Source organism: Agromyces rhizosphaerae (assembly GCF_027925245.1).
Taxonomy (GTDB): domain Bacteria; phylum Actinomycetota; class Actinomycetes; order Actinomycetales; family Microbacteriaceae; genus Agromyces; species Agromyces rhizosphaerae.
In genome coordinates, this window is record NZ_BSDP01000001.1 from 2159325 (window position 1) to 2215071 (window position 55747).

53 protein-coding genes (2 of these 53 only partly in view) are annotated in these 55747 nt (G+C 72.7%); 28 read left to right on the forward strand and 25 right to left on the reverse strand.

Annotated elements, in window-relative coordinates:
• Positions 1 to 428, forward strand: partial view of a DEAD/DEAH box helicase gene (locus QMG39_RS10095; RefSeq protein ID WP_281884596.1) — the 3' portion only. Its footprint begins 2614 nt before the window's first position; only the last 428 of its 3042 coding nucleotides appear in the window; its start codon lies beyond the left edge, outside the window; its stop codon occupies positions 426 to 428.
• A gap of 24 nt (positions 429 to 452) precedes the next feature.
• On the opposite strand, the gene QMG39_RS10100 is transcribed toward QMG39_RS10095, so the two are convergent.
• The gene (locus tag QMG39_RS10100) at positions 453 to 1499 is read right to left on the reverse strand and encodes a DUF4190 domain-containing protein (RefSeq protein WP_281884598.1); all 1047 of its coding nucleotides are present in this window, start codon (positions 1497 to 1499) and stop codon (positions 453 to 455) included.
• Between the two features lie 114 nt (positions 1500 to 1613).
• On the opposite strand from QMG39_RS10100, the gene QMG39_RS10105 reads away from it, so the two are divergent.
• Positions 1614 to 2081, forward strand: coding sequence for a methyltransferase family protein (locus QMG39_RS10105; protein WP_281884600.1), 468 nt, complete (start codon positions 1614 to 1616; stop codon positions 2079 to 2081).
• Positions 2082 to 2092: 11 nt separating this feature from the next.
• Here QMG39_RS10105 and QMG39_RS10110 read toward each other — a convergent pair whose 3' ends face one another.
• Positions 2093 to 2968 (reverse strand): DUF2510 domain-containing protein, encoded by an 876-nt coding sequence (locus QMG39_RS10110; protein WP_281884602.1) that lies wholly within the window; start codon positions 2966 to 2968, stop codon positions 2093 to 2095.
• A gap of 164 nt (positions 2969 to 3132) precedes the next feature.
• Between QMG39_RS10110 and QMG39_RS10115 the strand changes: the two genes are divergently transcribed.
• The gene (locus tag QMG39_RS10115; RefSeq protein ID WP_281884604.1) at positions 3133 to 4404 is read left to right on the forward strand and encodes an MFS transporter; all 1272 of its coding nucleotides are present in this window, start codon (positions 3133 to 3135) and stop codon (positions 4402 to 4404) included.
• An 8-nt stretch (positions 4405 to 4412) separates the two neighbouring features.
• Here QMG39_RS10115 and QMG39_RS10120 read toward each other — a convergent pair whose 3' ends face one another.
• Positions 4413 to 5729 (reverse strand): MFS transporter, encoded by a 1317-nt coding sequence (locus QMG39_RS10120; protein ID WP_281884605.1) that lies wholly within the window; start codon positions 5727 to 5729, stop codon positions 4413 to 4415.
• A gap of 126 nt (positions 5730 to 5855) precedes the next feature.
• On the opposite strand from QMG39_RS10120, the gene QMG39_RS10125 reads away from it, so the two are divergent.
• Complete coding sequence (locus QMG39_RS10125; protein ID WP_281884608.1) at positions 5856 to 6206, forward strand: GntR family transcriptional regulator; 351 nt, start codon at positions 5856 to 5858, stop codon at positions 6204 to 6206.
• Complete coding sequence (locus QMG39_RS10130) at positions 6203 to 7216, forward strand: SdpI family protein (RefSeq protein WP_281884610.1); 1014 nt, start codon at positions 6203 to 6205, stop codon at positions 7214 to 7216. Before QMG39_RS10125 ends, QMG39_RS10130 begins: the two co-directional genes overlap by 4 nt.
• A 49-nt stretch (positions 7217 to 7265) precedes the next feature.
• Here QMG39_RS10130 and QMG39_RS10135 read toward each other — a convergent pair whose 3' ends face one another.
• The 6 genes from QMG39_RS10135 to QMG39_RS10160 form a co-directional block, all read right to left on the reverse strand.
• Entirely contained in the window at positions 7266 to 8231 is a 966-nt protein-coding gene (locus tag QMG39_RS10135; RefSeq protein WP_281884611.1) for a helix-turn-helix domain-containing protein, read from the reverse strand.
• Positions 8232 to 8522: 291 nt separating this feature from the next.
• The gene (gene msrA, locus QMG39_RS10140) at positions 8523 to 9077 is read right to left on the reverse strand and encodes a peptide-methionine (S)-S-oxide reductase MsrA (protein WP_281884613.1); all 555 of its coding nucleotides are present in this window, start codon (positions 9075 to 9077) and stop codon (positions 8523 to 8525) included.
• The gene (gene msrB / locus QMG39_RS10145; protein WP_281884615.1) at positions 9074 to 9595 is read right to left on the reverse strand and encodes a peptide-methionine (R)-S-oxide reductase MsrB; all 522 of its coding nucleotides are present in this window, start codon (positions 9593 to 9595) and stop codon (positions 9074 to 9076) included. Before msrB ends, msrA begins: the two co-directional genes overlap by 4 nt.
• 174 nt (positions 9596 to 9769) lie before the next feature.
• Positions 9770 to 10177: a YchJ family protein gene (locus QMG39_RS10150; protein ID WP_281884617.1), complete on the reverse strand. Its 408-nt coding sequence runs from the start codon at positions 10175 to 10177 to the stop codon at positions 9770 to 9772.
• Between the two features lie 23 nt (positions 10178 to 10200).
• Complete coding sequence (locus tag QMG39_RS10155) at positions 10201 to 11055, reverse strand: SDR family oxidoreductase (RefSeq protein ID WP_281884619.1); 855 nt, start codon at positions 11053 to 11055, stop codon at positions 10201 to 10203.
• A gap of 133 nt (positions 11056 to 11188) precedes the next feature.
• Positions 11189 to 11668: an aromatic ring-opening dioxygenase LigA gene (locus QMG39_RS10160; protein WP_281884621.1), complete on the reverse strand. Its 480-nt coding sequence runs from the start codon at positions 11666 to 11668 to the stop codon at positions 11189 to 11191.
• Between the two features lie 172 nt (positions 11669 to 11840).
• On the opposite strand from QMG39_RS10160, the gene QMG39_RS10165 reads away from it, so the two are divergent.
• Entirely contained in the window at positions 11841 to 12389 is a 549-nt protein-coding gene (locus tag QMG39_RS10165) for a nucleoside deaminase (RefSeq protein WP_281884623.1), read from the forward strand.
• A gap of 19 nt (positions 12390 to 12408) precedes the next feature.
• Here QMG39_RS10165 and QMG39_RS10170 read toward each other — a convergent pair whose 3' ends face one another.
• The 5 genes from QMG39_RS10170 to QMG39_RS10190 all read right to left on the reverse strand — a co-directional run bounded on the left by QMG39_RS10170 (position 12409) and on the right by QMG39_RS10190 (position 17968).
• Complete coding sequence (locus tag QMG39_RS10170; protein WP_281884625.1) at positions 12409 to 13842, reverse strand: maltokinase N-terminal cap-like domain-containing protein; 1434 nt, start codon at positions 13840 to 13842, stop codon at positions 12409 to 12411.
• 70 nt (positions 13843 to 13912) lie between these two features.
• Complete coding sequence (locus tag QMG39_RS10175; protein ID WP_281884627.1) at positions 13913 to 14524, reverse strand: histidine phosphatase family protein; 612 nt, start codon at positions 14522 to 14524, stop codon at positions 13913 to 13915.
• A 155-nt stretch (positions 14525 to 14679) separates the two neighbouring features.
• Positions 14680 to 16491: a carbohydrate-binding domain-containing protein gene (locus tag QMG39_RS10180; protein WP_281884629.1), complete on the reverse strand. Its 1812-nt coding sequence runs from the start codon at positions 16489 to 16491 to the stop codon at positions 14680 to 14682.
• On the reverse strand, positions 16488 to 17351 hold the full coding sequence (locus QMG39_RS10185) for a polyphosphate polymerase domain-containing protein (RefSeq protein ID WP_281884631.1): 864 nt from the start codon (positions 17349 to 17351) through the stop codon (positions 16488 to 16490). The genes QMG39_RS10180 and QMG39_RS10185 overlap by 4 nt, the downstream gene beginning before the upstream one ends.
• Positions 17348 to 17968: a DUF4956 domain-containing protein gene (locus QMG39_RS10190; protein ID WP_281884633.1), complete on the reverse strand. Its 621-nt coding sequence runs from the start codon at positions 17966 to 17968 to the stop codon at positions 17348 to 17350. Before QMG39_RS10190 ends, QMG39_RS10185 begins: the two co-directional genes overlap by 4 nt.
• Positions 17969 to 18164: 196 nt before the next feature.
• On the opposite strand from QMG39_RS10190, the gene QMG39_RS10195 reads away from it, so the two are divergent.
• Positions 18165 to 19130, forward strand: a complete 966-nt coding sequence (locus QMG39_RS10195) for an oxygenase MpaB family protein (RefSeq protein WP_281884635.1) — start codon at positions 18165 to 18167, stop codon at positions 19128 to 19130.
• Between the two features lie 30 nt (positions 19131 to 19160).
• On the opposite strand, the gene QMG39_RS10200 is transcribed toward QMG39_RS10195, so the two are convergent.
• The 3 genes from QMG39_RS10200 to QMG39_RS10210 all read right to left on the reverse strand — a co-directional run bounded on the left by QMG39_RS10200 (position 19161) and on the right by QMG39_RS10210 (position 20879).
• Positions 19161 to 19589 carry a VOC family protein gene (locus tag QMG39_RS10200; RefSeq protein ID WP_281884637.1) on the reverse strand — a complete coding sequence of 143 codons (429 nt, stop codon included), beginning with the start codon at positions 19587 to 19589 and terminating at the stop codon, positions 19161 to 19163.
• Between the two features lie 106 nt (positions 19590 to 19695).
• Complete coding sequence (locus QMG39_RS10205; protein ID WP_281884639.1) at positions 19696 to 20157, reverse strand: NUDIX hydrolase; 462 nt, start codon at positions 20155 to 20157, stop codon at positions 19696 to 19698.
• Positions 20158 to 20213: 56 nt separating this feature from the next.
• A complete protein-coding gene (locus QMG39_RS10210) occupies positions 20214 to 20879 on the reverse strand; it encodes an alpha/beta hydrolase family protein (RefSeq protein WP_281884641.1) in 666 nt (221 codons plus the stop codon).
• An 86-nt stretch (positions 20880 to 20965) separates the two neighbouring features.
• Here QMG39_RS10210 and QMG39_RS10215 point away from each other — a divergent pair, with 86 nt between their 5' ends.
• Positions 20966 to 21358, forward strand: coding sequence for a DUF4190 domain-containing protein (locus QMG39_RS10215; RefSeq protein WP_281884643.1), 393 nt, complete (start codon positions 20966 to 20968; stop codon positions 21356 to 21358).
• Position 21359: 1 nt separating this feature from the next.
• On the opposite strand, the gene QMG39_RS10220 is transcribed toward QMG39_RS10215, so the two are convergent.
• Positions 21360 to 21917 carry a YceI family protein gene (locus QMG39_RS10220; RefSeq protein WP_281884645.1) on the reverse strand — a complete coding sequence of 186 codons (558 nt, stop codon included), beginning with the start codon at positions 21915 to 21917 and terminating at the stop codon, positions 21360 to 21362.
• Positions 21918 to 22008: 91 nt separating this feature from the next.
• Entirely contained in the window at positions 22009 to 22824 is an 816-nt protein-coding gene (locus tag QMG39_RS10225) for a sulfite exporter TauE/SafE family protein (protein WP_281884647.1), read from the reverse strand.
• Positions 22825 to 22940: 116 nt separating this feature from the next.
• Here QMG39_RS10225 and sigK point away from each other — a divergent pair, with 116 nt between their 5' ends.
• Both sigK and QMG39_RS10235 read left to right on the forward strand, forming a co-directional pair.
• Entirely contained in the window at positions 22941 to 23546 is a 606-nt protein-coding gene (gene sigK / locus QMG39_RS10230; RefSeq protein ID WP_373878319.1) for an ECF RNA polymerase sigma factor SigK, read from the forward strand.
• Positions 23543 to 24385 (forward strand): anti-sigma factor, encoded by an 843-nt coding sequence (locus QMG39_RS10235; RefSeq protein WP_281884649.1) that lies wholly within the window; start codon positions 23543 to 23545, stop codon positions 24383 to 24385. Before sigK ends, QMG39_RS10235 begins: the two co-directional genes overlap by 4 nt.
• 29 nt (positions 24386 to 24414) lie before the next feature.
• Here QMG39_RS10235 and QMG39_RS10240 read toward each other — a convergent pair whose 3' ends face one another.
• Entirely contained in the window at positions 24415 to 25251 is an 837-nt protein-coding gene (locus tag QMG39_RS10240) for an NAD-dependent epimerase/dehydratase family protein (RefSeq protein WP_281884651.1), read from the reverse strand.
• 174 nt (positions 25252 to 25425) lie between these two features.
• Between QMG39_RS10240 and QMG39_RS10245 the strand changes: the two genes are divergently transcribed.
• From QMG39_RS10245 to QMG39_RS10260, 4 genes are all read left to right on the forward strand, one after another.
• Positions 25426 to 26502, forward strand: coding sequence for a fatty acid desaturase family protein (locus QMG39_RS10245; protein ID WP_281884653.1), 1077 nt, complete (start codon positions 25426 to 25428; stop codon positions 26500 to 26502).
• 189 nt (positions 26503 to 26691) lie between these two features.
• Positions 26692 to 26895 carry a transcription antiterminator/RNA stability regulator CspE gene (gene cspE, locus QMG39_RS10250; RefSeq protein WP_281884655.1) on the forward strand — a complete coding sequence of 68 codons (204 nt, stop codon included), beginning with the start codon at positions 26692 to 26694 and terminating at the stop codon, positions 26893 to 26895.
• Between the two features lie 165 nt (positions 26896 to 27060).
• Complete coding sequence (locus QMG39_RS10255) at positions 27061 to 27426, forward strand: ArsR/SmtB family transcription factor (protein ID WP_281884657.1); 366 nt, start codon at positions 27061 to 27063, stop codon at positions 27424 to 27426.
• Complete coding sequence (locus QMG39_RS10260) at positions 27423 to 27911, forward strand: SRPBCC family protein (RefSeq protein ID WP_281884659.1); 489 nt, start codon at positions 27423 to 27425, stop codon at positions 27909 to 27911. The genes QMG39_RS10255 and QMG39_RS10260 overlap by 4 nt, the downstream gene beginning before the upstream one ends.
• Positions 27912 to 28002: 91 nt before the next feature.
• On the opposite strand, the gene QMG39_RS10265 is transcribed toward QMG39_RS10260, so the two are convergent.
• Both QMG39_RS10265 and QMG39_RS10270 read right to left on the reverse strand, forming a co-directional pair.
• A complete protein-coding gene (locus QMG39_RS10265) occupies positions 28003 to 30117 on the reverse strand; it encodes a PhoX family protein (RefSeq protein ID WP_281884661.1) in 2115 nt (704 codons plus the stop codon).
• Between the two features lie 155 nt (positions 30118 to 30272).
• On the reverse strand, positions 30273 to 32249 hold the full coding sequence (locus QMG39_RS10270; protein WP_281884663.1) for a BCCT family transporter: 1977 nt from the start codon (positions 32247 to 32249) through the stop codon (positions 30273 to 30275).
• A gap of 143 nt (positions 32250 to 32392) precedes the next feature.
• Between QMG39_RS10270 and QMG39_RS10275 the strand changes: the two genes are divergently transcribed.
• The 8 genes from QMG39_RS10275 to QMG39_RS10310 all read left to right on the forward strand — a co-directional run bounded on the left by QMG39_RS10275 (position 32393) and on the right by QMG39_RS10310 (position 42891).
• Positions 32393 to 33400: an aldo/keto reductase gene (locus QMG39_RS10275; RefSeq protein WP_281884665.1), complete on the forward strand. Its 1008-nt coding sequence runs from the start codon at positions 32393 to 32395 to the stop codon at positions 33398 to 33400.
• 295 nt (positions 33401 to 33695) lie between these two features.
• Positions 33696 to 35099 (forward strand): glucuronate isomerase, encoded by a 1404-nt coding sequence (gene uxaC, locus QMG39_RS10280; protein WP_281884667.1) that lies wholly within the window; start codon positions 33696 to 33698, stop codon positions 35097 to 35099.
• Complete coding sequence (locus QMG39_RS10285) at positions 35096 to 36493, forward strand: mannitol dehydrogenase family protein (RefSeq protein ID WP_281884669.1); 1398 nt, start codon at positions 35096 to 35098, stop codon at positions 36491 to 36493. Before uxaC ends, QMG39_RS10285 begins: the two co-directional genes overlap by 4 nt.
• 66 nt (positions 36494 to 36559) lie before the next feature.
• Complete coding sequence (gene uidA / locus QMG39_RS10290; RefSeq protein ID WP_281884671.1) at positions 36560 to 38350, forward strand: beta-glucuronidase; 1791 nt, start codon at positions 36560 to 36562, stop codon at positions 38348 to 38350.
• Between the two features lie 124 nt (positions 38351 to 38474).
• Positions 38475 to 40010 carry a glucuronide transporter gene (uidB, locus tag QMG39_RS10295; RefSeq protein WP_281884673.1) on the forward strand — a complete coding sequence of 512 codons (1536 nt, stop codon included), beginning with the start codon at positions 38475 to 38477 and terminating at the stop codon, positions 40008 to 40010.
• A gap of 58 nt (positions 40011 to 40068) precedes the next feature.
• The gene (gene manD / locus QMG39_RS10300) at positions 40069 to 41307 is read left to right on the forward strand and encodes a D-mannonate dehydratase ManD (RefSeq protein ID WP_281884675.1); all 1239 of its coding nucleotides are present in this window, start codon (positions 40069 to 40071) and stop codon (positions 41305 to 41307) included.
• A 1-nt stretch (position 41308) separates the two neighbouring features.
• Entirely contained in the window at positions 41309 to 41833 is a 525-nt protein-coding gene (locus tag QMG39_RS10305) for a gluconokinase (RefSeq protein ID WP_281884677.1), read from the forward strand.
• Positions 41830 to 42891: a LacI family DNA-binding transcriptional regulator gene (locus QMG39_RS10310; RefSeq protein ID WP_281884679.1), complete on the forward strand. Its 1062-nt coding sequence runs from the start codon at positions 41830 to 41832 to the stop codon at positions 42889 to 42891. The genes QMG39_RS10305 and QMG39_RS10310 overlap by 4 nt, the downstream gene beginning before the upstream one ends.
• A 168-nt stretch (positions 42892 to 43059) precedes the next feature.
• Here QMG39_RS10310 and QMG39_RS10315 read toward each other — a convergent pair whose 3' ends face one another.
• The gene (locus tag QMG39_RS10315; protein WP_281884681.1) at positions 43060 to 45528 is read right to left on the reverse strand and encodes a phosphoketolase family protein; all 2469 of its coding nucleotides are present in this window, start codon (positions 45526 to 45528) and stop codon (positions 43060 to 43062) included.
• A 147-nt stretch (positions 45529 to 45675) separates the two neighbouring features.
• On the opposite strand from QMG39_RS10315, the gene QMG39_RS10320 reads away from it, so the two are divergent.
• The gene (locus QMG39_RS10320; protein WP_281884683.1) at positions 45676 to 46383 is read left to right on the forward strand and encodes a DUF1353 domain-containing protein; all 708 of its coding nucleotides are present in this window, start codon (positions 45676 to 45678) and stop codon (positions 46381 to 46383) included.
• A gap of 10 nt (positions 46384 to 46393) precedes the next feature.
• Here QMG39_RS10320 and QMG39_RS10325 read toward each other — a convergent pair whose 3' ends face one another.
• Entirely contained in the window at positions 46394 to 47374 is a 981-nt protein-coding gene (locus tag QMG39_RS10325; RefSeq protein WP_281884685.1) for an aldo/keto reductase, read from the reverse strand.
• A gap of 115 nt (positions 47375 to 47489) precedes the next feature.
• On the opposite strand from QMG39_RS10325, the gene QMG39_RS10330 reads away from it, so the two are divergent.
• Together QMG39_RS10330 and QMG39_RS10335 are read left to right on the forward strand one after the other, a co-directional pair.
• On the forward strand, positions 47490 to 48413 hold the full coding sequence (locus QMG39_RS10330; RefSeq protein WP_281884687.1) for an AEC family transporter: 924 nt from the start codon (positions 47490 to 47492) through the stop codon (positions 48411 to 48413).
• A gap of 212 nt (positions 48414 to 48625) precedes the next feature.
• Positions 48626 to 51154 (forward strand): DEAD/DEAH box helicase, encoded by a 2529-nt coding sequence (locus QMG39_RS10335; protein WP_373878320.1) that lies wholly within the window; start codon positions 48626 to 48628, stop codon positions 51152 to 51154.
• 21 nt (positions 51155 to 51175) lie between these two features.
• Here the strand turns inward: QMG39_RS10335 and QMG39_RS10340 are convergent, their stop codons facing one another.
• On the reverse strand, positions 51176 to 52195 hold the full coding sequence (locus tag QMG39_RS10340; RefSeq protein ID WP_281884689.1) for an EamA family transporter: 1020 nt from the start codon (positions 52193 to 52195) through the stop codon (positions 51176 to 51178).
• Positions 52196 to 52501: 306 nt separating this feature from the next.
• On the opposite strand from QMG39_RS10340, the gene QMG39_RS10345 reads away from it, so the two are divergent.
• The 3 genes from QMG39_RS10345 to QMG39_RS10355 form a co-directional block, all read left to right on the forward strand.
• Entirely contained in the window at positions 52502 to 54496 is a 1995-nt protein-coding gene (locus tag QMG39_RS10345) for a bifunctional metallophosphatase/5'-nucleotidase (RefSeq protein ID WP_281884691.1), read from the forward strand.
• Positions 54497 to 54569: 73 nt separating this feature from the next.
• The gene (locus tag QMG39_RS10350; protein ID WP_281884693.1) at positions 54570 to 55190 is read left to right on the forward strand and encodes a hypothetical protein; all 621 of its coding nucleotides are present in this window, start codon (positions 54570 to 54572) and stop codon (positions 55188 to 55190) included.
• 76 nt (positions 55191 to 55266) lie between these two features.
• On the forward strand, positions 55267 to 55747 hold the 5' portion of the coding sequence (locus QMG39_RS10355) for a YcnI family copper-binding membrane protein (protein WP_281884695.1). The gene runs 227 nt beyond the window's last position; the window shows 481 of its 708 coding nt (coding positions 1–481); the start codon lies at positions 55267 to 55269; its stop codon lies beyond the right edge, outside the window.

Here is a 55747-nt window from a genome sequence, read left to right on the forward strand (position 1 = left end):
GGGTCACCGCGCGGCTCGACGCCGAGGGCGTGCCGTTCGCCCGTCTCGACGGGTCGTCGTCGGCCCGCGCGCGCGACGCGGCCGTGGAGCGGTTCCGCGCAGGCGGGGCATCCGTCTTCTGCATCTCGCTCAAGGCCGGCGGCTTCGGGCTGAACCTCACCGAGGCCGACTACGTGTTCCTGCTCGACCCGTGGTGGAACCCGGCGAGCGAGGCGCAGGCGGTCGACCGCGCGCACCGCATCGGGCAGGACCGGCAGGTCATGGTCTACCGGCTCGTGGCGGAGGACACGATCGAGGAGAAGGTCATGGCGCTCAAGGAGCGCAAGGGCGAGCTGGTCGCGTCGATCCTCGCCGACGACGAGGACGCCGGGGCGGGCGCCGCCGAGGCGCTCACGGTCGACGACCTGCGCGGCCTGCTCGACGACTGAGTCGCCGGGCGGTCGTGCGCGAGGTCAGCCGAGCGTGATCGTCCAGTCCTCGTCGGCCTGCACCGTCACCACCGACGGGCCGGCGGCGAGCGGCGCGCTGCCGTCGAAGTTCCCGGTCACGTCGATGAGCGCCGAGCTCGAGAACGCCTGCTCGGATTGCTGGCGCACCACGAACGGATCCTCAGCGTCGTCCCCCGAGTGCGTCGCTGCGAGCGTCGTCGCGTCACCGCCGTACAGGTACACCGAGTCGTCCTCGCCCGAGACCGCGGACGGCAGCTCGGGGGCGCTCGACATCTGCGAGACGGTCACCTGCCAGTCGCCGGTCGCCGTGATCTGCAGGGTGACGGCATCGGATGCGTCGGAGACGCCGTAGGCCGTCGTGCCGTCGTAGTCCCCGTCGACGTCGACGAGCGGGTCGCCGGTGGCCGAGCCCGACGAGTTCAGCACCGTGACCTGGAAGGCGTCATCGCCGTCGTGGCTGGCCTGCACGATGCCGCCGGTCGCGTCGGCGGGCAGCGTGACCGTGCCGTCGCCCGTGCCGCTCTGGCTGACGTCGTCGAAGGTGCCCCAGGTGGTGTCCGCCCACTCCTGCACGGTCGGCTCGGGGGTCGGCGTGGGCGTGGGCGACTCGCTCTCGGTGGGTGTCGGCGACGCGCTCTCGGTCGGGGTCGCGGTCGGCTCGGGGGCGGCACCCGTGCCGATCACCCCGGTCGTGTAGAGCACGCCGAAGATCATCGCGATCACGAGGGCGGCGGCCGAGACCACGGTGCCCGCCGTCGAGACGCCCTTCTTGCGGTCCTTCCTGGTGAGCGCGACGATGCCGAGCACCAGGCCGATCACCGCGAGCACGATCGCCACGATCCACGCGATCGGCCAGAACGCGAGCAGCACCGCCACGATGCCGATCACGAGCGCGGCGATGCCGAGTCCGCTCGCCTTCGTGGGCTCGTCGGGCGGGGTGGTGCCGTCGGGCTCACCGGGTCCGCCGGGACCCTGCGCGCCGGAGCCGGGACTCGCCGGGCCCGGCGTGGGCGGGTAGGGGCGGGTGGCGTCGTCGTCCGGGCTCGTCATGGCGGTACCCCCTCGGTTCCGTGCGCCATGTTGCCAGCGTCGTCCGCTTCTGGCAACGCTCCGACGGCGGGTCGCGGGTTCCGGTACGGCCGCGTCGGCGCGAGGATGGAGGGCATGAGGGACCGCGCGAACCTGCTGGTCTGGGCGCAGTTCGCGCTGCTCGCGCTGCTGCTGCTGCCGGGGCCGGCGATCTGGGGCGGGCCGTGGATCGTGGCCGTCGCGATCGCCGCCGGCGCGGCCGGGACGGCGCTCGCCGTGGCCGGCGCGGCGGTGCTGGGCGGCGACCTCGTGCCGTGGGTGGCGCCCCGCGAGGGAGCGCCGCTGCGCACGGGCGGGGTCTTCCGGTTCACGCGGAACCCGATCTACCTGGGCCTGCTCCTCGCCACGTTCGGGTGGGTGCTCTGGCGCGGGCGCATCGAGCTCCTGGTGATCTGGGTGCTGCTCGTCGTCGTGCTCGTGGTGAAGGCCCACGTCGAGCAGCGCGCCCTCATCGCCGCCTTCGGCGACGACTACCGCGCGTACGCCGACCGCACCCCGCTGCTGCTCTGGGGCAGGGGCATCCGCGGCGGCGTCGACCGCTGACCCCTGCGGCCTCAGCCGAGCGTCTCGACCCGTGAGCGCGCGTCGCCGATCGCGTCGTCGATGCCGTCGGCCGCGTCCTCGGCGGCGTCGCCGTCGCCCGCGATCACGGCCTCCGCGAGGCGGTCGATCTCCGCGCCGATCGCGTCGAGGTCGGACTCCCAGACCCCGGCGAGCTCGTCGGGGGTGCCGATCGCGCGCAACTCGTCGAGCCGCACCGCGAGCCGAACGGTCTCGGTGACGAGCCGGGCGAAGCGCGCGTCCTCGATGTCCTTCTCCAGGGCATCGATGTCGCGTTCCATCCGGTCGAGCCTGCGCTCCGCCTCGCGGGCGAACGCCACCGGGTCGACCGGTTCGGCGGGCTCTGCCGGCGCGGCCTCCGGTTCGGGTTCGCCCGCACCCGGCTCCGTTCCCGCGTCGGCGCCGCCCGCGGCGTCGGACCCGTCGGCATCCGAACCCGCGCCCTCGTCGGCCGCATCGACGCCCGCGGCCGAACCGGCGGAGCCGTCGGAACCCGCGGTCAGCAGCGCTGCCGTCGTGATCCCGCCGACCAGCAGCACGGCCGCGATCACGGCCGCCGCGACGAGCCACCAGCGTGTGCGCGACTCGCCCGCGCCGGCGTCCGGCTCCGGGTGCGCGGTGCCGGCCGGTGGCGCCTGCGCCGGGGGCTCCGCGAACACCTCGGTCGGCTGGTCGTCGGGCACGGCCGACGCCGGCCCGGCGAGCACCTCGGTCGGGTGGTCGTCGAGCACCGCCGTCGGGTGAGCTCCCTCAGCCGTGCGGGCCTCGGTGCGGTCGGTCCAGGCCGCGCCGTCCCAGTAGCGGCGCCTGGTCGCGTCGTCGGGGTCGTCGTACCATCCCGCCGGTGCGGAGGGGGGTGGAGTGCGCACGGCACCAGCCTAGGTCCGCGGCCCGGGCCGCGGACCGGGCGGAGCTTCATCCACAGGTCCGAGGCGACCCTTGTCGCGACCTCCCGCCTCTGGGACAGTTGACCCACTCATGACGGCGGACGAGGTCGACCGTCGGCGCCACGACCGCGAGGAGCATCCGCCCCATGACGTCCACCCCCGGTACCGAGACCGCGCTGTTCGGCGCACCCCGCGAGCGCGTCGGCGGCGGCTGGATCGCGGCGTTCGCCACCGCCTGGCTCGGGCTCTGGATGGCCCAGCTCACGCCCGTGCAGCTGCTGCTGCCGACGCAGGTCGACGCGCTCATCGCGACCGACACCTGGCAGGACAGCGTGCTCGCGTTCGGCATCGTGTCGGGCATCTCCTCGGTCGCCGCGATCATCGCGTACCCCGTGACGGGCGCGCTCAGCGACCGCACCACCTCGCGGTTCGGCCGGCGCCGGCCGTGGATCGCGGGCGGCGCGCTGCTGTTCGCCGCGGCGCTCGTCGCCCTGGGCGTGCAGGACACGATCGTGGGCGTCGCGATCTGCTGGTCGCTCGCGATCACCGGGTTCTGCGCGCTGTCGGCCGCGCTCACCGCGATGATCTCCGACCAGGTGCCCGTGTTCCAGCGCGGCCTCGTCTCGGGCGTGATCTCGGCGCCGCAGGGCGTCGGCATCATCGCGGGCATCCTGCTCGTGACGACCCTCTTCACGGGCGCGATCGCCGGGTACGCGGCGCTCGCGGTGCTGCTGCTGGTGCTCGTCGCGCCGTTCCTGCTGCTCGTGCCCGACGCGGTGCTGCCCCGCACCGAGCGCCGCCCGTTCACGTTCGTGGGTATGCTGCAGGGGTTCTGGGTGAGCCCCCGGCGGTACCCGGACTTCGGCTGGACGCTGCTCAGCCGCGTGCTGGTCAACGTCGGCAACGCGATCATCACGGGCCTGCTGCTCTACTTCCTGATCTACGGCTACGGCGACACCCCGGCCCAGGCGGAGGACGACCTGCTGCTGCTCACGCTCGTCTACACCGCCAGCTCGATCACGGCCGCGCTCGTCGGCGGGCGCCTCTCCGATCGGTTCGCGAGGCGGAAGCCGTTCGTGCTCGCCGCGGCGGCGCTGCAGGCCGCGGGCGCGCTGATCCTGCTGGTGTCGACCGACTTCGCGGTCATCGTGCTCGCGGGCGCGGTGCTCGGCGCGGGCTACGGATGCTTCCTCGCGGTCGACCAGGCACTGGCGACGCAGGTGCTGCCCGACGAGCACTCGCGCGGCAAGGACCTCGGCATCATGAACATCGCGTCGGTCGTGCCGCAGGCGATCGGCCCGATGATCGGCGCGCTGATCGTGACCGCAGCTGGCGGGTTCTGGGCCCTGTTCATCGCGTCGGGCGTGATCGCGACCCTCGGCGCGCTCGCCGTGCTGCCGATCCGCATCGCCCGCTGAGCGACCCGTCAGTCGCCGGCGTCGCCGCCCCGCGGCGCCCGGGGCGGGCGCGGCCGGTCGAGGCCGAGCAGCAGCCTGGTGCGCCGCCGCTCGACCACGATGCCCGTGATGCCGATCGCCCAGAGCGGCACCTGGGTGAGGAACGCGATGCGGAACGCCTCGAGGCTGTAGGTGTCGGGCGTGCCCGCACCCTGCAGGTCCATCGCGACGCCGATCGCGAGGATCGCCGCGAGCCCGGCGATGAAGCCGCCCGCGTTGATGATGCCGGTCGCGGTGCTGAGCCGATGGCTCGGCGTGAACGCACGGGCGTGGTCGAAGGCGACGAGCGAGCCGGGACCGCCGAGCCCGACGACCGTGGCGAGCAGCAGCAGCAGCCAGATCGGCGCCGCCGTGGGCCACGCGATCACCGCGAGCCAGACCGCGACCTGGGCCCAGACGATGGGCAGCACGAGCATGCGCGAGCGGCGGAACGGATGCCGGTGGGAGAGCGCCCCGATCACCGGGCCCGCGACCAGCCCGGCGAGGACGATGACCGACATCACGGTCGACGCCGCAGCCGGCGAGAGCCCCTCGCCCACGGTCAGGAACGGGTAGCCCCAGAGCAGGATGAACGCGTTGACCGACAGCGGCGGCGTGAAGTGCGACCAGAACCCGAGCCGCGTGCCGGGATGCCGCCAGGACTCGGCGAAGCCCTGGCGCAGGTCCGCGCTGGACACGACCTTCCGCTGCACCTCGACGCCCGGCGGTCGGTCGTTCACGACCGCGAGCATGAGCACCGCGAAGAGCAGGCAGGTGCCGGCCAGCGCGCCGAAGGCGACGGTCCAGGTCGTGGCGCGCAGCAGCACGGCGAGCGGGATGACCGACACGAGCTGGCCGAGCTGCCCGATGATGCCCGTGAGCTGCACCACGAGCGGCGCCTGCCGTTCCGGGAACCAGGCGGCCACGACGCGCAGCACCCCTGGGAAGATCGCGGCGTCGCCGGCGCCGATCAGCACGCGCGCGAGGATCGCCACGCCCACGTCGGTCGCGAACGCCATGATCACCTGGCCGGAGGCCATCACGAGCATTCCGGCGACCATGACGGGCCTGCTGCCGAAGCGGTCGAGCAGCAGGCCCACGGGCACCTGCATGCCCGAGTAGACGGCGAGCTGGATGACGGCGAACAGCGAGAGCGTCGAGGCGTCCGCCTCGAATCGCACGGCGGTGTCGACGCCCACCGCTGCGAGCGAGGTGCGGTTCGTGACCGCGAGCACGTACGCGCCCACGCCGACCGCCCAGACGAACCACAGCCACCAGCGGTGGACGGTGGGGGGTGCAGTGGTCACGGTGCCTTCACGGGTGCGCAGCGGGCGGGTCGCGTCGCCGCGGTGCGCCGCGAGTCCCAGCGTAGACGGCCCGGAGGACTCGGCACTTGTTCTAGTTGTAACCAAACAATGTGCTAGCGTGGGGCCATGCTCATCCGCATCGATCCCGGCAGCGAGGTGCCCCTGTTCGCCCAGGTCGCCGCCTCGGTGCGCGCCGAGGTCGCGGCGGGCCGCGCGCAGGCGGGCGACCGCCTGCCGGCCGCCCGCGACGTCGCCGACTCGCTCGACATCAACCTGCACACCGTGCTGCGCGCCTACCAGGACCTGCGCGACGAGGGGCTCGTCGACCTCCGGCGCGGGCGCGGCGCGGTGCTCACGCCCGCCGCCGCGGGGCTCGCCGAGCTCCGCGACGACATCGCCCGACTCGCCGAGCGCGCCCGTGCGCTCGGGCTCAGCCCCGACGCGCTCGCGTCCCTCGTGAAGGAGGCCCTCCGATGACCACGCCACAGGCGATCCGCCCCGAGATGAGCGCGTCGATGCGACGTGCACGCAGCCGGCTCCTCGTGGTCACCATCGCCGTCCCTGCCGTGCTGGTCGCGGTCGCCGTCGCCCTGCAGCTGACCTGGCTGCCCGAGCTGCCGGAGATCGTCGCCACGCACTGGAGCGGCAGCGAGCCCGACGCGTTCGGCCCGGCCTGGACCTATCCGGCGCTCACGGTCGCGATCGGGCTGGGCGTGCCCGCACTGCTCGCCGCGGTCACGGTGCCGCAGGCCGCGCCCGACGGCTTCGGCACGATCACGCGCCTGCTCGGCGCCCTCATGCTCGGCCTGGCCACGCTGATCACGGTGTCCATGACCTGGGCCGTGGCCATGCAGCGCGGCCTCGACGACGCGGCGGATGCCACGGGCATCGGCCTCCCGCTGCTGGCCGCCGCCGCTGCGGGCGTCGTCGCCGGCGTCGTCGCGTGGTTCGTGCAGCCCGCGACCGAGCTCCCGGAGCCCGAGGTGGAGCCGGGCGCGCCGATCGAGCTCGAGCCGGGGGAGCGCGCGGTCTGGGTGCGCACGACGACGGTGGCGACGCCCGCGCTGGTCGCGATCATCGCGGCGATCGTGCTCGTGGTCGGCCTCGCCGCCATCCTGGGCGTGACCAGCGGCGCGCGCACCTGGGCGCTCTGGATCGCGGCCGGGGCCATGGCGCTCGCCGCGACCACCCTCGCCTTCCGGGTGCGGGTCGACGCGACCGGCGTCACCGCCCGCTCGCTGCTCGGCCTCCTCCGGTTCCGCGTGCCGATCGAGCAGGTGCGACGCGCCGAGGTCGTGCAGGTGCGCGCGATGGCCGAGTTCGGCGGCATCGGGGTGCGACTCGCGCCCCAGGGGAGGTTCGGCATCGTGCTGCACAGCGGCACCGCGTTGCAGGTGCATCGCGAGGGCGGGCGCATCTTCACGGTGACGGTGGAGGACGCCGCCACGGCCGCGGGCCTGCTCTCGGCGCTGCAGCGCGCCCGCTAGGCCCGGGTCGCTTCCGGCCGCTGGCCGCCGCGGCTGCCGGCAGCGGAGCTCAGACCCAGCCGCGGCGCACGGCCTCGGCGCCGAGCTGGATGCGGGTGCCGACGCCCGCGGCGTCCATGAGCGCGGCGATGCGACGCTGCACCGTGCGCACGGAGATGCCGAGCTCGGCCGCCGCGGCGGCATCCGTCAGCCCCAGCAGCAGCAGTCGCAGCAGGTCGGTGTCGGTGCAGGAGTCGTCGCCCGAGCGGAGCTCGCCCTCGCTGGTCACGGTCGTCGCGAGCCGCCAGTGCTGCTCGAACGCCGCGACGACGAGGTCGAGCAGCGCGCCCGCGTGCAGCAGCAGGGCGGTCGGCTCCTCCGCGCCGTCGGCCGACGGCGTCCAGAGCAGCGCGCTCGAGCGGTCGCTCACGACGAGGCGCGCGGGCAGGCGGCCGGTGGCGCGGATCTCCTCCCCGATGCGGGCCGAGGTGCGGGCGGTGCCGACGATGCCGAGCCGCTCGAGCACCGTGGTCTCGACCAGCACGCGGTAGCGCACGCCGCGCGCGAGCGCCCGCGTCTCCTCGACGTTCTCGCCCGGCCCGCGGAGCATGCTGTCGTCGCGCACGAACAGGTCGATCGAGGTCGCCGCGGCGGCCTGCAGCTGCGAGACCCGCTGGCGGATCGCGGTGCGCCCGAACACCCGCTCGACCACGTCGCCGTCGCTCGTGCGGGCCGAGCTCGCGCGGTACAGCTCGCTCAGTTGCACCAGCGCCTCGTGCGCGGCGGTGAGCCCGCGCTCGTGCTCGAGCAGCAGCGGCCGCAGCGCGATCGAGGGAGGTGAGGCGACGAGGCACTCGCGGTCCGTGGCACGCCGGGCGACGAGTCCGCCCTGCTCGAGCGCGTCGATCACCTGCGGGAGGTCGACGCCCGCGAGTTCGGGGTGCTCGGCGAGGTCGGCGACACGGGTCGCGGGCTCGGCGAGGATCGCGCGGTAGACGGCGGTGTGCGAGGCGTCCAGGCCGATGACGTCCAGCATCGGGCCGCCTCCTCGCACTCGCTCGCCGACAGGGTCACGCCATGGCGGGTCGTGGCCATGGCGTTTCTCCGCCACACCTTACCGGCATCGGGCGTGCGAGTCTGTCACCAAGCCCTGAACCGAACCCGATGGTCGTTCCCCCCGACGAAAGCCCCGTGCGCCATCGGCCGTTCCCCCCAACGGCCGCAGAAGTGTGACGGCTGTACCGTCGGTTCCAGACGGGGCTCCCGTGGCCGCCGCCGCAGGTTGATCCTCCGGCCGGCGGCCACGGGCTTTCCCCCGAGAGGGCGCCTACGACGCGGCGTGCGCGTCGCGCTTCGGCAGCACCCAGCCGGGCCGCGCGAAGTGGCAGGTGTACCCGTTGGGGTACCGCTCGAGGTAGTCCTGGTGCTCGGGCTCGGCCTCCCAGAACGGGCCGGCGTCGGCGACCTCGGTGACGACCTTGCCCGGCCAGAGGCCCGACGCGTCGACGTCCTCGATCGTGTCGATCGCGGTGTCGTGCTGCGCGGCCGACGTCGGGTAGATCGCCGACCGGTAGCTGCGGCCGAGGTCGTTGCCCTGGCGGTTCCTCGTCGTCGGGTCGTGGATCTGGAAGAAGAACTCCAGCAGCTCGCGGTACGACGTGCGCGTCGGGTCGAACACGATCTCGATCGCCTCGGCGTGGTCGCCGTGGTTGCGGTAGGTCGCGTGGTCGACCTCGCCGCCGGAGTAGCCGACGCGCGTCGTCAGCACGCCCGGGCGGCGGCGGATGAGGTCCTGCATGCCCCAGAAGCATCCGCCCGCGAGCACCGCGGTCTCGGCGCCGGGGATGGTGGTCAGCTCGCCGGGAGCGGGGGTGGTGGTCATGATGCGTCCTCCTTCTCGGACATCTCAATGGTCGCATCCGTCGGCCGGTCGGGCGCGGCCGAGTCGTCATCGGGCGACCCGAACAGGGCGCAGTACTCGCCGTAGCCGGCCGCCTCGAGCTCGGAGACCGGGACGAACCGCAGCGCGGCCGAGTTGATGCAGTAGCGCAGGCCGCCGGCATCCGTCGGCCCGTCGTCGAAGACGTGCCCCAGGTGGCTGTCGGCGCCCGCCGAGCGCACCTCGACGCGCTTCATGAAGAACGAGCGGTCGACCTTCTCGGTCACCGACGCGTCGTGGATCGGCCGGGTGAAGCTCGGCCAGCCCGACCGGCTGTCGTACTTGTGGGTGGAGGCGAACAGCGGCTCGCCCGACACGACGTCGACGTAGATGCCGTCCTCGTGGTGGTTCCAGAACTCGTTGCGGAAGGCGGGCTCGGTGCCCTCCTCCTGGGTGACCTTCCGCTGGAGCGGGGTGAGGCGCTCGATCGCCTCGGGGGTGCTGCGGTACTCGGGGGACATCCGGTTCCTCCTTCGCGGGCGCCGCCGGCTGCGACGCCGGTGCCTGCCGATGATTCGGCGACATCAGGGAGAACGGATGCGGGTGCGAGGCTGTTCCGCCGAAGCTGGGAGCGGGCTGCGAGTTGCCGGCCGCATCGGGTGGCGCAGGGGCGAGGGCGAGCGGATGCGGCCGAGTCAGCCGCGCTGCACCCGCCCGACGTACCACCAGCGGCCCTGCTCGCGCACGAACCCGCTGCGCTCGTGCAGGCTGCCGCGCTCGTCGTCGCTGCGGTGGTACGCGGTGAACTCGACCACGCCCTGCGAGTCGAGCGGGCCGCCGCCGACGGTCTCCTCGATGTCGAGGCGGTACCAGCGCTCGCGCGGGTCGAGGCCGATGACGTCGGGGCGGGAGCGCGGGTGCCACGTGGCCGACAGGTACTCGCCGTCGTGCACCGCGAACGCCGAGTAGCGCGACCGCATGAGCGCGAGCGCCGTGGGGGCGACGCGCTCGCCGCGGTGCAACGGCCCGCAGCACTCGCCGTAGGTCAGCCCGCTGAGGCAGGGGCAGCGTGCGTCGTCGGGCAGCGGGGTCGTGGCGGTCACGCCTCCAGTATGCGCAGCGCGCGTCACGCGGCCCGCCGGAGCGTCTCGACGAGCGGCGTGGTCCGACGCCCGATGAGTCGGGCGAGCGTGCCGTCGGCGTCGGCGAGCGCGCCGTCGCGGATGCTCGCCTCGAGTGCGGCCACGAACCCGGCCGCGCCTTCGCCGGCCCCGGCCTCCAGGAGGGCCGCGCTGCGCTCGTCGCTGCTGAGGCGCACGTACTCGACGTCGCGGCCCAGCACCTCGGCGTACGCGGCGGCGAGTTCCTCGAAGGTCCACGCGTGGTCGCCCGCGAGCTCGTAGGTCTCACCGAGGTGGCCCTCCTCGAGCAGCACGACGGCGGCGGCCTCGGCGTAGTCGGCCCGGGGCGCGCTCGCGATGCGGCCGTCGCCGACGGACGAGACGACCGTGCCCGACTCGGCGGCCACGGCGAGGTCGCGGGTGTAGTTCTCGGAGTACCAGTTGTTGCGCAGGATCACCGCGGGCACCCCGGACTCGGCGATCGCCTCCTCGGTCGCGCGGTGGTCGGGCGCGAGGGGCAGATCGCTGTCGGCGACGTGCGGCGCGCTCGTGTAGACGAGCTTGCCCACGCCCGCTGCGGCGGCGGCGTCGATGACGTTGCGATGCTGGGCCACGCGCGCACCGAGTTCCGTTCCGGAGACCAGGAGCAGCGCGTCGATCCCCTCGAGCGCTGGGGCCAGGGTCTCGGGGTCGGCGTAGTCGAAGCGCACGACGCGGATGCCCCGCTCCGCGAGCGCGTCGAGGTCGGAGGGCGTCCGCGCGCCGGCGACGATGCCGGCCGGGTCCGCGCCTCGGGCGAGCAGCGCATCGATGACGAGGGCGCCGAGGTGGCCGGTGGCGCCGGTGACGAGGATGGTCATGGGGGTCCTTCCGCTGGGGTCTCCCTCCACAACCCGGGCCGGTCCGGGATCCTTCCCGCCTCGCGCACGCCGAACGCGACGACGCCCGCACCGTGGGGTGCGGGCGTCGTCGCGTTCGGCGTGGCGGAGCCGGTCAGCCGGTGGTCACGGCCTCCCGTGCCGGTGCCTCCTCGACCTTCGAGGCGGCCGGGGTGAGCAGCAGCCCCGCGCTGCCGAGCATGATCGTCACCACGCCGGCGCCGACGGCGAAGAGTGCCACGCCGAACGAGACGACCGAGGTGAACAGCGATGCCCGCAGGAACGAGGCGTTCATCATGGTCGCGCGCACCGGGTCCTCGCGGTCGAGCTCGGCGTAGGTGAGGCCGCCGCTCGCGTCGAGCGCGTGGTGGTTGATGATGTCGGCCTGGGCGTAGGCGGTGAGCGGGCCCGCGACCGGCTCGCCGGCGAGGAAGGCGGCGTCCTCGGCGACGGTGATGTGCTCGTCGGCGAGTTGCGTGCTGACGGCCGTCCAGGCGACCGCGCCGGCGACGACGAACACGGCGCCGATCACGATCGAGATGATGCTGAGGACTCGGGCCGTCGTGCGGCGGACCGGGCTGATGGTGGTGGTCATTTCTCCGTCCCCTTGCTGCTGTTGTGGTGGTGGGTTTGTGTGGTCTGACCATACAACGGTTCCGACAACGGAATCTACACATTCGTGGAAATCTGTGACTTCTGCAGGGAGGCGTCGCGTCGAAATTGGCGGAAGTCCACAAATCCAGGCCCCGGTGCGGGAGCATGGGGCGATGACGACGGATGCGACCGGGCCGGCCGGCCCCGCGGCGGGGGCCTCCGGGGGCTTCGACGAGCACCTCGACGACGGACTCGACGACGCCGACCTCGACCGGCTCCGGCACGCGATCCGCCTGGCCGCGTCGGCGCGCGAGCGCGGCGACCACCCGTTCGGCGCGATCGTGGTCGCCCCCGACGGCGAGGTGGTCGAGGGGCGCAACTCGGTCGTGACCCGGCGCGACCCGACCGGTCACGCCGAGACGAACGTGGTCCGGCGTGCGGCGTCCGTGCTCGGTGCGGAGCGCCTGGCCGCGAGCACGCTCTTCACGAGCACCGAGCCGTGCGCCATGTGCTCGGGCGCGATCTACTGGAGCGGCATCCGACGCATCGTCTACGCCCTCTCCGAGCGGGCGCTGCGCGAGATCGTCGTCGCGCAGGAGGGCGTGCCGACGCTCGCGCTGCCCTGCCGTGAGGTGTTCGCGCGGGGAGGTCGCCCCGTCGAGGTCGCGGGACCGGCGGGCCTGCCGGAGGCCGCCGCGGTGCACGAGGGCTTCTGGGGCTGACCCTCGATCCCTCGCCCGGTCAGGACGCCGGATCGGCTCCGGCCAGCAGGCGGTCGATCGCGGTGAGCGGGATGGTCACCCACGCCGGGCGGGTGCGGGTCTCGTAGATCGCCTCGTAGACCGCCTTGTCGAGTTCGAGCGCGGCGAGCAGGTCCCGGTGCGCCCGCGGATCCTCGCCCGCGACCTCCGCGTAGCCGTCGAGGTACGCCCGGCGGGCGACACCCGCCCACGCGCGGAGGTCGTCGTCGGACGCCCCGCCGGACTGCGCGACGGATCCGGTCGCGTAGTCGAAGGAGCGCAGCATGCCGGCGACGTCGCGGAGCGCGAGGTCGTTGCCGGTGCGCTCCGCCATCGGCCGCAGCGGCTCGCCCTCGAAGTCGAGCAGCACCCAGGGGCGCCCCGGCGCGGCGACGACCTGACCGAGGTGCAGGTCGCCGTGGATGCGCTGCAGCGCCGGCCAGGTGGCGTCCTCCGCCCGGGCGTAGACCGCCTCGATCGCGGAACGGTGCGGCGCCAGGGCGGGCACCTCGCGCACCGCCGTGCCGAGCCGGCGGTGCCACGCCTCGACCGCCCGGAGGTCGCGCTCGCGCGTCGCGGCGCGCGTCCCGAAGGCAGCGGCGAGGCTCGCGTGCACCTCCGCGGTCGCCACGCCGAGCTCCCGCGCGGGGCCGGCGAACGGCTCGCCGGTCGCTGCCGCGCGCAGCGCGACCCGCCACGCGTCCTCGACGCCCGGCAGGAACTCCTGCGCGAACGCGAGGTGCCCCGTCGCCCGGCCCGACTCGCGTCCCACGTCGTCCCAGGTGCCGGTCAGGGCGCCGATGCTCGCCGGCACGTGCGGCGAGCCGCCCTCGGCCAGCGCCGTCGGCAGGGTCACGTCCGGGTTCTCGCCGTGGTGCAGTCGGCGGTAGACCTTGCAGATGAGGGGACGCGCGGCACCAGGCTCGCGGGGCTCGTAGATGATCGAGCTGTTCGACTGCTCGCCCGTGAGCACGCGGCTGACGAGCGATCCGGGATCGACGCGCCCCGCGGCATCCGTGCCGGAGAGCCTGCCTTGCGCCGTCACGCCCGAGTCGATCGCGACCGTGCCGCCGGTGAGGAGCTCGAGCAGCGCGCGGGTGAACACCGGGTCGTGCGGCCCGTCGAAGACCAGCGTGCCGTCGTCGAGGGTGCCGATGAGGTGCTCCTCCGCGACGCCCGACGGCGCCCGCCGCAGCGTGACGGGGACCTGGTAGAGCACCGGGCGGGCGGGCGCCTCGTCCATGACGAGCAGTGCGTGCGCCGCCACGTCGGGGGTGCCGGTCGGCAGCTCGTAGGACCCGAGGGCACGCAGCCGGGGGAGCCCCGCGTTGCCCCCGTACCAGCGCTGGCCCGCGATCCACGTGGAGAGTCGCTCGAGCGTCGCCGCCGACAACGCGTCGTCCGTCACCGCCGGCCGCCCCGCCCCCTGGTCCATGTGGCCGACGCTATTGCGCCGCATCGGGCGTTGTCCACCCGGGCGCGCGTCCCCGTGCTCGGGCCCGCGCTCAGGCCACCCGGGTCGCGGCCGCCGCGCGTGCGCCCTCGACCTCGCCGGGCTCCGCCTCGGGCGACGCCGGGATCGGGTTGCGCCGCACCTCGACGTGCCAGGACTCGGTGACCCGTTCGAGCACGACCACGTCGCCGTTGCCGAGCCGCTCGAGCGCGCCGCCGGCCACGGCGTCGACCGCGGCCCTGATGAAGGTGCCGTGCGCGACCGCGATCACGGCCCGGTGGGTCGCGGCCAGGTGCTCGACCACTGCTCGGCCGCGCGCCGCCAGGGCGGCATCCGTCTCGGCACCGGGGTACTCCGAGCCCCAGCGCTCGCGCGCGTCGGGCACGAGCAAGCCCTCGGCCTCGCCGAAGTCGCGCTCGACCAGGTCGTCGAGGGTGCCGGCGACGGTCAGGCCGGCGCGTTCCGCGAGGATGCGACCCGTCTCGACCGCGCGCCCGAGCGGTGAGGTCACGAGCGTCTCGGCGAGCCGGTCGGCCAGCAGCACCGATGCCGCAGCGGCCTGTGCGCGGCCGTGGTCGTTCAGGGGGATGTCGGTGCGCCCCTGCAGCAGGCGGGCGCGGTTCCACTCGGTCTCGCCGTGGCGCACGAAGACGATTCGGGTCATGCGGGCGTGCCTCTTCCTTCGATTCCGTGTGATCGGGATGCGATGGGAGCCACGCTGCGCCCGACACGACGCTACCGGGTGAGCCTGAACGTCGGGTGACGCACCGGGTGCCCCGCGCACGGCGTCGCGCGCGGGGCACCCCTCCGGCAGCCCCGCTAGGGGCGTCCGCCGCCGGGGCCGCCGCCCTGGCCGCCGCCGCCCTGGCCGCCCATGCCGCCGCCCATGCCGCCCGAGCCGATCTGCGCGCCCGCCGTGGCCGTGACGCTCGTACCGCTCGCGGTCGCGGTGTACGTGGTGCCCGACGTGACATCGGCGGACGAGTAGACCACCGACTGGAACGCCTTGTCGCTGTCGGCGGTCGCGAGCACGGTGCCGTCGGCGTCCGTGATGGTCACCGTGCCGCCGGTCGCGCCGTTGAGCGTGAAGCCCACGGATGCCTGCGCCGACGCGGTGCTCGGCCCGACGACCATGCCCGCGCTGCCCAGCGCGAGCAGCGTGCCGCCCGAGACCTCGAAGGTCCCGTCGACGTCGAGCGCGCCGTTGCCGTTGCTCGTGGGCCCGAAGACGAGGGTGTCGCCGCCCGAGATCGACAGCGTGCCGTTCACGTCGATGCCGTCGCCCTGCGCATCGACGACGATCTCGCCGCCCGAGATCGACATGGTCGCCTGCGCGTCGCCCGCGCCGTTGATGCCGTCGTCGTCGGCGACGATCGAGATCTCGCCACCGGAGATGTCGATCTCGACCGACTCGAGCCCCTCGTACGAGGTGAGCACGTCGATCACGCCGCCGGAGACCGACAGTGCGGTCTCGGCGTGCACGCCGTCGTCGCCGGTCGCGGCGGTCACGCTGCCGTCGGCGATGTGCACGCCGCCGTCCGAGTGCACGGCGTCGTCGGCCGCGTCGATGTCGAGCGCGCCGCCGTCCACGACGACGAGCGCGCCGGCCTTGACGCCCTTGGCCGAGGTGTCGTCGGTGACGGATGCCCCGCTGCCGCCACCGGCCTCGATCGAGACGTCGCCGCCCCAGACGATCACGTCGGTCTCCGCGGCCAGGCCGTCGCCGCCTGCGACGACGTCGATCGTGCCGCCGCCGATCGCGATGTACCCGCGCTCGGCCTCCTCCTCGTTGTCGGACTTCACGCCGTCGCCGCCCGCGGTGACCTCGATCGTGCCGCCCGTGATGATCACGTAGTCCTTGCCGCGGATGCCGTCGTCGACGGCGTTCACCGTGATGTCGCCGCCCGAGATGACGAGCCCGTCGGAACTCGCGATCGCGTCGTTGCCGTTGCCGGTGACCTCGAGCGCACCGTCGCCCGTGATGGTGAGGTCGGCGGTGCTGTCGAGGGCGGCGTTGATGTCGGCGTCCTCGGCGTACGAGTCGGTGTCGCTCAGGGCGTTGGTCGAACCGTCGGCGAGGATCACGATGACCTCGTCGGCGCCGGTGACGGCGATCGCCGCGTCGTCGGCGTTGGCGATGTCGACGCCGTCGAGGATGAGCTGCACGTCGGCCTCGTCGTCGGCGGCGACCACGACGGCGCCCGAGTACTCGCCGCTCAGGCGGTAGGTGCCGGCGGCCGTGATGGTCACGGTTCCGTCCTCGACGGTGACCGTGTCGGCCGACGCGTCGGCGCCCGCCGACACGCTCGCGTCGTCGCCGTCGAGCGTCACGTCGACCACCTCGGACTCGACGACCTCGGCATCGTCGTCCGAGGCGTGCGACTCCTGGTTCTCGGCCATCGCCTCGGCGGCGGTCTGGCCGACGTCGACCGAGACCGTCTCGGTCGTGGCCGACCCGGAGGTGTCGGAGCTCGTCGCGCCGAAGGCGTCGGTCGTCGCGGTCGCGGTGCACCCCGCGAGCAGCGTGCCGGTGAGCAGGACGGGCAGCACCACGGCGGGGCGGCGCATCGCCGTGCGGGCGCGCGAGGTCCGGGTGGCGTCCTGGGCCCGGGAGCGGTCGTGGGTGGTCATCGGGTCCTCCTCGTGGGTGCGTGCGTCGTGTCGTGGACGCCCGTGCGGGCGTCGGTCGGGCGGATGGCGCCCGGGTCGAAGTGGCGGCGCAGCACGCGCGACCACTTGTTGTGCGGCAGCCCCGGGCGCAGTGCCGCGAGCCCGGTGCCGAACTTCGAGATGGATGCGGGCCGGTGCCCGTTCGCCCAGAGCAGGCGGTCGAGCTCGCCGGCGCCGCCGACGGACTTCGTCTCGACGATCACCAGGTCGGGCAGCTCGAGCCGCCGCCCGAAGTGCTCGTGGTCGCCGTGGTCGATCCAGGCGAGGTCGACGTCGATGGTCGCGCGGGAGGCGCCGTCGGCCAGCAGCAGCGTCGTGCGGCGGTAGGCCGTCGTGAGGACGGGCTCCAGCGGCCGGCCCGGCGCGTCGATGCCGACCTCGGCGAAGACGGATGCCGCGTAGGCGGCGCCCTCCGGCGTCAGCTCCGCCGCGTCGGCGCCGTCGTAGGCGATGCGCTCCTTCACGGTGACGCTGCGCCCGGCGCGCGTCTTGACCTCGAGGAAGCTCGTGCCGACGTCGACGTAGCTGCGCGTGCGCACCTTGAAGCGACGGCGGCGACCGCGTGCCGCGAGCAGGTAGCTCGTCAGGTCGGGGGTGTCGAAATACACCGACTCGTAGCGGCTGCGGCGCTCGCCGTCGATCTCGAGCACGCGCGCGTCGCGGTCGAGCCCGGCGAGCACGTCGCCCAGCTCCTCGCGCCGCAGCGCGTACTTGCGGTCGACCCGGCGCTGCAGCGCGGCGGCCGCGTTGAGCTCGTCGAGCGAGATCGGGCGGAGCGCCAGGGCGCCGGTCGCGAGCGGCCGCGTCTCGACGGCGGTCACGACCGCACCTCGGCGAGCGACGCCCGGCCGCTGTCGGCGACGCGCTCGCGGGGCTCACGGCGGCGGTCGCCGTCGCGGGCGACCTCGTACCGCACGTCGACCACGGTGGTGTCGTTGACCAGGTCGAGGCGCTTCACGTCGGCGCGGTGCACGCGGCCGCCGAGGACCTCCTCGAGTGCGCGGTCGAGCTCGGCGGCATCCGACACCGCCCGGTCGAGCACGACGGTCTGCTGACGGTAGCGGTGCAGCAGTCGGGGGTGGTCGGCGAGGAACATGGCGCCGACGATGAGGCCCATCAGGGCGCCGGCGATCCAGCCCAGGTCACTGCCGAGGCCGGCGATGAGGCCGAGCGCGAGCGACGCGAAGTAGTAGGCGACCTCGTGCTGCTCGATCTCGCGCGAGCGCAGCCGGATGATCGAGAGCACGCCGAACAGGCCGAGGCCGAGGCCCGCGCCGATCGCCGCGGACCCGAGCACCATCGAGACGGCCACGACCCCGACGTTGACGCCGATGTAGGCGGCGACGAGGTCGCGCCGGCGGTGCCGGGGGAAGTAGATGCCGAGGATGAGCACGGTGATCGCGACCAGGTCGATCGCGACGGCGAGGAGCTGTTGCACGGGGGCCTCCGATGGGTCTTCTGGGGTTGCGGGTCCCATTCAGCCCAAGCGCCCTATGCGGTTCCTATGACTCGCCTGTGCCGGGAGGATGCATCCGCTCCGGGTTGCCGTGGCGCGGGATGCACCGGGGGTATCGCCACCGATGCGAATCACGGTTAACATTGCTCTCGGGTGAGGGAGCTCGAGGGGAGCCGGCATGACGGTGGAGCAGGAGCGTCGGCGGGCGGCACGGGCCGCCGGCGTCGCGATCGGCCGGGCGACGGCGACCGTGGCCGGTGCCGCGCGCGGAATCGGCGCGGGCATCTTCATGCCGGTGCCTCCCCGGCCCGACTGGCAGCGGCGCATCTGGGCGCGCCGCGATCCCGGCTTCAGCGACGCCCTGATGTGGGTCAGCCTCCTCGCGGGCCGCGCGAACGTCATCATGCAGCTCGCGCGCCCGGGCGTCGGCCACGGGGTCGCGGAGAGCCGGGTCGAGAGTGGCCGGGCCGACCTGCATCCGGTCAAGCGCGCCCGCACGACGTTCACCTACCTCGCCGTCGCCTACCGCGGCACCGCCGAGCAGAAGGCCGTGTACCGCCGCGCGGTCGACGGGTCGCACCGGCAGGTGCGCTCGACGCCCGAGAGCCCGGTGAAGTACAACGCCTTCGACCGCGACCTGCAGCTCTGGGTCGCGGCCTGTCTCTACAAGGGCGGCGTCGACGTCTGGCACCAGTTCATCGGCCCCATGGACCCGGAGACCGCCGAGGCGCACTACCGCGCCGGCGCGGTGCTCGGCACGACCCTGCAGGTGCATCCCGACCAGTGGCCCGAGGACCTCGCGGCGTTCGAGCGCTACTGGAACGACTCGCTCGAGCGCGTGCACATCGACGACGCCGTGCGGCGGTACCTCAACGACCTCGTCGTGAAGGACGACCTGCCGAAGCTGATCCGCAAGCCGGTCAACGACCTCGCGCTGCTGCTCGCGACCGGGTTCCTCCCGCAGCGCTTCCGCGACGAGATGCGCTGGGACTGGGACGACGAGCGTCAGCGCCGCTTCGAGCGCCTGCTCGCCGTGTGCAGCGCGGTCGTCGCCCTGTCGCCGCGCCCGCTGCGCGAGTTCCCGTTCAACGTGCTCCTGCTCGACCTCGACCGGCGGGTGCGCCGGGGCATCCCGCTCGTCTGACCCGGCGACCGGACGACGACGGGGCGCGGCTCAACCGGCCAGGTTGCCCGGCCCCTCGAGGTTCACGTACCAGACGACGCCGTACCTGTCGGTGACCTGCCCGAACGCGTCGCCCCACGGGGCGACCTCGAGCGGCATGTCGATCGTGCCGCCCTCGGCGAGCCCGGCCCAGTAGCCGCGCAGCTCGTCCTCCTCGTCGGCGCCGCCCGAGACCGAGAGGTTGCCGTTGGGTGTCGGGCCGCCCATCGCGGCGGGCGCGTCGGCGCCCATCAGGGTGAAGCCCGCGGGCGTGGTCAGCTGGGCGTGCATGATTCCGTCGAGTTCCTCCTCGGGGAGGTCCTCCATGTGGAAGTCGCGGAAGGTGTTCGTGGTCAGCTCGCCGCCGAACACCTTCTGGTAGAACTCCATCGCCTCGCGGGCCTCGCCGCCGAAGGTCAGGTAGGGGTTCAGGATGGACATGGCGTGTGCCTCCGATCGAGGTGCGGCGATCGCGGCACCCGAGTGCGATCCTGCTCCTCACCTCCGACACCGGCAACCCCCACCGGATGCCGTGTGTCGCCGGTCGTCAGGAATCGAGCAGTGCGGCCAGCGCGTCGAGCGCCGGGCGCTGACCGCGCACGAGTCGCTCGCGCGCGTCGTCGAGCGCGAACCAGCGCGCGTCGTCGAGCTCGGGGAACGCCTGCATGCGTCCCGACCGCGGGGGCCACTCGAGCTCGAACGTCTCGCTGCGCACCTGGCCGGGGTCGAACTCCGCCTCGCCCGCGAACACCGTGACGACCTTGCCCGAGCTGTAGCGGAACCGGCCCAGCTCGACGTACGGCACCTCGGGCGCCGGATGGCCGATCTCCTCCCGGAACTCCCGGCGCGCGGCGTCGAGCGGCTGCTCGTCGGTGTACGTGCCCTTCGGGATCGACCAGGCCGCGGCGTCCTTCCCCTGCCAGAACGGCCCGCCCATGTGGCCGAGGTAGACCTCTACCCCGTCGCCCCGCCGCCGGTACAGCAGGATGCCCGCGCTGGTCTCCCCCATGTCGGGATTCAAGCACGGCGCGGGGCGAGCGGCGCGGAACTCAGTGCTGGCGCAGGTCAGCGCCCTCGGAGGAATGCCGCTACCGGCGGGGCGACGGATGCCCCGAGCTCGGCCTGCGACCGCTTCCTGCCCGCCACCTCGAACGAGTGCCCGCCGCCCTCGACCCACTCGAGCACCGCGTTCGCGCCGATCCGCCGCACGACGTCGTCCAGCTGCTCGACGGGCTTCGCGAACGGATCGTTCGTGCCCTGCAGGAACAGCATCGGCACGGTGATGCCGTACAGGTGCGCGTCGCGCAGCTGCTCCGGCTTGCCGGGCGGATGCAGCGGGTAGCCGAGGAACACCAGGCCGGCCGCATCCGCCCCGTCGGCCACCGCCATCGACGCCATGCGGCCGCCGTACGACTTGCCCGACGCCCACACCGGCGTCTCACCCGCGCGGGCGCGCGCCGCATCGAGCGCGGCACGCCAGGTCGCGATCGCAGCAGGAGGGCGGTCGGGGAACCTGCGGCCCGCCGCGCGATAGGGGAAGTCGAACCGCAGCGTCGCGACGCCCGCGTCGACCATCGCGTCGGCGAACCCCGCGAGCCACGGATGGTCCATGCCCGCGCCCGCGCCGTGGGCGACCACGATGGTCGCCCACGGGTCGGCCGGTGCGGCGAAGCGCGCGGGCACCTCGGCGGCGCCCGTGTCGAGGGTCAGCTCCTCGGTGCGAGACGGCATGCCCCCATCGTGCCACCGCCGGGATCCGCCCACAGGCGCGGTGTCTCCGCATGCGCGCGCCCGGCGCGAGGGGCATACTCGGGTGGGTGAGCGCGAACCCCCCGCATCCCGACGAACCCGCCGCGGCTGCCGCCGCCGACGCCGTGCAGGCCCCCGCTGCCGGCGCCGAGCCCGCCGCGGTGCCGAACGGCATCGCGATCGCCGCGCTGGCGCTCGGTGTCGTCGGCATCGCGACGGGCGTCTGGACGGTCATCCCCGTGCTGGGGGTCATCGCCGCGCTCGTCGGCTTCGTGCCCGGGATGCTGGCGATCATCCTCGGCGCGGTGGGACGTCACCGGGCCAGGCAGCTCGACGGCGCCGGCCGGGGCCCGGCCACGGCCGGGCTCGTGCTCGGCATCGTGACGCTGGCGGTCATCGTGCTCACGGCGCTCGCCTGGGTGCTGATCGCCGGGGCGAGCGCCGCGCTCGAGCGCTACTGACCTACGCCTGCAGGGCGACCTGCAGCTCGGCGGTCAGGGTGACCTCGTCGCCGAGCATGACGCCGCCGGTCTCGAGGGCGGCGTTCCAGCTCACGCCGAAGTCGTGGCGGTTGATCTTCGTGGTGGCGGTCGCGCCGGCCTTGGTCTGGCCGTAGGCGTCGGTGGCGACGCCGCCGAACTCGCCGGTCAGCGTGATCGGCTTGGTGACCCCGCGGAGGGTCAGGTCGCCGTCGATGACGAACTCGTCGCCGTCGATCGCGACGCGAGTGGAGCGGAAGGTGGCCGTCGGGAACTCGTCGGTCTTGAAGAAGTCGCCGGTGCGCAGGTGCGCGTCGCGGTCCTTCTGGTTGGTGGTGACCGAGGCGATGTCGATGGTCGCCTCGACCGTGGTCTCGGCCGGGTCCTCGCTCGTCACGACGGTCACGTCGAAGGTCTCGAACGCGCCGCGCACCTTGCTGATGGCGAGGTGGCGCACCGAGAACGAGAGCTCGGCGTGCATCGGGTCGAGCTTCCAGGTGCCGGCGATGAACTGCGGGTGGGTTGCGATCTGCGTTTCCATGATCGTATGCAATTGCATGGAAACCGGATTCATTCCCGAGGTCGCGAGATTTTTTCGACATCCGTCGTCGAGTGCGACGGAGGGTCGTGGGTCAGCCCTTGCGCTGCGCCCGCACCGCGCGGATCGCGAGCTGCACCGCGGCGAAGACGATGAGCGCAGCGAAGAGGTACGACGCGAGCGCGGGCGGCATGACGAATGCCAGGGCGACACCGCCGAACGAGGCGACGGTCGCCGCCACGCCGACGACGGCCGCTTCGGAGAGCTTCACGAGCCCGCCGCGCGAGTTCGCGACCGTGCCGCTGATGGCCGTGGGGATCATCACCAGCAGGCTCGTGCCCTTCGCGATCAGGTCGCCCATGCCGAACAGCGCCATGAGCCCCGGCACCGCGATGATGCCGCCGCCGACGCCGAACAGTCCCGAGGCGATGCCCATGACGAGGCCGAGGCCGGTCAACGCGATCGCGGTCCAGACGTCGAGATCGAGCATGCCCTGGTCGCGGGTCGGCACGACGAGGAACAGGCGCACCGCGGCGATGAGCATGACCGCGATGAACATCCAGCGCAGCCAGGTGAGGCTGATCCGCCGCAGCAGCATGGCGCCGAGGTACGAGCCGACCACGCCGCCGACCGCCACGAACAGCGCTGCCAGCACGTCGACCTGGCCGTTCGCGAAGTACGTGGTCGCGCCCGCGATCGCGGTGGGCACGATCGCCGCGAGCGACGTGGCGGATGCCCGGCGCTGGTCCATGCCCGTCAGGAAGATGAGCAGCGGAACCATGATGATGCCGCCGCCGACGCCGAACGCGCCCGAGAGCACGCCGCCGATCACGCCGACGGTCGCGAGCCAGAACCAGTAGCGGCCGCCGCGGGCCTGCTCGTCGGAGGGCGTCGCCGGGGGAGTCGTCATCGGAACAGGCTATCGGCACCCCACGCCCGGGCTCGATGGGGTCCGCTCCCACCGATCGCCGCCCAATCCGGCGCCGGCGGCGACTCCGAATCCCGTTGCGATCCACGGGAGGTGCGATGGGTTCTGCAATGCTGGTGCTCGTGCGCCCCGAGAGCGAGACCGAGACGACGGCGACGGCGGCGACGCCGGACGCCCTGCTCGTCCGTGTCGGTGCAGGCGACCAGGCGGCCTTCGCCGCCCTCTACGACGCCATGGCGCCTCGGGTGCTGGGACTCGTGCGCCGCCTCCTCGTGGACGTCGCGCAGTCGGAGGAGGTCGCGCAGGAGGTGTTCCTGGAGATCTGGCAGCAGGCGCCGCGCTTCGACGCAGGGAAGGGCTCCGCGGTGAGTTGGATCCTCACCCTCACCCACCGGCGTGCGGTCGACCGCGTGCGGTCCGCGCAGTCGGCGCGCGACCGCGACCTGGCAGCGGGCCACCGCGAGCTGGCGGCGGAGGTGCCCGATCCGTCGGAGTCCGTGGAGGTCCGCATCGAGCACGAGCGGGTCGCGCGCGCGATGGGCGGCCTGGCAGGCCCGCAACGCGAATCCATCGAGCTCGCGTACTACGGCGGGCTCACCCAGCGCGAGATCGCCGAACGACTGGACGTGCCGCTCGGCACGGTGAAGACCCGGATACGGGACGGCATGGGACGACTGCGAGACGCCCTGGGGGTGACGAGATGACCGATCGGGATCGCGAGGAGCTCGAGGCGCTCGCCGCGGCGGGTGCGCTCGACGCGCTCGACGATGAGGAGCGCGCTGCACTGGAGGCGGCGCGCGACGCCGACGACGGTCTCGACGGGCGTGCGAACGAGTACGACGAGGTCGCTGCGGCGCTCGGCGCTGCGGCGGAGCCGGTCGCCCCGCCGCCCGCGATGCGCGACGCCCTGCTCGCGCGCATCGCGCAGACCCCCCAGGTGCGTGCCGACGGCGCGACGCCCGCGCCCGACGCCCCGGAGGCGGAGGCCGCCGCGCCGATCCACGCCGCACCGGTCACTCCGGAGCAGCCCGCACCCGCAGCGGCTGACGCCCCGCGCGGCGGTCCCGCCCAGGAGCGCGCGCGGTCGCGCTGGGGCGTCCGGGCGGCGACGGCCGTGGCGGCCGTCGCGGCAGCGTCGGCGCTGCTGGTCGCCGGCATCGCGCTCGGCGGCGGCTTCAGCGGTCCGGCCGAGACACCGGAGTCCGTCGTCGCCGAGATCAGCGCGGCGCCGGACGCGCGGCGTCAGTCCGTGCAGTCCTCCGACGGGGCCACGGCGACGCTCGTCTGGTCCGACGAGCTGGACCGCACCGCGCTCCTCGTCGACGAGCTCCCCGCACTGGGCGACGATGAGACCTACGAGGCGTGGGTCATCACCGACGCCGGGATCGCAGCGGCCGGGCTGTTCGCCGCGGGCGACGGCGTGACCGTGCACCTGATCGAGTCGGCGCCGGCCGGCGCCACGATCGGCGTGACCGTCGAGCCCGCCGGCGGGTCCGACCAGCCGACCACCGAGCCGATCATCGTCATCCCGACGAACGCCTGAACCGGGGCCGACCGCCGCGCCCGGTGCGGTCAGTCCCTCCAGGAGTGTCGAGGCGTGTAGCCCAGCATCCGCCTCGCCTTGTCGATCGAGAGCATGGTGTCGTGCTCGCCCAGGTCGCCCCGCACGGGCACGTCGGGGAAGACCTCGGCGACGAGCTCGGCGTTCGGGCGGGACATCACGGTGTCGGCGGCCGCGATGATGTACCGGTCGAAGCCGGCCGGCGCCTTGCGCAGCGCGAGGTCGATCGCCTGCGCGCCGTCACGTGCGTCGATGTAGCCCCAGAGGTTCCACTTGCGCGTCATCGCGTCGGCGTCGTAGGAGGGGAACTCGGCGTAGTCGGCCGGCTCCATCACGTTGGAGAAGCGCAGTGCGGTGATCGAGAGGTCGGGGTACCAGCGCACCAGCTCGATCGCGAGCTGCTCCTCGAGCACCTTCGTGATCGAGTACACCGACTCGGGCCTGGCGGGGTAGTCCTCGTCGACGGGGATGTACGGCGGCGGCACGTCGAAGGGCAGCCCGAGCACGGTCTCGCTCGACGCGTACACGATGCGCCGGATGCCGAGCCTGGTCGCCGCCCAGAACAGGTTGAACGTGGTCAGCATGTTGTTGCGGAAGGTGGCGGCGTCGGTCAGCATGCCCGGCGCGGGGATCGCCGCGAGGTGCACGAGCGCCTCGAAGCCCTCGGTGCGATCGACGCCGCCGAGCGCGTCGATCACCTGCCCGTAGTCGGTCGTGTCGAGCTGCACGAAGCTCGGCCCGCGCTCCCCGACCCGATCGAAGTTGACCACGTCGTGGCCCGCTGCCGTGAGTTCGCGCACGACGGTGCGCCCGAGCTTGCCTGATCCTCCGGTGACTGCGACTCTCATGGTCACAGTCTGGCCCAAAGGTCACGTTCCGGCACCGGGCGGCGTGTCTCACAGGCCCTTCCCAGCGCCCGACCCTAGCGTCGCGAACATCCACCAGCGGGCGATCGCCCGCGATACCTCGGCTGGGAAGTCGCAGACACCAGCTGGGATCGCATCATCGCAGACACCTCCACCGTGGGCGGATTCCGTCCCACGGTCGCCCGTACCAACGCCCCGAACATCACCCAGAGCTACTCCGCGCTGTCGCAGGTCATCCGCGAGTCCGGCCTGCTCGCCCGCACGCCGTGGTTCTACGGCGCCCTTTTCGGAGGGTTGGTCGTCGCGCTCGTCGCGGCCGGCTTCGGCTTCTGGCTCCTCGGCGACAGCTGGTTCCAGCTGCTCATCGCGGGTGCGCTCGGCATCATCTTCACCCAGTTCGCGTTCCTCGCCCACGAGGCCGCACACCGTCAGGTGTTCGCCTCGGGCCCGCGGAACGACCTCGCGGGGCGCCTGCTCGCGACACTGTTCGTCGGCATGAGCTACCAGTGGTGGATGCGCAAGCACACGCGCCACCACGCCAACCCGAACCGCGTCGGGAAGGACCCCGACATCGAATTCGACACCATCTCGTTCACCGAGGAGTCGGCGGCGGAGCAGCGCGGGTTCATCGCCTGGATCACGCGCAGGCAGGGCTACCTGTTCTTCCCGCTGCTCACCCTCGAGGGGCTCAACCTGCACGTGACCAGCGTGCGCGGGCTGTTCGCCCGAGGCCGCGTCGAGGGGCGCGCCCTGGAGCTCGCGCTCATCGCGGTGCGCTTCGCCGCGTACCTCGGCGTCGTGTTCTGGTTCCTGCCGCTCGGCATGGCGTTCGCGTTCCTCGGCGTGCAGCTGGCGGTGTTCGGCGTCTACATGGGCGCCTCGTTCGCTCCCAACCACAAGGGCATGCCGATCGTGCCCCGCGACGCGAAGCTCGACTTCTTCAGCAAGCAGGTCCGCACCTCGCGCAACATCTCCGGAGGGTGGTGGGCGAGCGCGCTGATGGGCGGTCTCAACTACCAGGTCGAGCACCACCTGTTCCCGAGCATGCCGCGCCCGCACCTGGCGCGGGCGCGCGAGATCGTCATGGAGCATTGCCGAACCATGGACGTGCCATACACTGAGACGACCCTCGTACGTTCGTACGGGATCGTCATCCGTTACCTCAACCGGGTCGGCCTGGCCGCCCGCGATCCCTTCGATTGCCCCATGGTCGATCGATTCCGACGGGTCTGACCTCACGGTCGACCCGATTCCACCCCACGACCGGATGCCGCGTCCGACCGCTCTCCCGCCGTCGCCTCGCCCCATCCCCGCAACGTCCCGGCACCATTCGAGGTGACGGGAGGATGGCGGTCGGCCCTCGGGCCGCCCGCTTCGCGCCCGCAACGGCGGGCCGAATGAGTACACGAAGGAAAACACAGTATGGCTACCGGAACCGTCAAGTGGTTCAACGCCGACAAGGGCTACGGCTTCATCGCTCCCGACGACGGGAGCGCCGACGTCTTCGCGCACTTCAGCGCAATCAACTCGGGGGGCTTCCGCACCCTGGAGGAGAACCAGAAGGTGCAGTTCGAGGTCACGCAGGGCCCGAAGGGCCCGCAGGCCGCGGACATCCAGGTCCTCTAGGACCCGCTCCTCACCGTCCGATGGCGGCGGCGCTCCGGCGCCGCCGCCATCGGCGTCTCCGGGGGTCTGCGCGGCTCGGGGTGTAATCAATCAAATGGTTGACAACGGCAGGGGTCGGGTCGTACCGTGTTGATCAACCGATTGGTTGATCACAGGAGGTGGGTCGTGGATCCGGAAGCCGACGACCGTCTCGACCGGGCGTTCCAGGCCCTGGCCGACCCGGTGCGCCGCCGGATCGTGGCGCGGCTGAGCCGCGGCCCCGCGACCGTGAACGAGCTCGCCGAGCCCTTCGACATCTCCAAGCAGGCCGTCTCGAAGCACATCCAGGTGCTCGAGCAGGCCGGCCTCGTCACGCGCACGCGCGACGCGCAGCGCCGCCCCGTCCACCTGGACGCCGGCGCGCTCGAGTCGCTCACCGCGTGGATCGACCACTACCGGCTCATCCACGAGCAGCGGTTCCGCACGCTGGACGCGGTGCTCGACACCATGGGCGACCGGGGGGCCGCCCGCACCGAGGAGGAGACATCATGACCAACCCCGTCACCATCGACGCGCCCGCGGGCCTGCCGTTCGTCGAGTTCGTGCGCGAGTTCGACGCACCGGTCGAGGCGATCTTCCGGGCGCATCGCGAGCCCGACCTCGTCGCCCAGTGGCTCGGCCCGCGAGGCTACGAGATGCGCATCGACCACTGGGACTTCGTGTCCGGCGGCAGCTACGACTACGTGCACCGCGACCCCGCGCGCGGCGCCGAGTTCGGCTTCCGCGGCACCTTCCACACGGTGCGCGAGCCCGAGATCGCCATCCAGACCTTCGAGTTCGACGGCGCGCCCGACGCGGTGAGCCTCGAGTCGATGACCTTCGAGCGGCTGGAGGGCGGCCGCACGCGCATGCGCGGGCACGCCGTCTACCCCAGCGTGGAGGTGCGCGACGCGATGGTCGAGCACGGCTGGGAGGAGGGCGTCGTCGACAGCTACGAGCGGCTCGACGAGGTCGTCGCCGCGCTCGTCGTCGCCTGAGCGGCGCCGGGCAGGAGCACGAGACGACGGATGCCGCGGGCGGCGCGCCGTGACTGGCGCGCCGGCTCCGCGGCATCCGCTCGCTTCGCCCCTACGCGAACTCGTCGCGCACGACCTGGATCACGCTCGGGCGCGGCCCGCCCCACTTGCCGCCCGACAGCGAGCCGGGCGCGACGTAGTCCGGGAAGTACGACGTCTGCGCGCCCCACTCGCCGTCCTCGCCCGGGTGCTGCACGGCCACGAAGACCGAGCCGTCGCGGTCGTGGATGACCGGGCCGCAGGTCTCGGCGTCGACCGGCACCGACAGGAACTGCTGCACGTGGCCGCGCTCGGCGCCGGTGAGCGGCACCTTGAACAGGCCGTCGCACAGGCCGATCGTGCCGGGCTGGCCGTCGGTCGAGATCCACAGCGTGCCGTCCTCGTCGAACGCCACGTTGTCGGGGCACGAGATCGGCGAGACCTTGCTCGGCGGGAAGCCGGCGAAGTAGGTCGTCGGGTCGGTCGCCGGGTCGCCCGCGACGATGAGGATGCTCCACCCGAACGTGGTGGCCGTCACGTCGTCGCCCGACTCGACGAGCTCGATGACGTGACCGAAGCGGTTGCGCGTGCGCGGGTTCGCCTCGTCGGCCCTCGGGTAGTCGCCGATGCCGCGGTTGGTGTTGTTCGTGCAGGCCATGTAGACCCGGCCGGTGACCGGGTTCGGCTCGACGTCCTCGGGGCGGTCCATCTTGGTGGCGCCCACCGCGTCGCCCGCGAGGCGGGTGTACACGAGCACCTCGGCGGTGGTCATGCCCGAGACCTGGCTCTCGCCGTCGAGCACGAGCGGGATCCACACGCCGGCGCCGTCGAACTCGCCGTCCGAGGGCAGCGCGCCCTCGCCGGTGATCTCCGCGACCGACGAGTCGCCGTCGAAGCGTGCCACGTACAGGTCGCCCTCGGTCAGCAGCGTCATGTTGTGCTTCCGCGCCGCGGCGCTGCTCCCCGGGCGGTAGGTGCCCTTCGAGACGAACTTGTAGAGGTAGTCGAACCGCTCGTCGTCGCCCATGTAGGCCGCGACGCGGCCGTCCTTCCCGACGTGCACCGCGGCGCCCTCGTGCTTGAAGCGGCCGAGCGCGGTGTGCTTGACCGGCGTCGACGTGGGGTCGTCCGGGTCGACCTCGACGACCCAGCCGAAGCGGTTGGGCTCGTTGGCGTAGCCGGGGTTGGCGACACCGTCGAAGCGCGGGTCGACGTTGCGCCAGCCGCGGCCGTCGCCCCGGTCGCCCACGCCGTAGCGCGCCTGCTCAGGGGTGCCCTCGGCGAGGAAGTACTGGTTGAAGTTCTCCTCGCCCGAGAGCACCGTGCCCCACGGGGTGGTGCTGCCGGCGCAGTTGTTGAAGGTGCCGCGCACCCGGGTGCCGGTGGGGTCCTCCGCGGTCCGCAGCAGCGGGTCGCCCGCGGCCGGACCGGAGAACGCGAACACCGTCTCGGGGGTGATGCGGCGGTTGCGCGGGGCGCCCACGACGTAGGTCCACGGCTGGCCCTTGCGCGAGCGGGTGACCTCGGCGACGGTCAGGCCGTGCGCGGCGAGGGCCACGCGGCGCTGGTCGTTCGCCTCGTCCTCGTCGGCGGCGGGCGGGAACATGATGCCCTCGTTGGTGTACTCGTGGTTCGCCACGAGCACGCCGCGCCGGCCGTTCGCCTCGGCGATGACGTCGAGGTAGTCGCAGTTGTAGCCGAACTGGCGGGCCTGGAGCTCGGCCGTCTGGTGGTTCGGGTCGAACGTGTCGGCGGTGGAGAACAGCGGGTCGCCCCAGCGGATGATCGGCTTCCACGAGTAGCCGGTCGGCACCACGACGTCGTCGACGGTGTTCGGCACCGGCGAGATCGGCACGAACGGGAGCTTGCCCGGGCCGCCGGCCGCCGCGGCGGGAGCGGCCGAGCCGCCCGCCGCGGCGCCGATGACGACGGCGGCCGCGCCCGCGCCGGCGCCGGCGAGCAGCGCGCGACGGGAGAAGGCGGAGTTCACGACGTCGCGGAAGTACCCGTTGGCCGTCAGGTTCGGCGCCGGGTGCGCGCACGCGTCGGCGCACTTCAGGTGGCAGGTCACCGCGCTGCGCTTGCCGCGGGTGTGGCCCTGCATGGGCAGGAGGTTCAGCATGGTGCGGCGGCCGGGGCCGGGCACCGTGGCGCCGGTCTCGTCGGTCGGGTCGTCGGTCATCGTCATGGGGCGCTCCCATCGCGTCGGTGCCCGCTCGTGCGACGGGCGGTCGACGCCACGCTCGCGCGGCTGCATGGCCACGGACGCCCGAGTCCGGGAACGTGCGATGAAGCGTTCGTGAACGCCTGCGCGACCTGCGCGAGGCGACGACCCGGCGGTCCCTAGTCGCGCCCGTGCAGCGGGTCGCGCCCGTCGTCGTCGGCCGTGCGGTCGGGCACGTCCTCGACGTCGCCGCGCGCCCGCGGGTCGTGCTCGACGACCTCGTCGACGTCGTCGGTCGGCACGCCGATCGAGTCGCGCTCCTCGGCCTCGAGCGCCCGCTTGCTCGCGTGGCGCACGGGGATCTCGTCGTCGACGTGCGTGAACACCGGCTTGAGCGGCTGGTCGGAGATCGGGATCTGCCCGGTCGGCAGGTCGGTGCGCAGCTTGAGCCTGCGGCCGATCTGCCGCATCCACCTGGGTCCCCTGCCGATCGCTCCCGCCTCCAACGGCTCCTCGACCTCGAGTCCATAGTATTCGCCGATGTGGTCGACGAACTGGGCGCGTCTCGCGAGCTCGTACGCCCGGCGCTCGCGGCTGAACGCGATGATGGTCGACCAGCACATGAGCAGCATCACGACGCTGAACGGCAGCGCGATGATGATCGCCGCCGTCTGCAGCGCGACCAGGCCGCCGGCCAGCAGCAGCGAGATCGCGAGCAGCGCGGTGATGAGGGTGAAGAACGTGCGCACCCACTTGCGCGGGTTGATCTGGCCGCCGGTCGCGATCATGCCCATCACGAGCGCACCGGAGTCGGACGACGTGATGAAGAAGATCGAGATCAGCAGGATCACCCCGACCGTGAGGAAGCCGGTGCCCGGGAAGAAGTCGAGCAGGTGGAAGAGCGTCGCCTCGACGTTCACCGTGCCCTCCTCGCCGATGAGGGCGCCGGGGTCGGTCAGCTCGATGTAGAGCGCCGAGCCGCCCAGCACGCTGAACCAGAGCATGCCGATGAGCGTCGGCACGATGATGACGCCCGCGACGAACTCGCGCACCGTGCGGCCGCGCGAGATGCGGGCGATGAAGATGCCCACGAAGGGGGCCCACGAGATCCACCAGCCCCAGTAGAAGGACGTCCAGCCCGCCTGCCACAGCTCGCCGGCCTCGCCCTGGAACGCGCTCACGTTGAACGACATGCCGATGAAGTTCTGGATGTACGCGCCGATCGACTGCACGAACTCGCGCAGCAGGAACTCGGTCTGGCCGAAGGTCAGCATGTACAGCACGAGGAGCCCGGCGAGCATCAGGTTGGTCGACGAGAGCCACTTCATGCCCTTGGTGACGCCCGAGAGCACCGAGGCCAGCACGAAGACGGTGATCACGAGGATGATGACGACCTGCGAGGTCGGTGTCGGCTCCGCCAGCCCGATGAAGTCGAGGCCCGCGCTGATCTGCAGCACGCCGAGGCCGAGCGAGGTGGCGACGCCGAACAGCGTGCCGGCGAGGGCGACCACGTCGATCACGTTGCCCCACGTGCCGCGCACGCGCTTGCCGAGCAGCGGCTCGAGCGTCCAGCGGATCGAGATGGGGCGCTTGCGCCGGTGGATCGCGTAGGCGAGGCCGAGTCCGACCACGACGTAGATCGCCCACGCGTGCACGCCCCAGTGCAGGTAGGTCTGGCTGAGCGCCTGCTGCGCGAGCTGCTCCGGAGTGCCGCTCACGCCTGGCCGGGGCGAGACGAAGTGGCTGAGGGGCTCGCTCGCGCCGTAGAACACGAGGCCGATGCCCATGCCGGCCGCGAACAGCAGCGAGAACCACGCGCCGAGCGAGAACTCGGGCTTGTCGTCGTCCTTGCCGAGGCGGATGCTGCCGAAGCGGCTGAATCCGACGTAGAGCGCGAAGATCACGAAGAACGCGGCGATCAGCACGTAGTACCAGTTGAACGCGTTCACGATCGTGGTCTGCACCGCGCCGAACGCGGCCTCGGCGGCCCGCGGCGCCAGCAGGGCGAACCCGCTGAACAGGAGCACGACGCCGGCGGCGGGCCAGAACACCCATCGCTCGATCGTGGTCTTCGGGAGCAGCGCTCGCGTCGCCGCAGTACTCGGCTCCGGCTCCGGTGCCGGGCTGCCGTTCGTCGCGGGTGTTCCGGTCGTCATGGGTGACTCCCCCCAGGTCGTCCGCCTTCCACACTAGCGACGCGGTCGCGCGATGTCAGGGGCGCGCCCTGCGCGCCCGACGCGCGTAGGCTCGCAGGACGGCGCGACGCGAACCTGCGGTGCCGCGAGTCAGGGAGGACCCCATGCAGACCCGAACCCTCGGCCGCACCGGCCGCACTGTCTCGTCGATCGGCCTGGGCACCTGGCAGCTCGGCGCCGACTGGGGCGACGTCGACGAGGCCGACGCGCGCGCGGTGCTCGACGCCTCCGCCGAGTCGGGCGTGACGTTCTTCGACACCGCGGACGTCTACGGCGACGGCCGCAGCGAGTCGATCATCGGGGGCTGGCTGGCCGACCACCCGGGCTCGGGCGTCACGGTCGCCACGAAGATGGGCCGGCGGATGCCCCAGGAGCCGGAGAACTACTCGCTGGTGAACTTCGGCGAGTGGACCGACCGTTCGCGCCGGAACCTCGGCGTGGACACCCTGGACCTCGTGCAGCTGCACTGCCCGCCCACCGAGGTGATCGCCGACGGCGAGGTCTTCGACGCACTCGACACCCTCGTCGACCGCGGCGCGATCGCCGCCTACGGCGTGAGCGTCGAGACCGTCGCCCAGGCGCTCACGGCGATCGCGCGCCCGCGCGTGGCATCCGTGCAGATCATCGTGAACCCGTTCCGGCTGAAGCCGCTCGACGTGGTGCTGCCCGCAGCTGACGCGGAGGGCGTCGGCATCATCGTGCGCGTGCCGCTCGCGAGCGGCCTGCTGTCGGGGAAGTACACGACCGACACCACCTTCGCCGCGAACGACCACCGCACCTACAACCGCGACGGCTCGGCGTTCGACGTGGGGGAGACGTTCGCGGGGGTCGACTTCGCGACCGGCGTGCGTGCCGCGCAACAGTTCGCGCACTTCGCGCCGCAGTTCGTGACGGATGCCCCGGGCGGGGCCGTGCCCACGACCGCGCAACTCGCGCTGGCCTGGGTGGCCGCGCAGCCCGGGGTGAGCACGGTGATCCCCGGCGCACGCAACCCCGAGCAGGCCCGCGCCAACGCCGCCGCCGGATCGATCGCGCTCGACCCGGGCCTCGACGACGCCGTGCGCGAGCTCTACGACCGCGAGTTCCGCGAGGCGGTCCACTCCCGCTGGTAGGCCGCCCCGCGGCATCCGCCCCCCTATCTCGTGGCATCCGCCCGCCCGCGCCTGACTCCGCGCACCTCCGTCCCACCCGAAGACATGCAGATCTGACAGGTTCGCAGCGAGAACATGCAGACACGCCGCGGTCCACGCGACGTTGCATGTTCTCGGGAGGGGGCCGGCTGTGGCGGGGTGCATGGCAGCCGATTGCGCGATTGGCCACCGCGCGAGCGACGGATGCCACCGATTATGGCGCTGTTCGGATGGCAACCGGTTGCAGAAACTCGGAACCCGTGACACACTCGTGGACATGACGATGACGACAGGCCTCGACGGCGACCGCCTGCTGCCGCTCGATCCGCGCACCCGCGAGATCGCCCGCGAGCTCTACGCCGTCGTCGCGGACGCGCCGATCCTCTCGCCGCACGGGCACGTCGACCCGCGCATGCTCGCCGACGACCAGCCGTTCGCCGACCCGACCGAGCTCTTCGTCACGCACGACCACTACGTGACGCGCCTCCTGGTCGCATCCGGTGCCTCGTTCGCCGAGCTCGGCCTCGACTCGAACCGCTCCGCCGAGCCCCGCGACGTCTGGCGCATCCTCGCCGCGAACTGGCACCGCTTCGCCGGCACCGCCTCGGGCTACTGGCTCGCGCACGAGTTCCAGACCCTCTTCGGCATCACCGAGGAGCTCGCCCCCGAGAACGCCGACCGGCTCTACGACCGCATCGCCTCGACGCTCGCCGACCCCGACTTCCGGCCCCGCGCGCTGTTCGACCGCTTCCGCATCGAGGTGCTCGCGACCACCGACGACCCGCTCGACGACCTGGCCGCCCACGCGGCGCTCGCCGCCGACCCGACCTTCACCGGCCGCGTGCTCCCGACCTTCCGGCCCGACGCGTACCTCGACCCCGAGGCGCCGGGCTTCGCCGAGCGCATCGCACGCCTGCACGCCGCCACCGGCACCGCGACCGGCTTCGCCGGCTACCTCGCCGCGCTCGAGGCCCGCCGCGCCCACTTCGTCGCGCACGGCGCGGTCTCCGCCGACCACGGCGTGCTCGAGCCGTTCACCGCCGACCTCGACGCCGCCGACGCCGAGCGCCTCTACGCCGGCGCCATCGCCGGCACGCTCACCGCCGACGAGGCGCGCACCTTCCGCGGTCACATGCTGCTGCAGATGGCGCGCATGAGCGTCGACGACGGCCTCGTCATGACGATCCACCCGGGCGTGCGCCGCAACCACCACACCGAGACTTTCCGTCGCTTCGGCGCCGACCGGGGCCACGACATCCCGGTGCGCACCGAGTACACCGAGAACCTCCGCCCGCTGCTGGAGCGCTTCGGCATGGAGCCCGGGCTGCACCTGGTGCTCTTCGCCGTCGACGAGACGGTCTACTCGCGCGAGGTCGCGCCGCTCGCGGGCTTCTACCCGAGCCTGTTCATCGGCGCCCCGTGGTGGTTCCTCGACGCGCCCGACGCGATCCTGCGCTTCCGCTCGGCCGTGACCGAGACCGCCGGCTTCTACCGCTCGAGCGGCTTCATCGACGACACCCGCGCGTTCCTGTCGATCCCGGCGCGCCACGACACCGCCCGCCGCCTCGACGCCGCGTTCCTCGCCCGCCTCGTGCGCGAGGGCCGGGTGAGCCTGCCGACCGCGACGCGCATCGCGCACGACCTGGTCGACGCCGTCCCGCGGGAGGTGTTCAAGCTGTGACCGCCACGCTCTCGCGCGAGACGGCCGGCGTGCCCACGCCGCCCGTGCGCATCGTGCACCTCGGCCTCGGGGCGTTCCACCGCGCGCACCAGGCGTGGTTCACTGCGCAGGCGACGGATGCCGCGGAGTGGGGCATCGCCGCATTCACCGGCCGTTCACCGGCCGCCGCCGTCGCGCTCGCCGCGCAGGACCACCTCTACACCCTCACCCGCCGCGGCGCCGACGGCGACCGGACCGAGGTGGTCGGCAGCATCGTCGAGGCGCACCGCGGCGACGACCTCGCGCGCCTGGCGGACCTGTTCGCCGACCCGCGGGTCGCGGTCGTGACGCTCACGATCACCGAGGCCGGCTACCGGCTGCTGCCCGACGGCCTGCCCGACGTGGCCGACCCGGTGCTCGCCGCCGACATCGAGAACCTGCGCGACGCGCTCGCGCACCGCGACCCGCTCGGGGAGGTCGCGGCGAACTCCGCCCTCGGCCGCCTCCTCCTCGGGCTGGAGATCCGCCGCCGCGCCGGCGCCGGCCCCATCGCGATCGTGCCGTGCGACAACGTGCCCGACAACGGGCGCTGGCTCCGCACCGGCCTCATCGCCACCGCGGGCATGGTCGACGACCTGCTCGCCGGCTGGGTCGCCGAGCAGGTCTCCGTCGTGAGCACGTCGGTCGACCGCATCACGCCGAGGCTGTCCGAGGCGGATGCCGCCTGGGCGCTCGAGTCCCGCGGCGACGCCTGCCCGGTCGTGGCCGAGCCCTTCGCCGACTGGACCCTGGAGGGCGACTTCCCCGCCGGCCGCCCCGACTGGGAGTCCGCGGGAGCGCGCTTCGTCGACGACATCGAGCCGTGGGAGCAGCGCAAGCTCTGGCTGCTGAACGGCGCGCACTCGATCCTCGCGAGCGCCGGCCCGCTGCGCGGCCACGAGACGGTCGCCGAGGCGATCGCCGACCCGGCCTGCCGCGACCTCGTCGAGCGCTACTGGGGCGAGGCGGTCGCGCTGCTGCCCGAGGGCATCGAGCACGCCGACTACCGCGGCGCCCTGATCGACCGCTTCGCGAATCCGCGCATCGTGCACCGCCTGGAGCAGATCGCGGCGGACGCCGCGACGAAGACCCGCTACCGCGCGGCCACGGTCGCCGAGCGCACGCTCGACGCGGGCCGCGTGCCCGACGCGAGCCTCGAGGCCGTCGCCGCCTGGGTCGCGGGCGTGATCGCCGGCCACCGCGCGCCCGACTCGCAGGACGACCTCATCGACCAGGCGCTCGCCGCGGACGACCCCGTGGCCCGCCTGCTCGAGGTCGTGTCGCCCCGCCTGGCCGGCGACGCGGCGAGCCTCGAGGCGGTCCGCAGCCGGGTCGCCGCACTGCGAGCCGCCGACCCCGTGGCATCCGCCACCTGACCACCGACCACCCGAACCCACCGACCACCGAACCGACACCGCGCATCGCAGCGCAGAGAGGGCACCATGCTCAAGCCGAAGATCACCGCCACCCGGGAGCTCGTCAACCTCGACGGCCTCTGGCGGTTCGCCGTCGACAGCGGCGACCTGACCGACCCGTGGGCGTCGACCCTCGACACCACGCTCGAGGCGCCCGTGCCCGCGAGCTACAACGACCTGTTCACCGACTCGAAGGTCCGCGACCACGTCGGCTGGGTCTGGTACCAGCGCACCGTCCGCGTGCCGCGCGGCTGGGCCGGCGAGCGCATCGTCGTGCGCCTCGACGCCGCGACGCACGAGGGCGTCGTGTACGTGGACGACACCGAGGTCGTCCGCCACGAGGGCGGCTACCTGCCGTTCGAGGCCGACATCACCGACCACGTCACCGCGGGCGCCGAGTTCCGCCTCACGGTGGGCGTGAACAACGTGCTCACCCCCGACACCATCCCGCCGGGGCTCGTGAAGGACCTGCCGGACGGCCGCAAGCAGCAGGGCTACATGCACGACTTCTTCAACTACTCCGGGCTCCACCGCTCGGTGTGGCTGTACAGCGTGCCCGCGACCCGCGTCACCGACGTGACCGTCGTGACCGACGTCGAGGGCACGACGGGCCTGGTGCGCGCCGCCGTCGAGACCTCCGGCGAGGCCGAGGTGCGGCTCACCCTGCGCGACGAGCAGGGCGCGGTCGTCGCGACCGGCACCGGCGCCGAGGCGACGCTCGAGGTCGCCGACGTGCACCTCTGGCAGCCCGGCGCCGCCTACCTCTACGACCTGTCGGTCGAGCTCGTCGACGGCGAGACCGTGGTCGACGAGTACTCCCTCCACGTCGGCGTGCGCACCGTCGAGGTGCGGGAGAACCAGTTCCTCATCAACGGCGAGCCGTTCTACTTCACCGGCTTCGGCAAGCACGAGGACATCGCCGTCAAGGGCAAGGGCCACGACAACGCCTTCCTCGTGCACGACTTCGAGCTCATCGACTGGATCGGCGCGAACTCGTTCCGCACCTCGCACTACCCGTACGCCGAGGAGGTCATGGACTACGCCGACCGCCACGGCATCGTGGTGATCGACGAGACCTCCGCGGTCGGCCTCAACAGCCGTATCTCGGGCGGCATCGCCGACCTCATGTCCGCCATGGGCGGCGGCGGCGGCGAGGAGGGCTTCGGACCGAAGATGGCCGAGGCGCACCGCCGCGAGATCCGCGAGCTCATCGCGCGCGACAAGAACCACCCGTCGGTGGTCATGTGGTCGATCGCGAACGAGCCCGACACCATGGCCGAGGGCACCGACGACTACTTCGAGCCGCTGTTCGCGCTCACCCGCGAGCTCGACCCGACCCGCCCGGTCACGTTCGTGAACGTCATGATGGCGCCGCCGAACGTCTGCCGCGTCTCGAAGTTCGCCGACGTCATCTGCATCAACCGGTACTACGGCTGGTACATCGACACGGGCGACCTCGCCACGGCCGAGGTGCACCTCGAGGCCGAGCTGCGCGGCTGGGAGCAGATGTACGGCAAGCCGATGATCATGACCGAGTACGGCGCCGACACGATCCCCGGCTTCCACTCGGTGTGGGACCAGCCGTGGACCGAGGAGTTCCAGGTCAACCTGCTCGACATGTACCACCGCGTCTTCGACCGCGTCGACGCCATGGTCGGCGAGCAGGTCTGGAACTTCGCCGACTTCCAGACCTCGGTCGGCATCTTCCGCGTCGACGGCAACAAGAAGGGCGTGTTCACGCGCGACCGCAAGCCGAAGGCCGTGGCGCACTCGCTCCGGAAGCGCTGGACCGCGCTCCGCGACGGCGGCGACGCCTGATGCACGGATGCCCCGGCGGGCACGCGTCCGCTGGGGCATCCGCCCCCCGCCCGACCACGACCCCCGCTTCGGCGACACCCCGCACCACCACGTAGGATCCATCGACGGCAAAGGAGCCATCCGCATGACCACCACCGACCGGGACGCGTCGACCCCGACGTCGACCCCGACGACGAGCCTCCCGAAGCTCCCCAAGATCTCGTACCTCGGCTACGGCGCCGGCGACATGGCGAACAACCTGTCGTTCACGCTCGCGTCGATGTTCCTGCTCGTCTACTACACGGATGTCGCGGGGCTCTCGGCCGCCGCGGTCGGCACGCTCTTCCTGGTGCTGCGCATCTTCGACGCGTTCACCGACGTGATCGCCGGGCGCATCGTCGACAAGACCTACACGAAGCGCTGGGGCAAGTTCCGCCCGTACCTCCTCTTCGGCTCGGTGCCGCTGCTGCTGCTGTCGATCGCGACCTTCCACGTGCCGCAGATCGGCCAGACCGGCATGCTCATCTACGCCTACGTGACCTACGGCCTGCTCGGCATCGCCTACACGCTGGTCAACATCCCCTACGGCTCGCTCGCCGCGGCGATGACCCAGGTCCCGGCCGAGCGCGCCCGCCTCGCGACCTTCCGCACCATGGGCGCCGCGGTCGTCGGCGCGATCCTCGGCATCGTGATCTCGCCGCTGCTGTCGCCCGAGAACGACCTGCAGCGCATCTTCACGATCGTGACGGTGACCGCGCTCTTCGTCGGCGTGGCCCTCTACCTCTTCACCTTCTTCACCACCAAGGAGCGCGTCTACCGCGCGGTGCCGAAGGTCACCATGAAGCAGTCGTTCGCGACGCTGAAGGGCAACAAGCCGCTGCTCATGCTCTGCATCAGCTCGCTGCTGCTGCTCTCGGGCATGATCTCGTCGACGACCGCGCAGATCTACCTCATGCGCGACGTGTTCGACGCGCTGTACCTCGTGCCCGTGCTCTCGCTCGCGCAGCTCGCACTGATCTTCATCGTCGCGCCGTTCGTGCCCATGGTCGTGCGCCGCTTCGGCAAGCGCGCCGCGTACATCGGTGGCGCCGTCGTCGGCTCCGTCGGCCAGCTCGTCACGTTCCTCGCGCCGAACGAGTGGATCGCGCTCGGCGGCAGCATGATCGGCCTGCCCGGCATCATGTTCGTCTCGATGCTCATCTGGGCGCTCGAGGCCGACACGGTCGAGTACGGCGAGTGGAAGACCGGCGTGCGCACCGAGGGCATCACCTACGCGGTGTTCTCATTCACCCGCAAGGCCGGCCAGGCGGTCGGCGGTGCGCTCGCCGCGTACGCGATCGGCTTCGGCGGCTACGCGGTCGGCGAGCAGGTCGTGGGCACGAGCGCCGAGTGGGGCATCCGCACCGGCGCCGCCCTGATCCCCGCGATCTTCGTGTTCGCCGCCGGCGCGATCATGGTCTTCTACCCGCTGACCGACAAGCTGCACGCGCAGATCGTCGAGGAGATCAAGAGCCACCGCGACGAGGAGGCGGAGGTCGCCGGCCACGGCGGCATCGTCGACATCTCGGCGGAGGAGCACCCCGAGGGCCTCACGAAGCCCGCGAGCGACGTCTCGCTCAGCACGGCGGCGCTGCGCACCGGCAGGGCCCGCCCGACCCGCTTCGGCCGTCGCCGCAAGTAGTCACCCACCCCGCGGGCGGGGCCGCGCGCCCCGCCCGCACCCACGGAGGAACCCCAGCATGATCATCGACAAGGCCGAGGTCGTCGTCACCAGCCCCGACCGCAACTTCGTCACCCTGCGGCTCACGACCGACGACGGGCTCGTCGGGCTCGGCGACGCGACCCTCAACGGGCGCGAGCTGGCCGTGGTCGCGTACCTCACCGAGCACGTCGTGCCGCTGCTGATCGGCCGCGACCCGCAGCGCATCGAGGACACCTGGCAGTTCCTCTACCGCAGCGCCTACTGGCGCCGCGGCCCGGTCACCATGGCCGCGATCGCCGCGGTCGACATGGCCCTCTGGGACATCAAGGGCAAGGCCGCCGGGATGCCCGTGTACCAGCTCCTCGGCGGTGCGAGCCGCACCGGGCTGATGGCGTACGGCCACGCCTCGGGCAAGTCGCTGCCCGAGCTGTTCGACTCCATCCGCTCGCACCAGGAGCAGGGCTACCGCGCGATCCGCGTGCAGACCGGGGTGCCCGGCCTCAAGGCGATCTACGGCATCGCGTCGCAGGCGGCCGACACCGGCGGCGGCGAGGCGCGCTACGACCACGAGCCCGCCCGCCGGGGCGCGAAGCCGGTCGAGGAGGACTGGGACACCCGCGCCTACCTCCGCCACCTGCCCGGCGTGTTCGAGGCCGTGCGCAACGAGTTCGGCCCCGAGCTGCCGCTGCTGCACGACGGGCACCACCGCATGACGCCGATCCAGGCGGCGAAGCTCGGCAAGAGCCTCGAGCCGTACGACCTGTTCTGGCTCGAGGACTGCACGCCCGCCGAGAACCAGGAGGCGCTGCGCCTGGTGCGCCAGCACACGACCACGCCGCTCGCGATCGGCGAGATCTTCAACACCGCGTGGGACTTCAAGGACCTCATCCGCGAGCAGCTCATCGACTACGTGCGCGGCGCGGTCACCCACATGGGCGGCATCTCGCCGCTGAAGAAGACCCTCGACTACGCGGCGATGTTCCAGATCAAGTCGGGCATGCACGGCCCGACCGACATCTCGCCGGTCGGCATGGCCGCGGCGATGCACCTGGGCCTCGCGATCCACAACTTCGGCATCCAGGAGTACATGCAGCACGGCGCGAAGACCGACCGGGTCTTCCAGCAGTCGTTCACCTGGCAGGACGGCATGCTGCACCCGGGCGACCAGCCGGGACTCGGCGTCACCCTCGACGTCGACGAGGCGGGCAAGTACCCCTACGAACAGGCCTACCTGCCCTACAACCGGCTGGCCGACGGCACGGTGCATGATTGGTGAGATGAGCACGCGCGCCGAGGTGACCACCCTGCCGCCGACCGTCGTGATGGGCGTGTCGGCGGCCGGGAAGTCCTCGGTGGGTCGAGCGATCGCCGCCCGGTCCGGCGCCGCCTTCGCCGACGGCGACGACCTGCACCCCGCCGCGAACGTCGCCAAGATGGCACGCGGTGAGCCGCTCGACGACGCCGATCGCGCGCCGTGGCTCGACGAGGTCGGGGCGACGCTCGCGCGGCACGGCGACGACGGCATCGTGGTCGCGTGCTCGGCGCTGAAGCGGGCGTACCGCGACCGCATCCGTCGCGCGGCACCGGCGACGCGGTTCGTCTTCCTCTCCGGCACGCCCGAACTGCTCGCCGAGCGCGCCGGCGCGCGCACCGGGCACTTCATGCCCCCGGCCCTGCTCGCATCGCAGCTGGCCGCGCTCGAGCCCCTCGCGCCGGACGAGGCAGGCGTGACCCTCGACATCGCCGATCCGGTCGACGCGCTCGCCGCCGATGCGGTCGCCGCGCTCCGGGAGTCGCGATGAGCGGCCCGGGCCGGCAGGGCGGGGCGGATGCCCCCGAGGGCGCGTCCGCCCGCCGACGCACGCGTTCCGGCGGCCCGGCCACCATCTACGACGTGGCCGACCTCGCCGGGGTGAACCCGTCGACCGTCTCGCGCGCGCTCGGCAAGCCGGGGCGCGTCAGCGCGAAGACCGAGGCGCGCATCCGCGCCGCCGCCGCCGAGCTCGACTTCCGCATGAACCCGATGGCGCGGGCGCTGCCCACGGGCCGCACCAACACGCTCGGCCTGGTCGTCGCCGACATCACGAACCCGATGGTCTTCGGCGTGGTCCGTGGCGCCGAGCAGGCGGCGAGCCAGGCGGGCTTCACGCTGGTCATCGCCGAGTCGCAGGAGTCGGGCGAGGCCGAGGCGACCGCGATCGAGCGAATCCTGCCCGGCGTCGACGGAATGGTGCTCGCCACGACGCGACTCTCGTCGGAGCGCATCGCGCAGTTGGCCGGGCAGAAGCCCGTCGTGCTGATCAACCGCGCGGTCGACGGCGTGCCGAGCGTGCTGCCCGACGTCGACACGGGCGTGCGCGACCTCGTCGCGCACCTCGACGAGCTCGGCCACCGCACCGTCGCGTTCCTCGCCGGTCCCACCGCCTCCTGGATGAGCGAGCGCCGCTGGGCGGCGCTGCTCGACGCCGCCGAGCAGCGGGGCATCGCGATCGTCGAGATCGGGCCGAACGCGCCGACGATCGACGGCGGGCGCGAGGCGTACCGACGGCTCCGTGCCTCGCACGCGACCGCGGCGATCGCGTACAACGACCTGATGGCGATCGGCGTCATGCAGGAGGCCGCGGCGCACGGCGTCGACGTGCCCGGCGAGTTGTCGGTCGCGGGCTTCGACGACATCTTCGGCAGCGAGCTGATCGTGCCGGCGCTCACGACCGTGCGCGCGCAGCTCGTGCTCGCGGGCGAGCGCGCGGTCGGCCAGCTCCTCGCGATGGTGGGCGCCAACGGGCACGACCTCCCCGACGACCTGCTCGCGACCACGCTGGTGGTGCGCGGCTCGACCGGCCCCGCGGCATCCGCCTGACCCGCGATCGTCGGCGCTTTTCAGGAACCCGGGCCCGGCCGGCGCCGCAATGCGGCGCAGCGGCCCGCCAGACGCACGAATGCTGCGCGCGCGGCAATGCCGCCGCCGGAATCCGGCATCGGCACTCGTCACGTTCCTGAAAAGTGCCAACCCACCGTCGACGCGCGCTCAGCGGCCGGAGAACTCCCACTCGGTGACGAACGGCGGGTCCTCGCCGTGCTCGTACGCGTACGCGCGCGCCTCGAGGCGCTGCGAGTGCCAGTCCTCGACGAGACCGGCGACGCCGTCACGCTCGGCGAGCCCGGGCACGCGTTCCAGCACGTCGAGCGCGAGGCGGAACCGGTCGAGGTCGTTCAGGTGCACCATGTCGAACGGCGTGGTCGTCGTGCCGCGCTCCTTGAACCCGCGCACGTGGATGTTCGCGTGGTTCATGCGCCGGTAGGTGAGCTGATGGATGAGCGCGGGGTAGCCGTGGAACGCGAAGATCACCGGCCGGTCGGTCGTGAAGATCGCGTCGAACTCGGCGTGCGAGAGGCCGTGCGGGTGCTCCCGGGCGTCCTGCAGGCGCATCAGGTCGACGACGTTCACGAGCCGCACGCGCAGGCGCGGCATCCGCTCCCGCAGCAGCTGGGCGGCGGCGATCGCCTCGGTGGTCGGCACGTCGCCCGCGCACGCGATGACGGCGTCGGGCACGGATGCCCCTGGGTCGCCGGCCACGTAGCCGAGCTCGCTGCCCGCCCAGTCCCAGACCCCGAGTCCCGCGTCGACGTGCGCCTGGGCCTCGTCCATCGACAGCCACGCGCCCTGGAGCTGCTTGCCCGCGACGACGGCGTTCACCCGGTTCGTCGTGCCGAAGCAGTGCGCCATGGTCGCGAGCAGCGTGTTCGCGTCGGGCGGCAGGTAGACCCGCACCACGTCGGCCTGCTTGTTCACGACGACGTTCAGGAACCCCGGGTCCTGGTGCGAGAAGCCGTTGTGGTCCTGCCGCCAGACGTGGCTCGAGAGCAGGTAGGTGAGCGAGGCGATGTCCTGCCGCCAGGGCACCTCGTGCGCCGACTCGACCCACTTCGCGTGCTGGTTGAACATGGAATCGACGATGTGGATGAACGCCTCGTACGAGGTGAGCAGCCCGTGCCGGCCCGTGAGCAGGTAGCCCTCGAGCATGCCCTGCATGAGGTGCTCGCTCAGCGCCTCGATCACGCGGCCCTCGCGTCCGAGGTGCTCGTCGGCCGGATCCAGCGCCTCCATCCAGGCCCGCGGGGTCACGTCGAACACCGCCTGGAGCCGGTTCGAGGCGACCTCGTCGGGCCCGAAGAGGCGGAACGTCGAGGGGTTGCGGCGCATGACCTCGGCGAGCCAGTGCGAGAACACGGTCGTCGCACCCGCGCGCATCGTGCGCGCGCCCCCGGTGTCGACCGCGAACGGCGTTGTCACGGGCAGGTCGAGCGGCTCGGCCATGCCGCTGTTCGCGTGCGGCGAGGCGCTCATGCGCATGCCGCCGACGGGTCTGAGCGGTGCGAGCCCGGGCGCGGGCCGGCCCTCCAGGTCGAACAGCTCCTCGGGCCAGTAGGAGCGCATCCACTCCTCGAGCATCGCGCGATGCGCGTCGTCCTCGCGGACCCCCGCGAGCGGCACCTGGTGGGCGTGGAACGTGCCCTCGACCTGCACGCCGTCGACCACCTTCGGCCCGGTCCACCCCTTCGGGGTGCGGAGCACGATCATGGGCCAGCGCGGGCGGGCGTCGGGAGCGCTGGTCGCGTCCTCGCCGGCGGTCGGGGCGGCATCGCCCTCAGGGGCATCCGCCTCGCCGTCGCCGTTGGTGCCGCGCGCATCGGCCCAGATGTCGTGGATGCGCCCGTACGCCTCGTCGAGCGCCGCCGCCATGCGCTCGTGCACGCGCATCGGGTCCTCGTCGTCGAAGCCGCCGGTCACGAGCAGCGGCTCGTAGCCCTGCCCGCGGAAGAACTGCACGAGCTCCTCCTCGGGGATGCGCGCGAGCAGCGTCGGGTTCGCGATCTTGTACCCGTTCAGGTGCAGGATCGGCAGCACCGCGCCGTCGGTCGCGGGGGAGAGGAAGGCGTGCGCGCGCCAGCTCGCCGCGAGCGGACCTGTCTCGGCCTCGCCGTCGCCGACCACGCACGCGACGACGAGCCCCGGGTTGTCGAGCGCCGCGCCGTACGCGTGCATGAGCGAGTAGCCGAGCTCGCCGCCCTCGTTGATCGAGCCGGGCGTCTCGGGCGCCGCGTGCGACGGGATGCCGCCGGGGAACGAGAACTGCCGCATGAGCTCGTGCAGGCCCTCGAGGTCCTGCCCCACCTTCGGGAAGAGCTCGGAGTAGGTGCCGTCGAGCCAGGCGTTCGCGACCATCGCGGGACCGCCGTGGCCGGGCCCGCAGACGTACAGCGTCGGGATGCCGCGCTGCACGATCACGCGGTTCAGGTGCGCGTAGACGAAGTTGAGGCCGGGCGACGTGCCCCAGTGCCCGAGCAGGCGCGGCTTGATGTCGGCGGGGGCGAGCGGATGCCGCAGCAGGGGGTTCCGCATGAGGTAGATCTGGCCCACGGTGAGGTAGTTCGCCGCGCGCCACCACAGGTCCACGGTGTCGAGCGTGGCCTCGGGGGCCTGTCGTCGTGCCATGTCCGTCTCCCCTCGCAGTGGTCGGCGGTGCGCGTCCCCCGGAAGGGGCGTCGAGTTCGACCCTAGGCCCAGCGGCCGTCGTCGCGACAGGGGCTGTGGGCACGTGTCGCCGCGGGCGGGCAGGATGGGACCGACGAGAGGAGCGGCATGCCGTTCAGCGATGACGAGGGAGGCCCGCTCGAGCGCATCGTGCTCGCGCAGCGCCCCGCCGACGGGTACGAGTTCGACGTGCTCGAGCCGATCCGGTACGACGACCCGGTCGACGGGGGCGCGTATCGCGCGCAGCCCGCGGCGACGGATCTCGCCTCGGTGCCGCCGTTCCTGTGGAGCTTCATCGCGAGCTACGGCCGCCAGTCGGCGCCGGCGGTGCTGCACGACGCGCAGAGCCGGGCGGCCGACGAACTGGGCGACCGGGGTGCCGTCCTCGCGCAGCGGCGCGTCGACGACCGCGTGTTCCGCACGGCGCTCCTCGAGCAGGGCGTGCCGCTGCTGCGCGCGTGGCTGATGTGGAGCTGGGTGTCGGCCGACCGCACGATCCGGTACTCCGCTGCCGGTCTCGGCGTGCTGCTGGTGCTCCAGACCGTCGTCGGCGCGGCGCTCGTGGTCGCCGCGACCGTACTCGCGTTCGCCCAGCCGTGGTGGCTGCTGCTCGCCCTCGTGCCCGCCGTGCTCGCGCTGCCGTGGGGCGCCGAGCGACGCCTCATGGTGTGGCTGCCGTACTCGGTCGCCGCGTTCGGACCGCTCGTGCTGCTGCACCTGGTCGCCCTGGTGCCGTTCCGGCTGGTCGAGGCGATCGTCGCGCTCGTCTCGGGCGGCCGGCCGGCCGACGTGGTCCGGCCGACGGTCCGGGGCTGACCGGAACGGGTCAGGCCCTCGCCGCGGCGACCTCCGCGTAGTCCTCGTCCGTGAGCGCGAGCGAGCTCGCGGGCAGCCAGCCCTCGATCTGCGCCTCCGAGCGCGCCCCCACGATCGCCGCGGTGACGCCGTCGAACCCGAGCGTCCAGGCCGCCGCCGCGGCGGGCTGCGGCACGCCGTGGCGCTCGGCGACCCGTGCGAGCGCGTCGGCGATGCGGAGGTTCTGCTCGAGGTCGGTCGTGAACGCCGGTGCGCTGCGCCGCCAGTCGTCCTCGGGCAGTGATGCGACGCGCTCGGCGTCGAACGCGCCGGTCAGCAGGCCGGAGCCCATCGGGCTGTAGACGATCACGCCGGTGTCGTGGGCGACGCACCACGGCAGCAGCTCGTCGGCGGTCGCGGGCGCGATCGCCGAGAACGGGGGCTGGAGCGTGTCGACGTGGCCGACCGCCTCGGCCGCCTCGAGCTGCGCGACCGAGTGGTTCGACAGCCCGATCGCACGCACCTTGCCCTCGTCGCGGAGTTCGACGAACGCGTTCCAGTACTCCTCGATCGGGGTGCCGTCGTCGGCCGGCCAGTGCATCTGGAAGAGGTCGATGCGCTCGACGCCGAGCCGCGCGAGCGACTCCTCGGCGTGCCGCTTGATCGCGGCGGGCGCGCCCACGCGCTGCGCCCTGCGCCGCCGGTCGGCGAGGTCGAACTGCATGCCGCCCTTGGTGAACACGTACGGCCGATCATCGGCCGGCAGCGCGGCGAGGGCCCGCCCGACCACCTCCTCGGAGTGCCCGAGCCCGTAGACCGACGCCGTGTCGATCCAGTTCACGCCCCGCTCGACCGCGTGCAGGATCGCCGCGACCGACGCGTCGTCGTCCTGCGCGCCCCACGCGAACGCCCAGTCGCCCCCGCCGATCGCCCACGCGCCGAACCCCACGCGGGTCACGTCCATCCCGGTCGTGCCGAGCGGAACGGTGGGCAGTGCGGTGTGCATGGTCATGGTCGGGTCTCCTTCGTCCGCGTGCACCCACCCTGCGCGGCACCCGTCGCCGGAGGTGGGAGGATCGTGTCCGACCCTACGACGAACGCGCACCCGGGCGCAGGAGGAGGCCCACGTGCTGGACGTCCTGACCGGCTTCGCGGTGATCGCGGTCGCGATCCTCGTCGGCTGGGTCGCGGGGCGCAGCGGAGTGCTCGGCCCGCACGCGCGGTACGTGCTCAGCCGTCTCGCGTTCAGCGTGCTCGGCCCGTTCCTGCTGTTCAGCGTGCTCGCGAGCGCCGACGTGGGCGCGCTCTTCTCGGCGCTGCTGCCGGTGTCGTTCATCGCCGCCGCGTCGATGTTCGTCGTCTACGCCGCGGTCGCGCTGATCGCCTGGCGCCGCCCGGTCGGGCACGTCGTGATCGGGAGCATGGGCTCGGGCTACGTGAACGGCAACAACATCGGCATCCCGATCTCGGTCTACATGCTGGGCGACGCGGCGTTCTCGGCGCCGGTCGTGCTGCTGCAGCTGCTGCTCTTCATGCCCGCGGCGCTGTCGGTGCTCGACGTGGTCGTGCGCGGCGGGGCATCCGTCTGGCGCACCGTGCTGAGGGCGCTCGCGAACCCGATCATCATCGGGTCGCTGCTCGGCGTGCTCGTCTCGATCACCGGCCTGGAGCTGCCCGCGATCGTCACCGAGCCGATCGCCCTCGTCGGGCAGGCGGCCGTGCCGGTCATGCTCATCGCGTACGGCATCTCGCTGCACGGCCAGCGCCCGCTCGCCCCGGGCTCCGGCCGGCGCGACGTGGTGCTCGCGTCGGCGTTGAAGCTCGTCGCGATGCCGCTCGTCGCCTGGGCCGTCGGCCGGTTCGCCTTCGGCCTCGACGGCCACACCCTCTACGCCGTGACCGTGCTCGCGGCGCTGCCCAGCGCGCAGAACGTCTTCAACATCGCCCAGCGCTACGACACGGCCGAGATCATCGCCCGCGACACCGTGCTCATCACGACGGTCGGCGCCGTGCCGGTGCTCTTCCTCGTCTCGCTGCTGCTCGGCGTCTGACGCGCCGGCGAGCACCCCGCCGAGGTTCAGGGTTGACCCCGATGCCCGGTGCCCCCGGAATTCGTACCGTATGAGTGGGTCGAGACACGGCGTATGCAGGGGGAACTGACTGTCGATCGAGACCTGTTGGCCGGTGCGCAACGACCCGAGCTCGGGGCGCACCGGCCGCTTCCATGTCCGGGCCGCAGCGCACATGCGGCAGACTCGTTCGGGTGACCGCCCCGCTCCTCGACCGCATGCCGACGCCCTTCGACGCCGACGCGGCCTACGACGGGTTCGTCGATTGGGCCGCCGATCGCGGCATCGAGCTCTATCCGGCCCAGGACGAAGCGGTCATCGAGATCGTCTCGGGCGCGAACGTCATCCTCTCCACGCCCACCGGCACGGGCAAGTCGCTCGTGGCCGTCGCCGCGCACGCGGCATCCGTCGCCCGTGGCGGCCGCAGCTACTACACCGCGCCGATCAAGGCGCTCGTGAGCGAGAAGTTCTTCCAGCTCGTCGACATCTTCGGCGCCGCGAACGTCGGCATGGTCACGGGCGACTCCTCGGTGAACCCGGATGCGCCGATCATCTGCTGCACCGCCGAGATCCTCGCGAACCTCGCGCTGCGGCGCGGCCCCGAGGCAGACCTCGACCAGGTCGTCATGGACGAGTTCCACTTCTACGGCGACCCCGACCGCGGCTGGGCCTGGCAGGTGCCGCTGATCACGCTCACCGACGTGCAGTACGTGCTCATGTCGGCGACCCTGGGCGACGTGACGTCGCTCGCCGACGACCTCACCCGCCGCACCGGTCGCGACACCGCGCGCGTCACGGGAGTCGAGCGCCCGGTGCCGCTCTCGTTCTCCTACGCCGTGACCCCCGCGCACGAGACGGTCGAGGAGCTCCTCGAGACGAAGCAGGCGCCCGTCTACATCGTGCACTTCTCCCAGGCCGCGGCGATGGAGCGGGCGCAGGCCCTCTCGTCGATCCGCGTCGTGACGCGCGAGCAGCGGGACGAGATCGCCCGCGAGATCGGCGAGTTCCGGTTCACGACCGGCTTCGGCAAGACGCTGTCCCGGCTCGTGCGCGCGGGCATCGGCGTGCACCACGCGGGCATGCTGCCGCGCTATCGGCGACTCGTCGAGCAGCTCGCCCAGCGCGGGCTGCTGCGCGTCATCTGCGGCACCGACACGCTCGGGGTGGGCATCAACGTGCCGATCCGCACCGTGCTGCTCACCGCGCTCACCAAGTACGACGGGCAGCGGATGCGGCAGCTCACCGCCCGCGAGTTCCACCAGATCGCGGGGCGCGCGGGGCGCGCGGGCTACGACACCGCCGGCACGGTCGTGGCGCTCGCCCCCGAGCACGAGATCGAGAACGCCGTCGCCGTGCGCAAGGCCGGCGACGACGCGAAGAAGCTGAAGAAGGTCGTGCGCAAGAAGGCGCCGCAGGGCTTCGTCAACTGGACCGAGCGGTCGTTCGAACGGCTCATCGAGGCCGAGCCCGAGCCGCTCACCTCGCACCTCCAGCTCACCGCCGCGATGCTCATCAACGTGATCGCCCGCGGAGGCGACGTCTTCGCGAACGCCCGCGCGCTCGTGTTCGACAACCACGAGCCGATGCCGCGCAAGCGCGAGCTCGCCCGCCGCGCGATCGGCATCTTCCGCACGCTCGTCGCCGCGGGCGTCGTCGAGGTGGTGCGATCGGATGCCGCTGAGCCGGTGATCCGGCTGACCGTCGACCTCCAGCCGAACTTCGCGTTGAACCAGCCGCTCTCGCCGTTCGCGCTCGCCGCGATCGAGCTGCTCGACCCCGAGGACACGGCGGGCGCCGCATCCGCCGGCACCGGCCACTACGCGCTCGACGTCGTGAGCGTCATCGAGTCGACGCTCGACGACCCGCGGCCGATCCTCTCGCAGCAGCAGTTCCGCGCGCGCGGGGAGGCGGTCGCCGCGATGAAGGCCGACGGCGTCGAGTACGACGACCGCATGGAGGCGCTCGAGGAGGTCACCTGGCCGAAGCCGCTCGACGAGCTGCTCGCGCAGGCGTACGAGACGTTCGCGTCGAGCCAGCCCTGGGTGCGCGACTTCGAGCTCAGCCCCAAGTCGGTCGTGCGCGACATGTTCGAGCGCAGCATGTCGTTCGGCGAGTACGTGTCGTTCTACCAGCTCCAGCGCAGCGAGGGGCTCGTGCTGCGCTACCTCAGCGACGCCTACCGTGCCGTGCGCCAGACGGTGCCCGAGGAGGCGAAGACCGAGGAGCTGCTCGATCTCATCGAGTGGCTCGGCGAGATGGTGCGGCAGGTCGACTCGAGCCTCGTCGACGAGTGGGAGCGGCTCGCGCACCCGCTCGAGGACGGCCCGGAGCCCGCCGAGGTCGTGCCGCCCGCGCCACCGAGCGTGGTCTCGAACCGCCGGGCCTTCACGGTGCTCGTGCGCAACGAGCTGTTCCGCCGCGTGCAGCTCGCGGCGCTCGAGCGCGACGAGGAGCTCGCCGAGCTCGACCCCGACGTCGGCTGGCCCGAGGTGCTCGACGCGTACTACGCCGAGCACGACGAGATCGGCACCGACGGCGCGGCCCGTGCGCCCCGCCTGCTGACGATCGACGAGGACCCGGGCGCCGGCGTCTGGCGCGTCGAGCAGGTCATCGCCGACCCGGCCGGCGATCACGACTGGCGCATCCGCGGCGAGGTCGACCTGGCGGCGAGCGCCGAGGACGGCGCGGCGGTCGTGCGCGTGACCTGGGCCGGGCGCATCTAGGGTTCGGGCCGAGCGCGCGGACTATGCCGCGGCGAGCATCGCCGCGGCCGCGATCGCCAGCACGAGCCCGACCCATTGCACCGGCGCGATGCGCTCGCGCAGCACGATCGCGGCGAGCACGATCGTGCCGGCCGGGTACATGGCCGTGAGCACGCTCACCACGGTGAGGTCGCCGATGCGCAGGCCGATCAGCAGCAGCACGTTGGCCGCGACGTCGACCACGCCGCAGGCGATGGCGAAGCGGATGCCCGCGGCCATGCCGGGCGTGCGCAGCACGAAGCCGCGCGGGGCATCGTCGTCGGCACCGGGCCCGGGCTGCCCGGCGTGCACGGCCACCCCCGCGGCGCCCGCCGCGTGCAGCGCCTCCGCCGCGATCGGCTCGTCCTCCGAGGCGCGCGCGGCCGCCGCATCCGCCGCCCGTCGCGACCACCGTCGCGACCGCCCCCGCGCCACGAGCACCAGCGTCGTGACCGCCGCCGCCATGACGAGCACGCTCACGGTGCGGTTCATGACCAGCGGCACGAGGCCGCTCTCGTCGCTCGTGCCGTCGATGATGATGAGGAACGTGCCGATCGAGGCCCCGGCGCCGACCGCCATCGCGATGCCGCGCACGCTCGGCCGCACCGCGCCCTGCTCCGGCACGAAGCCGACCAGCACGACCGCGACCAGCGCGATGCCCAGCGCCCAGTAGCCGATCGGCGCGAGCGTCTCGCCCGCCGCCAGGCCCCACGCCATCGGCACGACCGCCGAGACCACCGCGGTGAGCGGCGAGAGGATGCTCATGGGCCCGATCGCGAGGCACGCGTAGAGCAGCGTGAGGGCGAGCGCCCCGGCGATGCCGGAGAGCGCCCCGAGCAGCACGTCGTCGCGGCCCCAGGCCCCGCCGACGAACGGGTAGGCCACGAGCAGTGCGACGAGTCCCGAGCCCGCGGCGACCGCGGTCGCGAGCAGCGCGCTCACCCGCCGCGCGGCGAGGCCGCCGAGGAAGTCGGCGGCACCGTAGACGAGGGCGCCGGCGAGCCCGACCACGACCGTGAGCATCCGCTCAGCGTAGTCGGGCGGTCGCGTGCTCACCTGCGCACGCCCGCGCCTGCTGCCTGCACATCTGCGCGCGATGGCCGGCCGGGTGCATGAAATCGCCGTGAATTGCCGGTTCCGTGCACGGGAGGGGGGTTGGCAGCACGCCCTGCGCTCCCTAGTGTGAGCAGCACCCCTGCCACCTGGTGACGGGGGCATCGTGCGCCCGGAGGGGACGGCGTGCACCGGGGCGGGAGTCCCGGGGGCGGCGTCACCGGGCGCGCCGCATCGCGACCTGTTCGCACCCCGCAACGAAGGAGCACCCGGACCATGCAGGAGACCCAGGCCGCGCAGTCGGCCCGCACGCGACGACGGGGCGGACGCCTCGTCGCCGGCACGATCGCCGTCGCCGCCGCGACCGCGCTGACCATCGGCGGCTCCATGGCCGCCCAGGCGGCACCTCCCGTCGACAAGCAGAAGATCGCCGAGATCAACCTGCTCACCATCAACGACTTCCACGGCCGACTCGAGCAGTCCGGCTCCACCGGCGGAGCAGCGGCGCTCGCCGGCGCGGTGAAGGAGTTCTCGCGCGGCAACACGAACACGGTCTTCGCCGCCGCCGGCGACATGATCGGCGCATCGACCTTCACGTCGTTCATCCAGCAGGACGAGCCGACCATCGTGGCGCTCAACCAGATGGGCCTCGACGTCAGCGCGGTCGGCAACCACGAGTTCGACCTCGGCTTCGCCGACCTGACCGACCGGGTGATGCCGCTCGCCGACTGGGAGTACCTCGGCGCGAACATCTACGAGAAGGGCACCGACGACCCGGCGCTGCCCGAGTACTGGGTGCAGGACTTCAAGAACGTGAGCATCGGCTTCGTCGGCGCCGTCACCGACGAGTTGCCCTCGCTCGTGAGCCCCGCGGGCATCGCGTCGATCGACGTCGGCTCCCCGGTCGTCGCGGCGAACCGCGTCGCCGACCAGCTGAGCGACGGCGACCCGGGCAACGGCGAGGCCGACATCGTGATCATGCTCGTCCACGAAGGCGCGGCGACCACGAGCATCGCCTCCGCGATCGACCCGACATCGCGCTTCGGCGACATCGTGCTGAACGCCAACGACAACATCGACGCGATCGTCTCGGGCCACACGCACCTCGCGTACAACCACGTGATCGACGGTCGCCCCGTGATCTCGAGCGGCCAGTACGGCCAGAAGTTCAGCAACATGGTCATCGAGTACGACACGCTCGGCGACGAGATCGTCTCGATGCACAACACGGTCTACGACGTCGCGGTGCGCGACTCCAGCGGCAGCGTGGTCGGCTACGCGTACAAGGAGGACAACAAGGTCCAGCGCACCGTGGACGACGCGGTCGAGGTGGCCGACGTGCTCGGCAGCGTCGTGCTCGGCACCGCGGAGGAGAACTTCGGTCGTGCGGTCGCCGCCGACCCGTCGACGTCCACGTCGTTCCCCGAGAACCGCGGCGGCGAGTCGACGCTCGGCAACTTCGTGGCCGACGTGCAGCTCTGGGCGCTGAACGTCGACGGCACGCGCTCGGTCGACGTCACCTTCATGAACCCGGGCGGCCTCCGCGCCGACCTGGCGTCGGGCGAGGTGACCTACGCCGAGGCGGCGGGCGTCCAGCCGTTCGCGAACACGCTCGTGGCGATGGACCTCACCGGTGCGCAGATCAAGCAGGTGCTCGAGGAGCAGTGGCAGCCCGCGGGCGCGTCGCGTCCGTTCCTGAAGCTCGGCGTGAGCGAGGACTTCACCTACACCTACGACCCGGCAGGGCCCGCGGGCGACAAGATCACCGACATGTGGCTCGCAGGCGTACCGGTCGTGCTCGGGGACACCTACTCGGTCGGCGTGAACTCGTTCCTCGCCTCCGGCGGTGACAACTTCAGCACCTTCGCGGCCGGCACGAACGTCTCCGACAGCGGCAAGATCGACCTGCAGTCGATGGTCGACTACTTCGCCGAGTTCGGCTCGGCGACGACCGACATCGCCCAGCGCGCGGTCGGCGTCAACCTGCCCGGCGGCTCCACCGTCGCGGAGGGCGAGTCGGTGACGGTGAACCTGTCGTCGCTCGACTTCACCCGCGACGAGATCGACGCCGACGTGGTCGAGCTGTACTCGGGCGGGGTCCTCCTCGCGACCGAGCCCATCGACACCGCGTACACGCCCACGACCGACGAGGTCGGCCAGGCCAGCGTCACCTTCGTGGTGCCGTCCGGTGTCGGCCCGACGACGTTCGACGTGGTCGTGCCCAGCACCGGCACGACGAGCTCGTTCACGCTCGACGTCGCACCGCTCTGATCCCAGGGCTCGGCCGCCGCGGCCCCGCGCACCTCGTGCGCGGGGCCGCGGCGCGTTCGCGTACGCTGTCGGGGTGAGTTCGAGATGGCAGCGGGTGGCGCGCGGGTGGTTCGTCGCCGCATCCGCCACGCTCGTCGCCTCGCTCTCGCACGTCGTCGGCGGGGGGCATCCGCCCGGCCCGCTCGCGATCGTGCTGGCGCTCACCTTCTCGGGCCTCGTCTGCATGGTGCTCGTCGGCGCAGCGCCGAGCCTGCCGCGCACCGCCGCGGGCGCGGTGCTCAGCCAGCTCGTGCTGCACGCGCTGTTCACGGTGACGGCGCCCGCGGGAACCGGCGCCGTGGGAGCGACCGGCGCGCACGCCGGCCACGCGCCCGTCGACTCGGCCGTCTTCGACGCCGCCCTGGCCGGGCTCGGCGTCAGCTCCCTCGACGCATCGCCGTCGATGCTCGTCTCGCACGCCGTCGCCGCCGTGCTCACGATCGTCGCCCTCCGGCATGGCGACCTCGCGCTCGCCGCCCTCGCCCGGTCGGCCCGCACCGTCCTCCTGCCGCTGCTGCGCCTGCCCGCGGCGGCACTCCCGGTCGCGGTCCCGCGCGCGCCCCGCGCCGCGTGGCACCGCCCCCTCGCCAGGCCGCGCCTGGTCGTGCTCTCCGTCCTGCGGCACCGTGGTCCGCCCGTGGCATCCGTCGCCTGATCGCGACACCGCCACCCACGACACTTCCGCGCCGACGCCATCCCGGCGATCGCGCGCGCATTCGAACAGGACATCCATGACCATCCGCACCACCTTCCGCACCACCGCCCTCGCCGCAGCAGCGCTCGGCGGCGGCACGCTCCTGGCGCTCGCCGCGCCGCTCGCGGCGAACGCCCACGTCTCGGTCACGCCGAGCGGCACCGCCGCCGGCTCGTACTCCGTGATGACCTTCGCCGTCGGCCACGACTGCGAGGGATCGCCCACCACCTCGCTCACGATCGACATCCCCGAGGACGTCCAGACCGTCAAGCCGACGCTGAGCCCGACCTGGGACATCGAACTCGTGACCGAGGGCGACCGCGTCTCCCAGGTCGTGTACACGGCGCTCGAGCCGCTCCCGAACGAGTTCCGCGACACGGTCTCGATGCAGGTGCTCATCCCGGAGGACGCCGCAGGCACCGACCTCGTCTTCCCCGTCGTGCAGGGCTGCGTCGAGGGCGAGACCGCCTGGACCGAGGTCGCCGAGCACGGCGAGGAGGAGCCCGACACGCCCGCTC

What these genes read in the sequence shown, in the direction of transcription:
- QMG39_RS10100 (WP_281884598.1), bottom strand. Translation starts at nt 1,499, where the DNA reads ATGACGAGCCCGGACGACGACGCCACCCGCCCCTACCCGCCCACGCCG.
- QMG39_RS10105 (WP_281884600.1), top strand. Translation starts at nt 1,614, where the DNA reads ATGAGGGACCGCGCGAACCTGCTGGTCTGGGCGCAGTTCGCGCTGCTC.
- QMG39_RS10115 (WP_281884604.1), top strand. Translation starts at nt 3,133, where the DNA reads ATGACGTCCACCCCCGGTACCGAGACCGCGCTGTTCGGCGCACCCCGC.
- QMG39_RS10125 (WP_281884608.1), top strand. Translation starts at nt 5,856, where the DNA reads ATGCTCATCCGCATCGATCCCGGCAGCGAGGTGCCCCTGTTCGCCCAG.
- QMG39_RS10130 (WP_281884610.1), top strand. Translation starts at nt 6,203, where the DNA reads ATGACCACGCCACAGGCGATCCGCCCCGAGATGAGCGCGTCGATGCGA.
- QMG39_RS10135 (WP_281884611.1), bottom strand. Translation starts at nt 8,231, where the DNA reads ATGCTGGACGTCATCGGCCTGGACGCCTCGCACACCGCCGTCTACCGC.
- msrA (WP_281884613.1), bottom strand. Translation starts at nt 9,077, where the DNA reads ATGACCACCACCCCCGCTCCCGGCGAGCTGACCACCATCCCCGGCGCC.
- msrB (WP_281884615.1), bottom strand. Translation starts at nt 9,595, where the DNA reads ATGTCCCCCGAGTACCGCAGCACCCCCGAGGCGATCGAGCGCCTCACC.
- QMG39_RS10155 (WP_281884619.1), bottom strand. Translation starts at nt 11,055, where the DNA reads ATGACCATCCTCGTCACCGGCGCCACCGGCCACCTCGGCGCCCTCGTC.
- QMG39_RS10160 (WP_281884621.1), bottom strand. Translation starts at nt 11,668, where the DNA reads ATGACCACCACCATCAGCCCGGTCCGCCGCACGACGGCCCGAGTCCTC.
- QMG39_RS10165 (WP_281884623.1), top strand. Translation starts at nt 11,841, where the DNA reads ATGACGACGGATGCGACCGGGCCGGCCGGCCCCGCGGCGGGGGCCTCC.
- QMG39_RS10170 (WP_281884625.1), bottom strand. Translation starts at nt 13,842, where the DNA reads ATGGACCAGGGGGCGGGGCGGCCGGCGGTGACGGACGACGCGTTGTCG.
- QMG39_RS10175 (WP_281884627.1), bottom strand. Translation starts at nt 14,524, where the DNA reads ATGACCCGAATCGTCTTCGTGCGCCACGGCGAGACCGAGTGGAACCGC.
- QMG39_RS10180 (WP_281884629.1), bottom strand. Translation starts at nt 16,491, where the DNA reads ATGACCACCCACGACCGCTCCCGGGCCCAGGACGCCACCCGGACCTCG.
- QMG39_RS10195 (WP_281884635.1), top strand. Translation starts at nt 18,165, where the DNA reads ATGACGGTGGAGCAGGAGCGTCGGCGGGCGGCACGGGCCGCCGGCGTC.
- QMG39_RS10200 (WP_281884637.1), bottom strand. Translation starts at nt 19,589, where the DNA reads ATGTCCATCCTGAACCCCTACCTGACCTTCGGCGGCGAGGCCCGCGAG.
- QMG39_RS10205 (WP_281884639.1), bottom strand. Translation starts at nt 20,157, where the DNA reads ATGGGGGAGACCAGCGCGGGCATCCTGCTGTACCGGCGGCGGGGCGAC.
- QMG39_RS10210 (WP_281884641.1), bottom strand. Translation starts at nt 20,879, where the DNA reads ATGCCGTCTCGCACCGAGGAGCTGACCCTCGACACGGGCGCCGCCGAG.
- QMG39_RS10220 (WP_281884645.1), bottom strand. Translation starts at nt 21,917, where the DNA reads ATGGAAACGCAGATCGCAACCCACCCGCAGTTCATCGCCGGCACCTGG.
- QMG39_RS10225 (WP_281884647.1), bottom strand. Translation starts at nt 22,824, where the DNA reads ATGACGACTCCCCCGGCGACGCCCTCCGACGAGCAGGCCCGCGGCGGC.
- sigK (WP_373878319.1), top strand. Translation starts at nt 22,941, where the DNA reads ATGGGTTCTGCAATGCTGGTGCTCGTGCGCCCCGAGAGCGAGACCGAG.
- QMG39_RS10235 (WP_281884649.1), top strand. Translation starts at nt 23,543, where the DNA reads ATGACCGATCGGGATCGCGAGGAGCTCGAGGCGCTCGCCGCGGCGGGT.
- QMG39_RS10240 (WP_281884651.1), bottom strand. Translation starts at nt 25,251, where the DNA reads ATGAGAGTCGCAGTCACCGGAGGATCAGGCAAGCTCGGGCGCACCGTC.
- cspE (WP_281884655.1), top strand. Translation starts at nt 26,692, where the DNA reads ATGGCTACCGGAACCGTCAAGTGGTTCAACGCCGACAAGGGCTACGGC.
- QMG39_RS10260 (WP_281884659.1), top strand. Translation starts at nt 27,423, where the DNA reads ATGACCAACCCCGTCACCATCGACGCGCCCGCGGGCCTGCCGTTCGTC.
- QMG39_RS10265 (WP_281884661.1), bottom strand. Translation starts at nt 30,117, where the DNA reads ATGACGATGACCGACGACCCGACCGACGAGACCGGCGCCACGGTGCCC.
- QMG39_RS10270 (WP_281884663.1), bottom strand. Translation starts at nt 32,249, where the DNA reads ATGACGACCGGAACACCCGCGACGAACGGCAGCCCGGCACCGGAGCCG.
- QMG39_RS10275 (WP_281884665.1), top strand. Translation starts at nt 32,393, where the DNA reads ATGCAGACCCGAACCCTCGGCCGCACCGGCCGCACTGTCTCGTCGATC.
- uxaC (WP_281884667.1), top strand. Translation starts at nt 33,696, where the DNA reads ATGACGATGACGACAGGCCTCGACGGCGACCGCCTGCTGCCGCTCGAT.
- uidA (WP_281884671.1), top strand. Translation starts at nt 36,560, where the DNA reads ATGCTCAAGCCGAAGATCACCGCCACCCGGGAGCTCGTCAACCTCGAC.
- uidB (WP_281884673.1), top strand. Translation starts at nt 38,475, where the DNA reads ATGACCACCACCGACCGGGACGCGTCGACCCCGACGTCGACCCCGACG.
- manD (WP_281884675.1), top strand. Translation starts at nt 40,069, where the DNA reads ATGATCATCGACAAGGCCGAGGTCGTCGTCACCAGCCCCGACCGCAAC.
- QMG39_RS10305 (WP_281884677.1), top strand. Translation starts at nt 41,309, where the DNA reads ATGAGCACGCGCGCCGAGGTGACCACCCTGCCGCCGACCGTCGTGATG.
- QMG39_RS10310 (WP_281884679.1), top strand. Translation starts at nt 41,830, where the DNA reads ATGAGCGGCCCGGGCCGGCAGGGCGGGGCGGATGCCCCCGAGGGCGCG.
- QMG39_RS10315 (WP_281884681.1), bottom strand. Translation starts at nt 45,528, where the DNA reads ATGGCACGACGACAGGCCCCCGAGGCCACGCTCGACACCGTGGACCTG.
- QMG39_RS10320 (WP_281884683.1), top strand. Translation starts at nt 45,676, where the DNA reads ATGCCGTTCAGCGATGACGAGGGAGGCCCGCTCGAGCGCATCGTGCTC.
- QMG39_RS10325 (WP_281884685.1), bottom strand. Translation starts at nt 47,374, where the DNA reads ATGACCATGCACACCGCACTGCCCACCGTTCCGCTCGGCACGACCGGG.
- QMG39_RS10340 (WP_281884689.1), bottom strand. Translation starts at nt 52,195, where the DNA reads ATGCTCACGGTCGTGGTCGGGCTCGCCGGCGCCCTCGTCTACGGTGCC.
- QMG39_RS10345 (WP_281884691.1), top strand. Translation starts at nt 52,502, where the DNA reads ATGCAGGAGACCCAGGCCGCGCAGTCGGCCCGCACGCGACGACGGGGC.